General features: G+C 37.0%; 43 protein-coding genes, 1 tRNA gene and 3 pseudogenes. 24 read left to right on the top strand and 23 right to left on the bottom strand.

Annotated features, from left to right (window positions below):
• Window positions 1-232 precede the first annotated feature (232 nt).
• A complete protein-coding gene (locus BUC21_RS15110) occupies window positions 233-2,236 on the bottom strand; it encodes a glycoside hydrolase family 97 protein (protein WP_073403952.1) in 2,004 nt (667 codons plus the stop codon).
• A gap of 276 nt (window positions 2,237-2,512) precedes the next feature.
• Here BUC21_RS15110 and BUC21_RS15115 point away from each other — a divergent pair.
• Together BUC21_RS15115 and BUC21_RS15120 are read left to right on the top strand one after the other, a co-directional pair.
• A pseudogene (locus BUC21_RS15115) lies at window positions 2,513-3,895 on the top strand (alpha-d-galacturonidase).
• 28 nt (window positions 3,896-3,923) lie between these two features.
• Window positions 3,924-4,589 (top strand): GDSL-type esterase/lipase family protein, encoded by a 666-nt coding sequence (locus BUC21_RS15120; protein ID WP_073403954.1) that lies wholly within the window; start codon window positions 3,924-3,926, stop codon window positions 4,587-4,589.
• 374 nt (window positions 4,590-4,963) lie between these two features.
• Here the strand turns inward: BUC21_RS15120 and BUC21_RS15125 are convergent, their stop codons facing one another.
• The 4 genes and pseudogenes from BUC21_RS15125 to BUC21_RS16660 all read right to left on the bottom strand — a co-directional run bounded on the left by BUC21_RS15125 (window position 4,964) and on the right by BUC21_RS16660 (window position 10,205).
• Window positions 4,964-5,890 (bottom strand): hydrogen peroxide-inducible genes activator, encoded by a 927-nt coding sequence (locus BUC21_RS15125; RefSeq protein ID WP_073403956.1) that lies wholly within the window; start codon window positions 5,888-5,890, stop codon window positions 4,964-4,966.
• 433 nt (window positions 5,891-6,323) lie between these two features.
• Window positions 6,324-7,190 carry a beta-galactosidase small subunit gene (locus tag BUC21_RS16650; protein WP_262483236.1) on the bottom strand — a complete coding sequence of 289 codons (867 nt, stop codon included), beginning with the start codon at window positions 7,188-7,190 and terminating at the stop codon, window positions 6,324-6,326.
• A 60-nt stretch (window positions 7,191-7,250) separates the two neighbouring features.
• Window positions 7,251-9,545 (bottom strand): annotated as a pseudogene (locus BUC21_RS16655) (glycoside hydrolase family 2 TIM barrel-domain containing protein); the annotation flags it as partial.
• Window positions 9,546-9,713: 168 nt separating this feature from the next.
• Window positions 9,714-10,205: a helix-turn-helix domain-containing protein gene (locus tag BUC21_RS16660; RefSeq protein WP_394332771.1), complete on the bottom strand. Its 492-nt coding sequence runs from the start codon at window positions 10,203-10,205 to the stop codon at window positions 9,714-9,716.
• Window positions 10,206-10,594: 389 nt separating this feature from the next.
• Here BUC21_RS16660 and guaA point away from each other — a divergent pair, with 389 nt between their 5' ends.
• Window positions 10,595-12,118 (top strand): glutamine-hydrolyzing GMP synthase, encoded by a 1,524-nt coding sequence (gene guaA / locus BUC21_RS15140; protein WP_073403960.1) that lies wholly within the window; start codon window positions 10,595-10,597, stop codon window positions 12,116-12,118.
• Between the two features lie 156 nt (window positions 12,119-12,274).
• Window positions 12,275-13,171: a helix-turn-helix transcriptional regulator gene (locus BUC21_RS15145; protein ID WP_073403963.1), complete on the top strand. Its 897-nt coding sequence runs from the start codon at window positions 12,275-12,277 to the stop codon at window positions 13,169-13,171.
• Between the two features lie 32 nt (window positions 13,172-13,203).
• Here the strand turns inward: BUC21_RS15145 and BUC21_RS15150 are convergent, their stop codons facing one another.
• From BUC21_RS15150 to BUC21_RS15160, 3 genes are read right to left on the bottom strand one after another with little or no spacing between them, the layout of a single operon-like run.
• Window positions 13,204-13,443 (bottom strand): hypothetical protein, encoded by a 240-nt coding sequence (locus BUC21_RS15150; protein ID WP_139261466.1) that lies wholly within the window; start codon window positions 13,441-13,443, stop codon window positions 13,204-13,206.
• A gap of 28 nt (window positions 13,444-13,471) precedes the next feature.
• Window positions 13,472-14,308, bottom strand: coding sequence for a hypothetical protein (locus BUC21_RS15155; protein ID WP_073403969.1), 837 nt, complete (start codon window positions 14,306-14,308; stop codon window positions 13,472-13,474).
• A 41-nt stretch (window positions 14,309-14,349) separates the two neighbouring features.
• Window positions 14,350-15,135, bottom strand: coding sequence for a hypothetical protein (locus tag BUC21_RS15160; RefSeq protein WP_073403971.1), 786 nt, complete (start codon window positions 15,133-15,135; stop codon window positions 14,350-14,352).
• 750 nt (window positions 15,136-15,885) lie between these two features.
• On the opposite strand from BUC21_RS15160, the gene BUC21_RS15165 reads away from it, so the two are divergent.
• From BUC21_RS15165 to BUC21_RS15180, 4 genes are read left to right on the top strand one after another with little or no spacing between them, the layout of a single operon-like run.
• Entirely contained in the window at window positions 15,886-16,725 is an 840-nt protein-coding gene (locus tag BUC21_RS15165) for an ABC transporter ATP-binding protein (protein WP_073403974.1), read from the top strand.
• Window positions 16,726-16,736: 11 nt separating this feature from the next.
• Window positions 16,737-17,573, top strand: a complete 837-nt coding sequence (locus BUC21_RS15170; protein ID WP_073403976.1) for a hypothetical protein — start codon at window positions 16,737-16,739, stop codon at window positions 17,571-17,573.
• Window positions 17,574-17,577: 4 nt separating this feature from the next.
• Complete coding sequence (locus BUC21_RS15175) at window positions 17,578-17,958, top strand: GntR family transcriptional regulator (RefSeq protein ID WP_073403977.1); 381 nt, start codon at window positions 17,578-17,580, stop codon at window positions 17,956-17,958.
• Entirely contained in the window at window positions 17,955-18,764 is an 810-nt protein-coding gene (locus BUC21_RS15180; RefSeq protein ID WP_073403978.1) for a hypothetical protein, read from the top strand. Before BUC21_RS15175 ends, BUC21_RS15180 begins: the two co-directional genes overlap by 4 nt.
• Window positions 18,765-19,667: 903 nt before the next feature.
• Here the strand turns inward: BUC21_RS15180 and BUC21_RS15185 are convergent.
• A complete protein-coding gene (locus BUC21_RS15185; RefSeq protein ID WP_394332772.1) occupies window positions 19,668-22,196 on the bottom strand; it encodes a glycoside hydrolase family 31 protein in 2,529 nt (842 codons plus the stop codon).
• A 310-nt stretch (window positions 22,197-22,506) separates the two neighbouring features.
• On the opposite strand from BUC21_RS15185, the gene BUC21_RS15190 reads away from it, so the two are divergent.
• Together BUC21_RS15190 and BUC21_RS15195 are read left to right on the top strand one after the other, a co-directional pair.
• A complete protein-coding gene (locus tag BUC21_RS15190; protein WP_073403979.1) occupies window positions 22,507-23,586 on the top strand; it encodes an acyltransferase family protein in 1,080 nt (359 codons plus the stop codon).
• Window positions 23,587-23,748: 162 nt separating this feature from the next.
• A complete protein-coding gene (locus tag BUC21_RS15195) occupies window positions 23,749-24,852 on the top strand; it encodes an NAD(P)H-dependent flavin oxidoreductase (RefSeq protein WP_073403980.1) in 1,104 nt (367 codons plus the stop codon).
• A 63-nt stretch (window positions 24,853-24,915) separates the two neighbouring features.
• On the opposite strand, the gene BUC21_RS15200 is transcribed toward BUC21_RS15195, so the two are convergent.
• Window positions 24,916-25,203: a putative quinol monooxygenase gene (locus BUC21_RS15200; RefSeq protein WP_073403981.1), complete on the bottom strand. Its 288-nt coding sequence runs from the start codon at window positions 25,201-25,203 to the stop codon at window positions 24,916-24,918.
• Window positions 25,204-25,338: 135 nt separating this feature from the next.
• A complete protein-coding gene (gene tilS / locus BUC21_RS15205; RefSeq protein ID WP_073403982.1) occupies window positions 25,339-26,637 on the bottom strand; it encodes a tRNA lysidine(34) synthetase TilS in 1,299 nt (432 codons plus the stop codon).
• A gap of 117 nt (window positions 26,638-26,754) precedes the next feature.
• Here tilS and feoB point away from each other — a divergent pair, with 117 nt between their 5' ends.
• From feoB to BUC21_RS15240, 6 genes are all read left to right on the top strand, one after another.
• Window positions 26,755-29,241: a ferrous iron transport protein B gene (gene feoB, locus BUC21_RS15210; RefSeq protein ID WP_073403983.1), complete on the top strand. Its 2,487-nt coding sequence runs from the start codon at window positions 26,755-26,757 to the stop codon at window positions 29,239-29,241.
• A 281-nt stretch (window positions 29,242-29,522) separates the two neighbouring features.
• A tRNA-Cys gene (locus BUC21_RS15220) sits at window positions 29,523-29,593 on the top strand.
• Window positions 29,594-29,783: 190 nt separating this feature from the next.
• On the top strand, window positions 29,784-30,524 hold the full coding sequence (locus BUC21_RS15225; protein WP_073403985.1) for a Fic family protein: 741 nt from the start codon (window positions 29,784-29,786) through the stop codon (window positions 30,522-30,524).
• Between the two features lie 340 nt (window positions 30,525-30,864).
• Window positions 30,865-32,367 carry a glutamine synthetase family protein gene (locus tag BUC21_RS15230; RefSeq protein WP_073403986.1) on the top strand — a complete coding sequence of 501 codons (1,503 nt, stop codon included), beginning with the start codon at window positions 30,865-30,867 and terminating at the stop codon, window positions 32,365-32,367.
• A 335-nt stretch (window positions 32,368-32,702) separates the two neighbouring features.
• Window positions 32,703-33,278, top strand: coding sequence for a hypothetical protein (locus tag BUC21_RS15235; RefSeq protein ID WP_073403987.1), 576 nt, complete (start codon window positions 32,703-32,705; stop codon window positions 33,276-33,278).
• Window positions 33,272-34,216, top strand: a complete 945-nt coding sequence (locus tag BUC21_RS15240) for a M48 family metalloprotease (RefSeq protein ID WP_245797138.1) — start codon at window positions 33,272-33,274, stop codon at window positions 34,214-34,216. The genes BUC21_RS15235 and BUC21_RS15240 overlap by 7 nt, the downstream gene beginning before the upstream one ends.
• A 226-nt stretch (window positions 34,217-34,442) precedes the next feature.
• Here BUC21_RS15240 and BUC21_RS15245 read toward each other — a convergent pair whose 3' ends face one another.
• A complete protein-coding gene (locus BUC21_RS15245; protein ID WP_073403990.1) occupies window positions 34,443-35,894 on the bottom strand; it encodes an ATP-binding cassette domain-containing protein in 1,452 nt (483 codons plus the stop codon).
• 187 nt (window positions 35,895-36,081) lie between these two features.
• Between BUC21_RS15245 and BUC21_RS15250 the strand changes: the two genes are divergently transcribed.
• The gene (locus BUC21_RS15250) at window positions 36,082-39,330 is read left to right on the top strand and encodes a S41 family peptidase (protein WP_073403992.1); all 3,249 of its coding nucleotides are present in this window, start codon (window positions 36,082-36,084) and stop codon (window positions 39,328-39,330) included.
• A gap of 95 nt (window positions 39,331-39,425) precedes the next feature.
• Here the strand turns inward: BUC21_RS15250 and BUC21_RS15255 are convergent, their stop codons facing one another.
• Window positions 39,426-39,956, bottom strand: coding sequence for a Riean_0653 family protein (locus BUC21_RS15255; RefSeq protein WP_073403994.1), 531 nt, complete (start codon window positions 39,954-39,956; stop codon window positions 39,426-39,428).
• A gap of 481 nt (window positions 39,957-40,437) precedes the next feature.
• Here BUC21_RS15255 and BUC21_RS15260 point away from each other — a divergent pair, with 481 nt between their 5' ends.
• Window positions 40,438-40,830 carry a hypothetical protein gene (locus BUC21_RS15260; protein WP_073403996.1) on the top strand — a complete coding sequence of 131 codons (393 nt, stop codon included), beginning with the start codon at window positions 40,438-40,440 and terminating at the stop codon, window positions 40,828-40,830.
• Between the two features lie 105 nt (window positions 40,831-40,935).
• On the opposite strand, the gene BUC21_RS15265 is transcribed toward BUC21_RS15260, so the two are convergent.
• Both BUC21_RS15265 and BUC21_RS15270 read right to left on the bottom strand, forming a co-directional pair.
• Window positions 40,936-41,646, bottom strand: coding sequence for a LytR/AlgR family response regulator transcription factor (locus tag BUC21_RS15265; RefSeq protein WP_073403998.1), 711 nt, complete (start codon window positions 41,644-41,646; stop codon window positions 40,936-40,938).
• A gap of 2 nt (window positions 41,647-41,648) precedes the next feature.
• Window positions 41,649-42,695: a sensor histidine kinase gene (locus BUC21_RS15270; RefSeq protein ID WP_073404000.1), complete on the bottom strand. Its 1,047-nt coding sequence runs from the start codon at window positions 42,693-42,695 to the stop codon at window positions 41,649-41,651.
• 224 nt (window positions 42,696-42,919) lie between these two features.
• Here BUC21_RS15270 and BUC21_RS15275 point away from each other — a divergent pair, with 224 nt between their 5' ends.
• The 5 genes from BUC21_RS15275 to BUC21_RS15290 all read left to right on the top strand — a co-directional run bounded on the left by BUC21_RS15275 (window position 42,920) and on the right by BUC21_RS15290 (window position 48,351).
• Entirely contained in the window at window positions 42,920-44,092 is a 1,173-nt protein-coding gene (locus tag BUC21_RS15275) for a DUF5916 domain-containing protein (protein ID WP_139261468.1), read from the top strand.
• Window positions 44,014-44,679, top strand: coding sequence for a DUF5916 domain-containing protein (locus BUC21_RS16335; protein ID WP_139261470.1), 666 nt, complete (start codon window positions 44,014-44,016; stop codon window positions 44,677-44,679). The genes BUC21_RS15275 and BUC21_RS16335 overlap by 79 nt, the downstream gene beginning before the upstream one ends.
• 53 nt (window positions 44,680-44,732) lie before the next feature.
• Window positions 44,733-46,574: a glycoside hydrolase family 13 protein gene (locus BUC21_RS15280; protein WP_073404004.1), complete on the top strand. Its 1,842-nt coding sequence runs from the start codon at window positions 44,733-44,735 to the stop codon at window positions 46,572-46,574.
• 335 nt (window positions 46,575-46,909) lie between these two features.
• Complete coding sequence (locus tag BUC21_RS15285; protein ID WP_073404006.1) at window positions 46,910-47,446, top strand: cysteine hydrolase family protein; 537 nt, start codon at window positions 46,910-46,912, stop codon at window positions 47,444-47,446.
• Between the two features lie 194 nt (window positions 47,447-47,640).
• Entirely contained in the window at window positions 47,641-48,351 is a 711-nt protein-coding gene (locus BUC21_RS15290; protein WP_073404008.1) for a phosphatase, read from the top strand.
• Between the two features lie 91 nt (window positions 48,352-48,442).
• Here BUC21_RS15290 and BUC21_RS15295 read toward each other — a convergent pair whose 3' ends face one another.
• The 8 genes from BUC21_RS15295 to BUC21_RS15330 form a co-directional block, all read right to left on the bottom strand.
• Entirely contained in the window at window positions 48,443-48,958 is a 516-nt protein-coding gene (locus BUC21_RS15295) for a DUF3836 domain-containing protein (RefSeq protein ID WP_073404011.1), read from the bottom strand.
• A 47-nt stretch (window positions 48,959-49,005) separates the two neighbouring features.
• Complete coding sequence (locus BUC21_RS15300; RefSeq protein WP_073404013.1) at window positions 49,006-49,392, bottom strand: hypothetical protein; 387 nt, start codon at window positions 49,390-49,392, stop codon at window positions 49,006-49,008.
• Between the two features lie 487 nt (window positions 49,393-49,879).
• Window positions 49,880-51,595, bottom strand: coding sequence for an ATP-binding protein (locus tag BUC21_RS15305; RefSeq protein WP_073404015.1), 1,716 nt, complete (start codon window positions 51,593-51,595; stop codon window positions 49,880-49,882).
• 18 nt (window positions 51,596-51,613) lie between these two features.
• Window positions 51,614-52,738 (bottom strand): histidine kinase, encoded by a 1,125-nt coding sequence (locus BUC21_RS15310; protein ID WP_073404017.1) that lies wholly within the window; start codon window positions 52,736-52,738, stop codon window positions 51,614-51,616.
• Between the two features lie 10 nt (window positions 52,739-52,748).
• Window positions 52,749-53,318 carry a K(+)-transporting ATPase subunit C gene (locus BUC21_RS15315; protein ID WP_073404019.1) on the bottom strand — a complete coding sequence of 190 codons (570 nt, stop codon included), beginning with the start codon at window positions 53,316-53,318 and terminating at the stop codon, window positions 52,749-52,751.
• A gap of 12 nt (window positions 53,319-53,330) precedes the next feature.
• Window positions 53,331-55,364, bottom strand: a complete 2,034-nt coding sequence (gene kdpB, locus BUC21_RS15320; protein ID WP_073404021.1) for a potassium-transporting ATPase subunit KdpB — start codon at window positions 55,362-55,364, stop codon at window positions 53,331-53,333.
• A gap of 14 nt (window positions 55,365-55,378) precedes the next feature.
• Complete coding sequence (kdpA, locus tag BUC21_RS15325) at window positions 55,379-57,079, bottom strand: potassium-transporting ATPase subunit KdpA (RefSeq protein WP_073404023.1); 1,701 nt, start codon at window positions 57,077-57,079, stop codon at window positions 55,379-55,381.
• 4 nt (window positions 57,080-57,083) lie between these two features.
• On the bottom strand, window positions 57,084-57,164 hold the full coding sequence (locus BUC21_RS15330; protein WP_073404025.1) for a potassium-transporting ATPase subunit F: 81 nt from the start codon (window positions 57,162-57,164) through the stop codon (window positions 57,084-57,086).
• 367 nt (window positions 57,165-57,531) lie between these two features.
• Between BUC21_RS15330 and BUC21_RS15335 the strand changes: the two are divergent.
• A pseudogene (locus BUC21_RS15335) lies at window positions 57,532-57,630 on the top strand (IS3 family transposase); the annotation flags it as partial.
• Window positions 57,631-57,671 lie beyond the last annotated feature (41 nt).

Genomic DNA, 57,671 nt, shown 5'->3' on the forward strand with positions numbered 1-57,671 from the left:
CCAAACAAGAGATTAAATGACAATCTATTCAAAGAACTCATTGAGTTTGCGGCTATTGCAGCATAGCTCGATACTATTTTATTAACTAACTATTGTAATCATGCACAGCATACCATAAAAATGGGGGTTGTTCAATTTTCATTGAACAACCCCCATCTTCGAGATCAAAAAGCTATTATAACTACTGGTTAGGTTGGTAAAACTATTCCTTTTTTCATTGTAAATACCATATCTACAATTGATTATTATTCTTCAATTTGGGGAGACTCTTAATTTCTTTTGCTGTAGCAGGAACAAAATGCATGGCTACTCCCCCACTTGCTTTTACTGAAAGGTTAAGCATGTTATCTCCATTCACAATATATTTAGAAACACGCACATGTGTTTTAGTTTTAACTGCATCATCATCAGTATAAATGCTTGCTACATATTTTTTTCCTTTATCCAGAAAATTAAGTGGAACAGTAACCATACGGGCTTCAGTGTTGGTAATGGTTCCTGCAAACCATTCATCTCCACTACGACGGGTTGTAGTTATATATTCACCAATCTCTCCATTAATTACTTTTGTATCATCCCAAACCGTCTTCACTTTATCGAAGAATTCAATTTCCGGTTCACCGGTATAAGCTGATGGTTGGGCATACCAGTAAAGGAATTGAAGCGGACTATAATAAACAACAGACAAGGCCAACTGATGTGCATTTGTGTTTTTTACACGTGAATTGTAATAACAAACAGTATAATCAGCAGCTCCGGCAAGAAAACGTGTAAAAGGAAGAGTTGTATTATGTGTTGCATCCGGCATTTCTTCATTGCCACGAATTCCTTCCTGACTCATAAGATTTGGATAAGTACGACTGAAACCGGTAGGACGATACTCGTCGTGAATGTCCACCATCAATCCGTATTCTGCACACTTCTTCACGGCTTCGTGCATCCAGGTAGTCCAGCGGTTTGAGCCAACCTGAACAAACCCAAACTTAATACCTTTCAATCCCCATTTCTTATAAAGTGGAAGAATAGTGTCAAGTTGCTGAAACAATGCTCGCTGATTTACGTAAACAAATACTCCAATACCTTTTGAAGCAGCATAGGCAGTAAGTTCCGGTATATTCAAATCTCTGGTTTCAGAAACTTTTGCTGCATCCGAACTCATTTTTGTTTCCGGGCCATACCATCCTGAATCAAGATGAATATATTGCAATCCTCTTTCTGCAGCAAAATCTACGCACAACTTTGCATCAGCCTGAGTAAGTTTGCCAACACGTATTACTTTTCCAGGCTTTATCCATGATGTATTTTCCAATTTATTTTCCGGATTCAAGTTCAAAATAATATTATTATGCTCAATTAAGTCTCCCGGCCGTTCAGCCGCCATAATCACTCTCCATGGAGTTGAATAAGGAGAAATTATATCAACTTTATCATAAAGTGAAGCTTGCAAAGTGTTGCCTTTTATTGCATTCAAGCGAAACTTCATACGAGAGTAGTCAACCATTTGTGCTTCGGCAAGAGCCACAGTTAAACCATTTTCCAGTTTCAGAGTAAGCGGACGTTCACACTCATCTTTCCAATCCTTTAAAGGAAGAAGTGAATAAGGTCCTTGCGCCCATCGCTCATAATACGCCTGCGTATTCTCTGGGAAAGAGAACTGAGTCTGCTCTCCGGTGATATGTAAGAAAAGCCCGTTACTTGTTTCAGGGAAGAAATAGCGCAAAGCTACGCCTTCATTATAAGCACGAACAATTATATCCATGCGGTAAGCACGACGTTTATCATATCCATCGGTTGGAATGGCTGAATTTCCGTTTCCATATTTTTCGAACTTAAGAGTTAGCTGATTATAATTGTCTCTGATTATACTTTTCTCGCCATATACAGGTTTCCAGCTTGTATCTACTGATGAACAATCAGTTGCAATCAAAGCAAGATTTTCACACCAAAGATGACAAGTATCATTGGGCACGCCCAATGCTGATTCAAACAATTGGTTTTCAATCAGAACACCAAGCTCTGATTCTTTCATCACTTCTCTTCCTTTAAAAGAAAGAGTATAATACATTTGCTTTGTTCCGGGAGCAATTTGCTTCTGATAAAAGGTAAATTCATAGGCACCATCAGGAGATTTTAGCTTTTGTTCAGTCTGCTTAATAATTGCTTGTGCAAATGCAATAAATGGCATTAAGCTAAATAGTAAAGCAAAAAAGAATCTCTTTAAATCACACGTTCTCATTTCGTATTATTATTTGCAGTTTATATTTCTTATATAAACTATACGAATATAAGAAAATATATACTCAAAATAAAGCGTAATTTATTCTCTTGAAGAAGATTATTATTAGTAATCCATTTCTCTGTCTATATTGTAAGGCTGTTTAATATCTTTCTTGTATAAATTTCTAGAGGTTATGTACACAATAACATATTTACTTAATGAAAAATGCTTTTCTTTGCATTGAATTCTGATAAGTAAAAAGAATCTAAAGGAATTAATCTACGAAATAATACTATGAAAATTAATTTTTTAAAATGTCTCGCAGGAGTCGTTGTATATCTGCTTACATCATCTTTTACCGCTCCTAATGGTAATTATAGCACAGTAAAAGTAAAAGCTCCCTTCCCAATGCAGCCTATTAAGGTTTTCAATTATCCGAAACAGGATTTTCCAATTACAAATTACGGAGCCATTGAAGGAGGCATTGCCGACAACACAAAAGCTATAGCCTCAGCCATTGAAGCATGCAACAAAGCTGGAGGTGGACGAGTTGTTATTCCCGCGGGAACATGGCTTACAGGGCCTATTCATTTTAAAAGTAATGTAGACTTGCATCTTGATGAAAATGCAGTTTTGCGCTTTTCTGATAATCCATCCGACTATTTGCCGGCAGTGCAAAGCTCTCTGGAAGGAATGGAATTCTATAATTATTCACCTCTGATTTACGCATTTAGATGCGAAAATATAGCTATCACCGGTAAAGGAACAATTAGTCCAAAGATGGATACATGGAAAATATGGTTTCCACGCCAGAAGTATTACATGGATGCAGCCGGAAAGCTTTACACGATGATGTCTACAAACGTTCCTGTTGAGGAAAGACAATTTGGAAACGAGTGAAACAGAATGCGTCCTTACCTGATACATTTTAATAGATGTAAGAACATCATGCTGGATGGATTCAAAATAAGGGAAAGTCCTTTCTGGTGTGTACACATGTATATGTGCGACAATGGTATAGCACGTAATCTTGATATAAAAGCTCACGGACATAACAACGATGGTATAGACCTGGAAATGACTCGTAACTTCCTTGTAGAAAACTGCACGTTTGATCAGGGAGATGATGCTGTTGTTATTAAATCCGGAAGCAATCAGGATGGCTGGCGTCTGAATACCCCCTGCGAAAACATAGTAATCCGCAATTGTTCTATTCTTCAAGGACACACGTTATTGGGACTAGGCAGTGAGTTATCAAGTGGTATACGTAATATTTATATGCACAACTGCACTGCTCCTAAATCTGTATTACGACTGTTCTACATTAAGACCAATCATCGCAGAGGCGGATTCGTTGAAAATATTTATATGGAAAACATTAAAGCAGGAAAAATGCAACGAGCTTTTGAAATTGACACCGATGTATTGTATCAGTGGAAAGATTTCCCTACTTACGAAACACGTATCACTCCTATTCACGATATTCACATGAAAAACGTTACCTGCGAAGAAGTTGATGCCATTTACGAGATAAAAGGCGATGAGAGACTTCCGGTTGAGAATATTGAGCTGAAGAACATTCATGTAAACAAGGTGAATAAGTTCATTAAAAAGGTTAGCAATGCCAGGAACGTAAATGAAAAGAGTGTAACTTATACAAAGTTAGCCGGACAATAATATTTCTAATATAAAATCTAATAAAAAAATGAAACGAATTTCTTATTTATCGCTTATAGGTGTGCTGCTGTTTTGCTGCAACCTTACATTTGCTCAACAGAAAGTAATTAAAGTGGCTTGTATTGGTAACAGTATAACTTACGGATCTGGCATTAAAGACAGAAACAAGGATGGTTATCCAGCTGTATTGGGAAGATTATTAGGGAGCAACTACGAAGTGCATAACTTCGGAATTGGGGGAAGAACCTTACTTATGAAAGGCGATCGCCCTTATATGAAGGAACAAATATTCCAGGATGCATTAAGCTTTCAACCGGATATTGTAACCATCAAACTGGGAACAAATGATACTAAGCCTCAGAACTGGAAATATAAAGAGGATTTTAAAAAGGATCTTGTAACGCTTATCAATGCATTCAAGCAGTTGCCTTCAAATCCTAAGATCTATCTTTGTTTCCCTGTTCCTGCTTATGGTGTAAAATGGGGAATAAACGACAGTACTATCACTCGTGAAGTTATTCCATATATTAAAAGTGTGGCAAAAAAGATGAAATTGAAAACTATTGATTTACATACTCCAATGAGTGGTCTACCAATGTATTTCCCCGACCAGATACACCCCAACGAAGCTGGTGCCAACCGAATTGCCGAAGAAATTTATCGGGTGATAAGCAGTCAGAATCAGAAGAATTAATCAGCAGATAACAACTCAAAAAAGAGAGTGTCTAAAAAAGTTAAGATGCCCCCTTGTAGAATCGGATATTTGATTTCAGTCTCCATTAGGAATACGAATTAATTGAGGGTGCCAAATACTTTTTTTTGGCGCTCTCTTTTTTTATGCGAAGTCGGCTTAGGAATAAGAGAAATATAGCCAGTCAGTTTAGTATAACCACAGAAACTGTAAAACTCAGTCTAGGAAAAGTCATAATAGCCACAAGAAAGGTAAACCTATTCCCAAAAAGATAATATATAGCAAGAACAAGTTCTATTCATTCACCAATGGATTGAATTTATTGGTGAATGAACTTAATCTATTGACCAATAAAATAAAATCATTGGCCAATAAATTCAGACTACTCGTTGAGTTTTTTGCAGCGTCAGCATTTCCTTTGGTACAGACAAGCGAATACTTTCCTTTATCATGTTCAATATTGTATAGCGCACAAAGTCTGTTTTTGTCACAATACTTATTTCTCGGGTAGGTCGAGGTATAGCAAATGGACGTACAAGCTCTTTCTGTTCCTGACTAAGCTGATATGATGCCAGCTCCGGAATAAAGGTTATTCCCTTTCCTCCTTCTACTATTCTCATAAAAGTCTCCATACTTCCCAAATGATAGGCAGCCTGATGAAGTTTAACCGTTTCGAGCTGGCAAAAACGCATCAACTGATCGCGGAAACAATGACCTTCATCCAAAAGCCAAAGCCTTTCTCCACTAATATCTGTAGAACGAATCATCTCATTTTTAAAGATCGGTTCCTTGCGGGCCACATATCCCAGAAATTGTTCATAGAAGAGTGTATCGGCCTGCAGAGATTTGTCGGTCACAACTGTAGCAAGTATTGCCGCATCTACTTTTCCCGCAGCAAGGGCAACCAGCACATCCTGTGTTTTCATCTCCGTAACCCGGATATCCAGATCGGGATAATCTTCCATTAACTTCGGGAAAAACCTAGGAAGCAGGTAAGGCGCTATAGTAGGCAATATGGCCAAACGAAAAACTCCTTTTATAGAGTGACCTTCTTCCTGCACTATTTCCTTTACCTTTGAAGCATGCTCCAACACCGCACGTGCCTGCTCTATAATTTTATATCCAATAGAAGTGGGCTGAATGGGTTGCGTACTCCTGTCGAATATCTTCGCTCCAAGTTCTTCTTCCAACTTTTGAACCATCGCGCTCAGGGTTGGCTGAGTAACCATGCAATGTTCTGCCGCATTACCAAAATGACGGAACCTGTCCACTGCAAGAATATATTCCAATTGCTGTATAGTCATACTCTATCCATTAATTACATATTATAGATTTCATCTATACAAAGATAGAAATTATCGGTTGGAAAAGCATCCTTTCGGGTTTATCTTTGTATCAACAAAATAAAAATACAAATCTTTAAAACAAAAACAATATGAAAACTTTAGATTATATAAAATTGTCACAGTAGCCCAGATGAACGATTACCAAAAAGAGCAGGAAAAACTAGTATGGATGCTAACTGCTTACCAAAACAAATAGTCACAATCACTATATAAGCAAACGGCCGGAGAATATTTTTATCAGATACTTCCGACCGCTTTTATTTTTCATATAGCTTTCTGTTACATTATTCTATATATAAGCTTCTGGTTACAGGCTAGGCAGTTTGTAGTTTTGGTTCCACACTACGTCCATATAGCCATGCTACAACTGTTACAAGTCATTTTGTTTTAATTACTTTGATTGCAATAACTGTATAGTATATGTGAACTGACTATTATCCGACCAAACCATATATTTATCCAAAGGTCTTGGACCACAACCATTAGAGCCTACACCTAATGTTTTAGTTGAAAGACAGAAAACTGTTGCAGTACTTACTGGCAGATCTATTTTATATTCAACCGGGAACATCTGTTCGTCTGTGTGAGGCAAAGCAGAGAACTGCATTAAGTTCTCATCAGAATTTATTAAAAAGTCGGGCATACTATTTCCTGTTCCTGCAAATTTCACCCATCTTACATCTTCATGGTTTCCGCGATCCATAGGCTTTTCATATTCGTATTGATCATTTACACCTAATTCATAAAGACCTACATCTGCCCCACTCTTGCGATCTGAATAATTCTCTATTGGGCCACGACCAAAATATGTCATACGATCTAACTTCTTATCGAGAATCATACGTACGCCAATATGTGCAAGATTTATTCTTAAGCCAATAAAGTCAATTTTATTATCAACCTTCACAGAGCCGTCACCTTTAATAGTATAGGTAGAAATATGATACGCACCAAATCCTTCTTTACCATCATACTTTATAGTTGAAGTTACTTTTGCTGTGCATTTATCAACAGTTTCTACTGTCAGATCAACTAAAGTATTTTTTAGGTTATTTATACCAAATTTCTCCCAGTCTCTGTTTGCCCACATATCATCATTACGGTGAGCTGCGCGCCACAAATGAAGTTTTGGTGAGCCATCAGAAGTTAAAAGATTTACTCCGTCTTTCATCAGCTGACTCATTAAACCTGTATTCTTATCAAAGGTTACAGCAAATCCAGTTCCTGCCACCTTTATAGACTGAGCATCCTGACTCACCTTGACTGGAGAAGTTACTTTTGCCTCTTCAACAGGAAGAGTACTTACTGGTAGCTTAAATTGTTCGGAAGCAACTTCGAATCCTTTATCAGCCCACATTGTTTTATCCTTTTGAGTATAAGAGATACGCAAATAATATTCAGCTCCGGCTTTAGGATTTTCTATTTTATACGGAACAGAAATCCAACTTTCTCTGAAAGGCTAGATACGAGGCAATTTCAACACGCCTTTATCAATTTCTTTTCCATTTTCAGTCAACGTCCATGAAGCATCAAAACCATCCAATGAAATAAACTGGAATTTATTTCTTATTTTAATAGTTCCCGATGAAGGTTCAACCAATTCTGTATCAATCCATTGGAAAGCTTTCTTCATTTCAGGATAATGAGGCTTGATAGTTTTTCTATCCCAGGCTACTACACCTTTATGAATAAAATAGTGATCGTTAGGGAATTCGCCAAATCCGCCACCATAAGCTAAGATTGGATGTTCCGGATTTCGTTTGTTCCACAATGCCTGATCCTGATATTCCCAGATAGCTCCACCAAGTATCTCCGGATTATTGTCAAAAACCTTAGAGTATTCATCCAATGATCCCATAGAATTGAACATTGCATGAGCAAATTCACAAATATAGAATGGTTTAGTCAGCTCTTTATTCTGAGCAACCCAAGCAAAATCAGACGGAGTACCATACATTCTTCCATCAAAATCAGAAGGATTATTTTTACCCATGCCGAAACGTTCGTAATGTACAAAACGAGTAGGATCAATAGACTTAACAACATTCATTGCTGATACAAAATTTGATCCAACACGTCCGTATTCATTTCCAAGAGACCAGATAATTACTGACGGATGGTTCTTGAAGTTTTCTGTATTTGCTACATTACGATCTATTATTGCAGCTTTCATGCGTGGCTCTTCATCAAGCTTTCCATCGTAACCATGACATTCAGCATTTGCTTCAGCAACCAACCAGATGCCCCATTCATCACACAACTCATACCAACGTGGATCATCCGAATAATGACAAGTACGCACGTGGTTACAGTTACCTTGCTTAATAACTTCCAGGTCTCTGATCATTTGTTCTTCTGTTATGGCATGACCAACAGTCGACCAATGTTCGTGACGGTTTACACCTTTCAGCTTTATCGGAGTTCCATTTACCTGGAACTGACGTCCTTTAATCTCAATCTTACGGAATCCGGTACGAGAAGATAATGTCTCATTAGTTCCCTTACCGCCTTGCAAAGTAAGAACTGTAGTATAAAGTTTAGGAGTTTCAGCGCTCCACTTCTCTGGATTATTAACAGTAAACTTCAAAGCAACAATTGCTTCCTGTCCTGGTTTTAAAGCTGGAATATTTGTTACAGCAGTTGCCCCTTCTACCGGTTGACTGCCATTATAAAGTGAAGCCTGTAATTTCTGTGCCTGAGAAGGTTGAGAGCCATAGTTCTTAACTTTTGCAGAAACGCTCAATTCTGAATTCTTATAATCTTTATCCAAATCTGTCTGAACAAAGAAATCGCGAACGTGAGTCTGCGGAGCACTCCAAAGCGTTACATTGCGGAATATGCCACTTAATCGCCACATATCCTGATCTTCCAGATAACTGCCAGAGCAATAACGATAAACCTCAACAGCTACCATATTCTTGCCTGGTTTTACATACTTGGTTAAATCAAATTCTGCAGCATTACGACTGTTTGTACTATAACCAACTTTCTGTCCGTTTACCCAGATAAAGAAAGCAGCATCAACACCATCGAAAGTGATGAAAACACGACGGCCATTCCAATCTGCCGGAACATCAAAGTCGCGTCTGTAACTACCTACCGGATTACGTTCCTCATAAGCTGTATAATTTTTAGATGGCTCGCTCATTACATGAGGAAAATCTATCTTAAAGGTGTAACCTATATTTCTGTAATAAGGAGTTCCGTATCCCAACACCTGCCAATTTGATGGCACCGGAATTTCTTTCCAACCGGAAACATCATAATCGGTTTTATAGAAATCGACAGGGCGCTGATTTGGCCATGCCACCCAGTTAAATTTCCACATGCCATTTAAAACATGGCAATAAGACGATTTATGTCTTTTTGCCTTCAAAGCTTCATCCAAAGAAGCATAAGGCATCAGAGTGGCATGAGCCGGTTCTTTGTTTATACCAAGACATTCGGGATTTTCAATTTCCGCAGGAAAATCTTTCCCTGGAACCAATTGAGTAACATTCTGAGCACTGGCTGTTGATAAAAGGGCAACAGCCCCAATAAAGAAGGTTAGCAGTTTTGTTTTCATTATTATTAAATTTATTAGCACCACAAATATAAGAAAATCAGGAAACATCTACACTATCTGCTACTAAAATGCACAAAAACCCTTTGAAGAAGGGTTTTCAACTAGTAGCAGATAAAAAAAAATAAACTATTCATCTGCTACTAATAATAGTTATCTACCACCAACTATTTACTTTAGTAAGCCCGGCAAATATATTAAATCACTCAGATAATCGTATTAATTTGAAGATTTCATTTGCTGGATATATTCATTCGGAGTTATTCCTGTTAGCTTCTTGAACAACCGAAAGAACGAAGCACGCGAACTAAATCCACTTTTCTCATATAATACAGTTAGTGAGCATCTTGAATTCTTTGAATCATTGGCCAAAGCTTTAAACTCAGCAACACGATATTCATTCACAAAATCAGAATAATTCTGATTCAGATATTGATTAAATACATAAGAGAGTGAATGAGAAGAGCTATTTATTGCATGTGCTAAATCAGAAATCTTTAAATTAGGATTAATATATGGCTTATTCTTTATCATATATCTGGTGAGATTATTATAAATATGCTTACATTCTTCGTTACTCAACTTAGCAAATTTATACTTTTCTTCGTTACGCTTTACATGTTCTTTTTTTGAAGATCCTTTATCTACAGAATCCAGTTCTTCAATATCAGCAAAAGAGGGAGATGGAGCTAGAGTTTCTTCAGTTTCCAACGGCAATATAATCTCTTCTTTTTCAAACTGTTTTTTTTGAAAAAATTTTCTACAGACAAGAAATAATATAGCAAAAGAAAAAACTATAACTAAACTCAATATTAAAAGAAAAAATGGACTTAGCATAACATTATTCACTTCAAGCAAATTTATAAAAGTTTCACAAAAATAGTTATTTCTCAGGACTTACTGTGTTCAATTATAAAAAAATACGCCCTCAATTTTAGGAAATAAAAAGAATGTAAACCCATTCCAGTAAAGATAATTATTGGTGATAGAATTTAATTTATTGGCGGTAGATTTCAAATTATTGGTGAATGGTTTTTATTTATTGGCGAATAATGTGTATTTTTGCATGCATAAAATTCCAAACTATACATTATTATATTATGCAAGAAAAGATTATCATTCTTGATTTCGGTTCACAGACCACCCAACTTATTGGTCGCAGGGTTCGTGAGCTGGACACGTATTGCGAGATTCTACCTTACAACAAATTCCCTAAGGACGATGAATCTATAAAGGGAGTTATTCTTTCCGGAAGCCCTTTCTCTGTATACGATGATGCGGCTTTCAAAATCGATCTAAGCGAAATCCGAGGAAAATATCCTATTTTAGGAATCTGTTATGGTGCACAATTTATCGCTTATACTAATGGTGGTAAAGTTGAACCGGCTGCTACTCGTGAATACGGACGTGCTAATCTTGGTTCTTTCTGCAAAGACAACGTATTGTTTAAAGGAGTAGAAAAGAACTCACAGGTATGGATGAGCCATGGTGATACTATCACTGCCATTCCTGATAATTTTAAAACGATCGCTTCAACTAATGAGGTTGCTATCGCAGCTTATCAGGTTGAAGGCGAACAAATATGGGGCGTACAGTTCCACCCTGAAGTATTCCACACAACTGATGGTACACAGATTCTTCGCAACTTCGTTGTAGATGTTTGCGGATGCAAGCAAGACTGGAGCCCTGCTTCATTCATTGAAAGTACTGTTGCTGAGTTGAAACAACAACTTGGAGACGATAAAGTGGTTCTTGGCCTTTCAGGTGGTGTTGACTCATCTGTTGCTGCTGTATTGCTTAACAAGGCAATTGGTAAGAACCTGACTTGTATTTTCGTTGACCACGGAATGCTTCGTAAGAATGAATTCGAAAATGTATTGACTGATTACGAACACTTAGGTCTTAATGTAATTGGTGTAAATGCAAAAGATAAATTCTTCAGCGAACTTGCAGGCGTAACTGAACCAGAACGTAAACGTAAGATTATTGGTAAAGGCTTTATCGATGTATTCGATGAAGAAGCTCATAAACTGAAAGATGTGAAATGGTTGGCTCAGGGTACTATTTATCCTGACTGTATTGAATCTCTTTCTATCACAGGTACAGTAATCAAGAGCCACCACAATGTAGGTGGTCTTCCAGAAAAGATGAACCTGAAACTTTGCGAACCTCTTCGCCTTCTTTTCAAAGATGAAGTTCGTCGTGTAGGTCGCAAATTGGGTATGATGGAGCATCTTATCAACCGTCATCCTTTCCCGGGTCCTGGTTTAGCTGTTCGTATTCTTGGCGATATCACTCCAGAAAAAGTACGTGTACTTCAGGAAGCAGATGATATCTTCATCAGCGGACTACGTGAATGGGGACTTTACGATCAGGTATGGCAAGCAGGTGTAATCCTTCTTCCGGTACAGTCTGTAGGTGTTATGGGCGACGAAAGAACATACGAAAATGCAGTAGCACTTCGTGCCGTTACTTCAACCGATGCCATGACAGCCGACTGGGCTCACCTACCTTACGAATTCCTTGGAAAGATTTCTAATGAAATCATCAACAAGGTAAAAGGTGTGAACCGCGTTACTTACGATATCAGTTCTAAGCCACCTGCAACTATTGAATGGGAATAGTATCGTTCCTTTAGGGGAATAACTTGAGATATTTTGGAAAGAGACTAGACATTTCTGTTGAAATGTTTAGTCTCTTTTTTATGTATAAAATTCGATTACAAATAAAACAAAACGAACAAACTTATTATCTTTGTGTAAAACTTAAAGTCAATTAAAATGTCTAAGGTCGATTGTTTAAAACGTTACATCAATATAATCCAATGTATACAAAGTCACAAAAATGGGTATCCATCTAGAAAGGATATAATTGACTTTTTAGAAAATAGAAAAGATGTAAAAGGACTTTCTGAGCGTACTTTCAGGCATGATATTGAAGATATTCCTACAATTTTTGGCATTGAGATAAAATATAATTCTCAAGAAAGAGGGTATTATATTCCTAATAATGACAATAATCCATTAATAAATATCCTTCTTGAATCATTCGAAATTGTTAATGCATTTGGAGGATACAAAGCATTGCCTGACTTTATTATACCAGAAAAACAACGTAGCCGTGGACTTCAACATTTAATACCACTCAAAAAGGCTATTGAAGAAAGCATATTGGTCGCATTTAATTATAAAAAATTTTATCCTGAGATTGAACAGAAAAGAAAGATAAAACCTTATGCATTAAAAGAAAGTCGTGGCAGATGGTATTTGTTAGGGATTGATTATGAGAAAGAACATGCCACACTCAAATCATTCGGTTTAGATCGTATTGATAATTTAGAGATTAGCACCATTAGATTTAAAAAAGAAATAGAGCTTGAAGTCTTAATAAAAAACTATGATCATAGTTTTGCCATGTTTACAGATGGAGAGCCAGAAAGAGTTATTCTTTCTTTTGATCTTCGTGATGGAAAATATGTTGAAGCTATGCCTATTCATAAATCTCAGATTATAACATACAAAAATGATAGGGTTCAAGTAGAACTTTACATTTGCATAACTCTAGATTTTATTATGGAACTAATGTCTCGCAGCTGGTCATTAGAGATTATTAAACCTATTTCACTTCGTGAGCGTATGCACAAAATCTATCTTGATGCAGCCGAAAGAAATAAATAAGTTTTATCTCCTTCAACTGTATCAAGAATATTCTAAAACCAACCTTTCTTTTTTTCTTCCTTAACAGGGGTTATTGATGCTCCAAAATTTCTGATATTTGGAATTTTAACACTAGGATAATGAACTTTCACAAAATCTTCAATGACTTCATAACGATTAGCTCCATTAAATTTGGCTGCCATAAATTCTTCCATCTCCACGGTCTTATTAATAATTACAGGACCATTTAGTTGACCTGTACCTTTAACTGTCACCTTATACATTTTTGCCATAACATTTAATTTAAAATAAAAAATATACTTAAATTTCCCAATTAAAGGATTCAACTAATGATCTTATTTTTGAAAAAAATCTTATACATCCATTCTCTTCTTGAAAAACTTGTCCGTAACTATTGCCAGCATTGGTCATTAAACTTGAAACAGCTACAGAAGCATTTTTAGATAAATTTCTCTTATTAATTTTATCGACCAAATCGTCTCTGCTCATATTTTCGTCAGAAACAACCATAGCTATTATTTTATGAACATTAGTATATGGTTTTGAAGCCCACAACTTTATTTTTTCTTCTACTGTTTTATAGTTCGAATTAATAGATTCTGTTATTGCTTGATCTTCGTAAGCTATATGAGCTGCAATTTCCTCTTTACAGTCTGTTGCTTGTCTTTGTATGCTGTCATAATGCGACTTAGCATATTCCGAAAGATCAGACTGAATGCAGTTTATTTTTTCTTTATATTTAGATTGCACAACAAACTCTTCAATTTTAGCTATTCTCTGCTTCCTTATAGATTCGTCTAAGTCGCCCAATATAGATGTATTATTTAAAATAAAATCTTTGTAATCTTTAGATGATTTTGCGCCATTAGCTTCTTTTGTTGTAGGAACAATATTGCCATATAAATTTAAGCCACATGCTTCCCTATTATGTGGAATTAGATGGTCTTGTACAATTTTCTTTTTAGATAATGACACACCTGTATATGCACATTTATGATCAAAAAACTTAAGAGTTCTATCCCAGTCTTTTTCGCTAAATCCGCCTAACTCTTCACTAACATCACATAATAGATTCCTGACAAAAATATTTGCAGCATCAGCTGGATACGTTCTTTTAAATGATTTTTTATTTTCCATAGAATTTTGTTAATTATACTGTAAATGTAATTAATTTATTTTTATAATCTATTCAATACACAAATTTTCACGATTTCGTACCACATACTTGAAGCCATCAAATATTCATTAGGCACCTTTGAAAGATATTTATCATATTTTACAATCTTCTCCAGATTCCATTCCATTGCCGAATTATTGACTATATTTTCCCAATCAAAACGATCCTTATAACGTTCTATAAAATCAGAATCAAAATTAATCTTTTCATTTTCAGATATTACTGACCAATCAATATAGTTCTCAAACTCTTCTAGAATTCTAAAACGAAAATCTCTGATATCATTTGAAAAAGGCGGCATTGTAGAGATAGATTCTGAAAAAGCAATCCAATCCATCATATCAATATTCTCTTTAATAAAATCGATTTTCCAATAAAAATTAGGATTACTGCACAACGAAGGCCAGTCTATATGACTCCTATAACGATAAATTATATCAGAATATTTAATCTGTACATTTCTGCAAAGAACTTTCCAATCAACCTTTTCTGCATAAACAGCTAGCAAAAAAGCAAAATCTACTTTATTAAAGAACTTATTATCGGCAATAATATATGATAAATAATGCCAGTCCCAATAATCTTTATAAAGTTCTATAAACTCCACTGACCAAGGTAAGGTCTCATTCATAGAAAGAGCCATCCAATCCAGCTGCTTAATATTAAAACTCAAAATATCAAGCTTATTTGATAAGTCTGATTCCGAAATGCAGCTATTAACGGCATTTTCTAGTTCCTTTTTAAATAACATATAAAAATTGCTTTTCACAAATTCTTCTATTTCCATAATGACTCTTTTACAATTATTCTACAAAGATCTATACGCTGTAGGTCAAAATATGACCTACTATAAAAATATATAGTTCTGTTGTTTTTTATATTTAGTAATAAAAAGGCAACCACTTGTTTTTCAAACAATTATAAAAAGCACTTTCTTAGTGCTATTTTTTCTTTCACTATATCTGGAAGGATCAATAATCTTCTTATTTTATAAGTTATGATTGATAAACGATGCAAATTCAATGTTTTTATTAATCATAACTTATAAAAATTCCAATTCAAAAAATATAAAATATTTCTTCTATTTGTTTTGTTATTTCAAATTATCCTTTTACATTTGCAGTGTACCACTATTATAGTACACTATTTTAATATCTATTTATAAAATATAAGGCTATATACTAAGTAATCAGTTATTTAAAGTTAATACATATATAATATGTAATTGTACAAAGAATAATTATGATTCAATAAATAGTAGAATAGCAGATTCAGAAGAGATTGTGCTGTTTACTTTATTTTAGGTATACAATTTACATATATCATAGCCAAAGAACTTAACATGAATATTACTGAGATTATTATATAAAAGTATTGTATTGAGTATTTAATTTAAAATTGTAGAACAATGGTTATAGTAGCCTTTATCGTAATTATAATAGTGATGCTAGTAGCATGATTACTGTAGTACAGCTGTTTCTAATTAGTAAACTGCAAGTTTGGAGTAAATGATAATTAAATTATAAATTGAAATAAAATGCTGAAAATTGAGAATCTGTCCTTTGTATACAAGAGGTCACAAAAAAAACTATTTGATAACTTTTCTCTATCGGTTGAGAAGGGTAAAGTTTATGGTTTGTTAGGAAAGAACGGCGTGGGAAAATCAACTCTTTTATATCTTATTACAGGGCTTTTAATGCCAAAGAGTGGAAAGGTTAATTTTGACAACGAAGATGTATCTAAAAGATTGCCTAAAACACTTCAGGATATTTATATTGTGCCCGAGGAATTTGATTTACCTCCTATTTCTTTTCGCAAATATATAGAATGCAATAAATCATTCTATCCTCGTTTCAGTGAAGAAAACCTCGAGAAGTATCTGCATTGCTTTGATTTAAATATGGATGTGCATCTGGGAGCTTTATCAATGGGACAAAAAAAGAAAGTTTATATGAGCTTTGCATTAGCTACAAACACTTCTCTTCTTGTTATGGATGAACCAACAAACGGATTGGATATTCCAGGGAAAAGTCAGTTCAGGAAGTTCATAGCATCTGGAATGAGCGATGAAAAGACGATCATTATTTCCACTCATCAGGTTAAAGATGTTGATAACCTACTGGAACACGTAATTGTGATGGACAGCAATAAAGTTTTGCTGAATGAATCTGTTTCAGAAATTTGTCAGAAGCTATTATTTGTAGAAACTTCCAGTAATGATTCTGCAGAAGAAGCACTATATATTTCTCCTTCCATTCAAGGGAAAAGCATGATTCTTCCTAATAAAGAGAACGAGGAATCGGCTATTAATCTTGAGTTATTGTTTAATGCTCTGCTAACTGATACTGACAAATTGAAAGTTTATCTTCAAAATTAAAAATCAAGGTTATGATAAAAAATAATTTTATAAGTTTTAAGCGCTTTACTCTTCTCTATAAAAAAGATTTTATAGAAAACTGGAAAACAACACTTCTTCGTTTTGTGATGTTATATGCCATAATGGCAATTATATTTACTTTTATGGGGCTTTCTGAACTCGAATCAAGAACTAAACATAATTTTAGTCCTTGGTATGGAGGTATTTATTATCTGAGACCTGCCATATTTCTTTTCTGGGGATTTGGATGTCTTTTCGCATCATTAATGATGGAAAAAATGAAAAACAAAACTAAGAGGATTGCATATTTGATGACTCCGGCAACAAATTTTGAAAAATTCTTCTCAAGGTTTCTGCCCGTTGTTATTGTATTTATAATCGCTTTTTTCCTTGCTTTTAAATTAGCCGATTATACCAGAATAGCAATACTCTCAATGCGTTATCCAGAATTCAACATAACTGCTATAAATATTTCACAGGGATTATGTAGTCAAAATCTAGATTCAATGACTCATAACTGGATGGAATTAACAGCTCTGTTTTCTATATATCTATTTTTCCAGTCTTTATTTATTTTAGGAAGTACTTTGTGGTATAAGAACCCGTTCATCAAAACTCTTGCAACAGGCATAGTAATAACTCTGCTTTTTTATGCAGTAGATGCCTTATTGGTAAATTCTCTGTTCAATGAAAGTCAGTTGTTCAGTGCAGGAGATTATTGCGGGGAAATAATAGAAAAATGGATTACAAGGCGAAATCTTATCTTGTTTTTCTCTTTTCTGACTCTTTTTAACTGGGTTATCTCATATTTCCGATTTAAAGACTCTGAAATTATTAATAGACTCTAAGCGTATGAACTTTAAAGAAAGTAAAGCTATTTATTTGCAGATAGCAGACAGAATATGTGACGAGATTATCTTCGGGCAATATCCTGAGGAAGAGAGAATTCCGTCAGTCAGAGAATACGCTTCTATAGTCGAAGTTAACTCAAATACAGCAATGCGCTCATTTGATTATCTTCAGTCTCAGAACATAATTTACAACAAAAGAGGCATTGGATATTTTGTATCTGCCGGTGCAAAGAAATTAATTTTATCTCTACGCAGGAAGCGTTTTATAGAGGAAGACCTTGAATGGTTTTTCCATCAAATCTACACGTTGGATATTCCTATGGAGAAAATTGAAAATATGTATAACGAATTTAGTAAGAAACAAAATAGTATCAGACAATGAGACGCACAACAGTTATATTATTAGCAATCTTATCATCGGTGTTATTATTATCGGTGATATTTATTATTCATCTACGATTTTTTGCCCCGATTGATAAAACTGAAAAAAACTTTTTATCAAATGATAACTTTTCCGGCAAGGTCGATTCAATAAACGTCTCCTTGTATAAGGTTATCAGATTTGTTGATGAGAATAACAATGAAGTGAATGATATATCAAGTTCGTTAATGGTTCAGCCATTTAAGAATGAACAACAAAAAGGTATGTTCTGCTATCCAAAAGAATTATCTTTTATGATAAATAAGCAAGTATCGGGCGATACACTTATTATAAAGCTAAGTTATTCGGAAGAACATTTGACTGATCTTCTTGATAAATACAAGTCTAAGAGAATGCATGCTAACTTCAGTCTTTATACAGACTCAGCTTCTACGTTGTCGATAAAAAATGAATCCAAAAAGATGGGAACAATCTTCAAAAATATTACATTGAAAGAAGCTACTGTTTATGGAGTTAATGAAATCGTTATAGATTCATGTAAAATAGACCGATTAAACATTTCGGGCTATCATGCTCAAATTTCTCTTGCCAACAATAAGATAAACATCTTCAGTATAGATCTTGAGAATCTGAATAACTGGAAGGTAGATAAATGTGATATCAACGAAGAACATCTTACAGGTAAGGGAAATAATTATGTTAGCTTACCTAAGACTGAGTGCAAAAAGATGGTATGGAAGGGTAAAACAAAAGATTCAGAGATCAATGTTTCTCTCAAAGCAGACAAAGCAACTATTTCATTCTAGTATAGTAAATAAATCATTTTACTACAAAATAGAGACTATCCATTTATACAAAAGGTTGATAGTCTCATTTTTTTTGAAAGAATGAACCTTATTCCTCAATTTCTTGCATGAGCAACGCACAAAATAGGAAAGTTGATAATCACTTGCAGGGTGGAGATTTTATAAGTTATGATTGATAAACGACGCAAATTCAATGCTTTTATCAATCATAACTTATAAAAAAAACAATATCTTTTATCTACATTGCCCTAGATTGATTCCTGTATTTATCAATCTTAGGAATAGTTTTGTGCATGATGCAAATCCCCTCTGAAATATAAGTTTTTTTTGGGTGGGGAGGTGGGGAGAATAGATGAATTTCTATAACTTTCCTGAAAAAAAATAGAATAAGTGTTCTTATTATAGGAATGATATAATAGAAAAAAAATAGAAAGTTATAGAAAACACCCCTTCCTCCCCACCACCCAACCCTTAATTGGTTTCATTATTAAGAAATATAGCGACATCAGAATCCTACTGTAAGCTCTGGAATACTGCTTCAGGAATCTGTATTACAACTTTATAAATACTGATAATCAAGCTTTTAGAAGCATGAAAAAGTCCCGCCGGCTTTTCAGAAAAGCAGGCGGGACTTTGAATAAACTCCGGCGGGAGTTTGGTTAAAGTCCGACCGGAGTTTTATAACTGCCTATAATAGGTTTACAGATTTTGCTATTATCGCCAAGATTAATTTACAATATTTTCTTATTCCTAATTAGGCTTTACAGTAAGTATATTATTCACAAATTCGGTTTACATTATTTCAATGAGTAATCTAACTCTGAAGTTCTGTTATCAAGAACAAGAAAGCTTGGATATCCTAAAAGTTTTACAGACGTTGAGGTTATATACTCATTTCCACATTTACTTCACAGCATTTATAAACCAGTCAATAGTTTCCTGATTTAGTTTGTGAGCTTGCAGAACCGCAGGCAAATTAGCATAATTTACTCGGAATGCCTCTATTCGTTGCTTAAACTGGTTAGGATAATAAGTGATGCATCCACCGGCCGATTCCATTGTTCCTAGTTCTTCATTCAGTACGATACCTGCTTGTTTCTGCTTAAGCTGAAGGACTGCAGCACGAACGTGGCGCATCTGAGCCTGAAGACCGTCTGTTACTTCCAAAGCATCTGTTGGATAAGTTATTTTAAGGACTTTCTCCTTACTACAATCCGTTTCAGGTACATTTACAGTAAGGCTTAAGTCATTGCCATCGTATGTAAAGTCTGTCAGAACACCATTTACCATTACACTTTCTGGAACTGCAGAAGCTAGAACTTTAACTTTGAAGTTTCTGTTTGAAGGCATATCAGGATAACTTCCCTGACGAGCAGCAATCTTCACCGTCAATACATGACCTGCCTTTTCTGTTGATAACAGAGTTTTTGCATAATGAGTTGCATAGTCTTTATCATTGCCATTATCTTCGTACATTTCAAAAGATCCTTGCTTACCGGGGAATACAGTCACCGTTACAGGTTCATTGTTATTTTGCAGATTCTTCACTTTATCATATAAAGGCAATATTGAACCGGCTTTTACATAAACAGGATATTCATCAAGATTAAATGTTCGTTCAATGGATTGTCCTCCCTTTAATAAAGTGCCGGTATGCCATTCATACCAATCATTTCCTTCCGGCAGCCAAACCTTAACAGTCGACTTATCATTTTTCATCGGTGAAGTAATTGGGCAAACCAGCAGATTATCGCCAAACATATATTCATTCTTATTCTCATAAGCTTCTTTATTTTCAGGATAATCATAATACATAGGGCGACAAAGAGAGAGTGCTTCATCGTATGTTTTACGGGCCATTGTATAAACATAAGGAGCCATCTGATAACGTTCAAGAATCGTATTGCGAATAACTTCGAGGTATTTCTGACTAAAAGCCCAAGGTTCTTTGTTCAAATTAGAGTTCTTTGTAGAGTGGGTACGAAGAACTGGACTCAAAGCACCAAACTGAAGCCAGCGCACATAGAGTTCCGGATCAATATTATTAGCACCCATGTGACCACCAATATCATGACTCCAATAACCATAAAGCACATTGGAAGCTGTTGAATTGAAATATGGCTGAAAATCAAGTGAAGCCCATGAAATATAAGAATCACCAGAGAAACCTATCTGGTAACGGTGGTTTCCTAATCCTCCCCAACGGTGATAAAGTAACGGACGAGTTTCACGGTTTCGTTCCATATCAGAGAAAACAACATAATTAATCCACCATGTATTACTCAAGTCCTTGAATTTTCCATCATTAAGTTTTTGTTGCCAGTCGAGCCACCAAAAGTCGATACCTTTCTTTTCCATTGGACGAAGAATTGTATTAAACCATCCACTCATAAACTGTTTGTTTGATCCTTCGTAAGGAATGAGCTTTGTTGAATCGGGATTCACTCCCATCCATTTTGCCATAGCAAGAAAGTTTTCTTCGTAATTGGCAATACCATCGGCAGGATGAAGATTGAGAGTTATCTGAAGCTTGTTTTGTTTCAGATATTTCAAAAATCCGTCAGGATCGGGGAACAGGCGACGATTCCATGTATATCCGGTCCATCCACCTTTACCAGCCTCGGTATAATGCCAGTCCATATCTACAACCAATACATCTAATGGAATATTATATGTATTAAAGTTACTGATAAGGTTGCGTAGCTCATTATCGGAATAACTCCAGTAACGTGACCACCAGTATCCGAAAGCATAACGAGGAGGCAATGGTACTTTACCCGAGAAAGTTGTGAAATCTTTCAGGGCCGACTTATAATTATGACCATAAGCCATGAAATAAAAATCCTGTCCAGCCTTATTTTTACGTTCGCTTACCCAAGGCCAGTCGGAATTATCAAATAAATAATTCTTTGAATCGTCAATAAATGTCCATCCATCAGTAGACAGCAATCCGTCTTCTATAGGCATAGGTTTATTGTCGTGCTCGTGAATGCTTCCATTGTATCCGTCGAGTGTACGGTAAGTTCCTTTCAGATTACCTTTTTGTACATCACCGAATTTCCAGATTACACTTTTATTATCCTTTAGAAATTTGACACGAATATTTTTGGGGGTAAAGCGTCCGCTACCAACTTTATAGTTTAGCTCCGCTTCGGATGTTTTGATGGTTAACCAACCACCTTTGACACTTTGTGTAAACTGTGGTACCTGCAAGTTCCTATTTACAGCCAAAAAAGAAGCCTGATCATTAAACAGCTTAGTGCTATCCCATTCCATACGTATTACACGGGGAGTTATTACTGTAAAACGAGCATCCCCCACCCTGACTACAGCTGTCTGATTTACTTTGGTTTGATTACTTGATACTGCCTGCATACAAATAGATGGCACAAGCAATATCATTGAAAGAACAATGTTTTTAAAAATTTTCATGATTAGATTTGTTTAGACTACTTATTGTATTACAAAAGTATTAAATAAAGTAGTATTTATGCAAGAATCTTCAAAATAAGAATATAGAATTTTTATTAAACAGGTCTTATAAAGAGGCAAATGCCTGGTCTTTTTTATAGTATCAATTGGCTTTCACGTTACTTTATAGTACTTTTGCAGCCGTTTGGCTAATTCATGCGTATATATATGCTTAATTACCAGAGGGATTAATGAATCGGCCAACAATATAATCTATAATAATTTGTCATTGGGAATTGAATAATTAAAATGACAACAGAACAAGAAACAAATGACCAAAGACGAATTGCAGTCCAGAACAATTGACTATTTAAGATTTCCTTTAATTATCGGAGTAGTTTTTATTCACGCTTTCTCATCAGTAGTAATTGTAAATGGAGAGATTAAAACATGCGAATCTATTGGCCCTCTTTTCTACTACTCGAGTGAATTCTTTTCTCATGTACTTGCAAGAACCAGTATACCTCTATTCTTCATTATCTCAGGATTCCTCTTTTTCTATAAAAAAGGGTTCACGCCCCAACTATATAAAGAAAAACTAAAAAGCAGATTCAAATCACTTTTTATACCCTATCTGTATTGGAATATCTTTATAATACTCTATCACTTTATTATCCAGAGTTTTCCAATAAAGAACAACTTATTATATGATGCAAGTATAATTATAAGGAACTTCACATTTACTGATTTTGCTCATGCATTTGGAATTCTTTCACCCTGCCCCATAAATTACCCATTCTGGTTTATAAGAGACTTAATGCTGGCCGTACTAATATCTCCTCTTATTCATTCTTTTATAAAAAAGACAAAGGTTTCTGGAATTGTATTTTTAGGAGTTATCTGGTATTTAGGATTTTGGTTTCACCCGGCTATCATTCGTCCGGAAACACTATTTTTCTTTAGCCTCGGAGCATTCTTTAGCATCAATAAAAAAAACATCGTTGAAGAATCGCACAAACTTTTCACATCTTCAATAATTATATATTCAATAATCGCTATAGTTGACTTGCTAACAAAGAATTTTAATTTTAATATATATATTCATAAAATAGGTATTATCTGTGGATGCGTCTGCTTCATAAACATCATAGCATTCTTTATTGATAAAGAAAAAATCACTCCAAATAAGTCATTGGTTATTGGTAGTTTTATTGTATATGCCATTCATGAACCATTCATAAAAATATTTAGAATTATACTGTTTAGAACATTAAAACCGGAATCTGACGGACTAATGACTTTGATATACTTTATAATTCCAATTTTAATTATCTTCATTACGCTGTTTATCTATTACGCTTCACGGAAGCTTTTTCCCCGGTTTACAAAACTAACCACCGGAGGAAGATAACAATATGATACACATATTAGTATATTGATAGACAGACTATCCGTATATCAAGATATAATAAATCACAAAAAATCAGGTCTCACTAAAAATTGTTTCATTTTCAACTATTTTTTCCAGTTATAATATTACCTTTGACACCATAATTCTATAAAGCATTATATTTTGAAAACATTATCTATCGGAGACCTTAAGGCTCAAGTTCCAATTATCCAAGGTGGAATGGGCGTAGGAATCTCTTTATCAGGCCTAGCCTCAGCCGTAGCAAACGAAGGAGGCATCGGCGTAATTTCTTGCGCTGGTTTGGGACTTCTATACAATAAATTATCAAGTAATTTTAGTGAAGCATGTGTCTTAGGTCTTAAAGAAGAACTAAGAAAAGCACGCGAAATGGTTAAAGAAACTCAGGAAAAAGCCAAAGGCATTATCGGAGTGAATGTTATGGTTGCCATGACCAACTTTGCTGATATGGTAAAAACATCCATTGCCGAAAAAGCTGACATCATATTCAGTGGAGCCGGACTTCCTCTTGATTTACCAAGTTTTCTACCAAAAGGTAGCAAAACAAAGCTTGTGCCTATTGTTTCATCTGCACGTGCAGTAAAAATAATCTGCGAAAAATGGCACAGTCAGTACGACTATCTTCCCGATGCTGTAGTTGTTGAAGGCCCTAAAGCCGGAGGACACCTTGGTTACAAGGAAAACCAGATTGCCGACGAACACTATTCTCTGGAAGAAATTCTACCACAGGTAGTAGCTGAAGTTGCTGTGTTTGAAGAAAAGTACAATAAGAAAATTCCAGTAATTGCCGCCGGAGGTATTTACACCGGAGCAGATATTTATCGTATGATGGAACTTGGAGCTTCGGGCGTACAGTTAGGAACCCGCTTTGTTACCACTGAGGAATGTGATGCTTCTGAAGCTTTTAAACAGCAATACTTAGATGCAAAGGAAGAAGATATTGAAATTATTAAAAGTCCGGTAGGTATGCCTGGCCGTGCAATTGGAGGTTCATTCATTGATCAGGTTAAAGAGGGCATCAAGCAACCTAAATCTTGTCCATTCCACTGCATTAAGACTTGCGATATTTCTAAAAGTCCATATTGCATTATGCTGGCTCTTTACAATGCATTCAAAGGAAACTTCAAAAATGGATATGCTTTTGCCGGAGCAAATGCTTATAGAGCAGAAAAGATTATGAGTGTTAAAAACACGATTTCTGAATTAATGAAAGAATGGAGAGAGAAAGAACTCTTCTCAAAGAAATAAAATCTATACTATACGGAAAACAAAAACGAGGACTTCCTGCTTATAAGGAGTCCTCGTTTGTTTTTAAAATACGTTTTTACAAACTGTAATTTCTTCTTTCTGGAACTGCAATAGACTCATTTCAGGAATAATACTTGTAAAGTGAGCTGAAGCCATATGTGTTTTCAAGATTTTAGCGCTCTCCCACTCTTCAACCATTATTAATGTTTGTGGGTTACTTACATCCTGAAGTAGATTATAGCTTACACATCCTGTCTCTTTTCTCGATTCTTCAACTAAAACACTAGCCAATTTTAAAAATTCTTCAACTTTATCCTCTTTAACAAAGAATTTAGCAATCACTTTTACCATTAGATTTTTCTCCTATTAAAATTAATATTAAAAAGTTATAAATAACAACATCAAAGATACAAATAGAATTGACACATCAATGAATTTTAATATAAGATTATTTTCTATGGATAAAAAAGTAGTGCCTTTTGAATTTTAGTTTTCCTCCAAACGAAGTATAAGAAGGTTCTTTGTGTTTTCGTCAATCCGGAAACGGTTATCGGTTCTTTCACCCACAAGCCAGAGAATTGTTTCACCGGAGCACAACACATAAACTTTTTCTTTCTGAAGGATTGAAAATTTAGCATCTGTGAGATAATCGCTCACATTCTTTTTGCCCTTCATACCAAAAGGCACAAAGCGATCTCCGGCCTGCCATTTACGAAGCGTCAATGGAGCTGATATTTTATCTGCATCAAAGCAAGCTATTCTTTTATCGCGTGGAATAACGAAATCGCGTGTATAAGGAATTCGTTCTTCTTTGATAACAGGTTTATCTTCTTCCGGCTGTTCAATTTTTGATGATGAGTCTAGTTTATTCATCAGCAAATGCGTTCTGTCTCTGACAATAATCCAGGAATCTGAAAGGAATTTCCGACCCGATTGCCTATCCAGACTAAGAAATATATCATCTATCTGAGCGGGATTAAAACCGAGTGGAAACAAAATCTCAAAAAGTAATGAACGCGGTGAAGGCTCAGCCAAAAGTTTTTCGATGGAAATACCTTCTTGTGACAGAACTCTACTCTTGCCATCTTCAATCACTTTGTTATATATAAGTGAAGCATCAGAAAGATGTGAGGCTGTTGAAAAAAGAGTTGCTTTAATAGACGGATTAATAGTTTCCATCATCGGAAGAATATTCAGACGAATCTTATTGCGAGTATATTCATCCTGAAGATTGGTGCTATCAGTAACATAATCTTGCTCCATTTCCTGAAGATACACCAGAATATCTTCACGGCTAACAGAGAGCATTGGACGAACCACGTGATTATTCTTCGGACGAATGCCAGTCAGACCATTTATACCTGTTCCACGAATAAGATTAAGCAAAAGAGTCTCTACACTGTCATCTCTGTGATGCGCCACAGCAACAACATCTGCATTCACCTCTTTGCGTAACTCTTCAAACCAATTGTAACGAAGTTCGCGAGCAGCCATTTCAATGGAAACCTGACGTTCGGCTGCATAACCATTCGTATCGAACTGGATTACGTGAAGAGGAATATTCTGTTCCTTGCAGAGTTTACGAACAAAAAGCTCATCCCGGTCGGACTCTTCTCCACGAAGATGGAAATTACAATGAGCTGCCTCGCAGGAATAGCCAAGATAAACCAACACACGAAGTAAGGCAACCGAATCGGCACCTCCACTTAATGCTATCAGAATCTTATCATTAAGTCCGAAAAGCTTTTCTTTTTCAATATAATGAGCTATCTGAAGATGAAACATATCACAAAGGTAAGAGTTTTCAGGAAGATTAAACCTTTGTTTCTTTATTTAAAAACATTCTAAATAATTTGTTCACTCAACTATTATACTCTATCTTTGTATAAAACAATGTTAAGTATGCGTTTATCTGAACTAAACACAGGCGAAAGAGGCGTAATTGTAAAGGTAATGGGCCATGGCGGATTCCGCAAAAGAATTGTGGAGATGGGATTCATCAAAGGAAAAGTGGTCGAAGTGCTGTTGAATGCTCCTCTTAAAGATCCTATTAAATATAAAATTCTTGGATATGAAATTTCACTTCGCAGAAGTGAAGCTGAAATGATTGAAATTATCAGTGAGCAAGAAGCTGAAGAACAAACTGGCGTATCGTCTCATTTTCACGGATCAATTAAAGAAGAAAGACTTTTAACTGAAGATGAGCTTAAAAATCTTGCTTTAAGAAAGCGTAGAACCATCAATGTAGCATTGGTAGGAAACCCTAATTGCGGCAAGACTTCTTTATTTAATCTGGCATCCGGAGCTCACGAACATGTGGGAAACTACAGTGGTGTAACAGTGGATGCCAAAGAAGGTTTCTTCGATTTCCAGGGTTACCGATTTAAGATTGTGGATCTTCCCGGTACTTATTCCCTGTCGGCATACACTCCCGAAGAGATTTATGTACGCCAACACATCATTGAAGAAACTCCGGACATTATAATCAACGTTGTTGATGCTTCAAATCTGGAACGTAATTTATACCTTACCACTCAGCTTATCGATATGAATGTGCGTATGGTGATAGCGCTTAATATGTACGACGAGCTTGAAGCTAGTGGCAATAAATTAAATTACAGGTTATTAAGCAAACTGTTTGGTGTACCAATGGTCCCAACTGTCTGCAAAAAGAACCTTGGAATAGAGCATCTGTTCCACTTAGTAATCAACCTATACGAAGGAGCCGACTTCTTTGGCAAGAACGGTGAAATCAATAAAGAGGTTTTAAAGGAATTGCAAGATTGGCATCGTACCAACGTAAACGAAGCCGAACATGAAGAACACATGGACGATTATGTGGCACCGGACAACTCACGTCAGAAGATATACCGACACATTCATATCAACCACGGACCAGATATAGAAAAAGGAATAGAGTATGTAAAAGCTGAGATCTCAAAGAATGAAGAGATCAGACATCTATACTCTACTCGTTATCTTTCCATTAAGCTGCTTGAGAACGATAAAAGCGTAGAGAAAGTTATCCACACGCTTCCTAATAGTATCGAAATATTTGCCGCGAAAGAAAAAGCTGCTAGAAAGATTCAGGTTGCAATGAATGAGGATAGCGAATCGGCTATTACCAACGCCAAATATGGATTCATCACAGGAGCGCTCAAAGAAACCTTTATAGATAATCACCTGGAAAAGGATCAGATGACAAAGGTTTTGGATACCATTGTTACGCATAAAATATGGGGATACCCTATATTCTTCCTATTCATGTGGATCATGTTTCAAGGTACATTCTCTATTGGAGCTTATCCAATGGCTGGACTTGAATGGCTGGTAGACGTTCTCAGACACTTTGTAGAAAACACGATGACAGCAGGCCCGCTGAAAGATATGATTGTAGATGGAATAATCGGCGGAGTTGGTGGAGTTATTGTTTTCCTTCCTAACATTCTGCTTCTTTACTTCTTCATTTCTTTAATGGAGGATTCGGGATACATGGCTCGTGCAGCTTTCATTATGGATAAGATTATGCACAAGATGGGACTTCACGGAAAATCATTCATTCCATTGGTAATGGGATTTGGTTGTAATGTACCCGCTATTCTTGCATCAAGAACCATTGAGAACAGAAAGAGCCGACTTATCACCATACTGGTAAATCCATTGATGAGTTGTAGCGCACGCTTACCTATATACTTGTTGCTGGTTGGAACATTCTTCCCGGGCAAGGCTAGTCTGGTGCTGCTATCTATCTATGTAACCGGAATACTTCTGGCTGTATTAATGGCCCGATTGTTCAGCAAAGTACTTGTTAAAGGTGAAGACACTCCTTTTGTAATGGAGCTTCCTCCCTATCGAATGCCAACCATGAAAGCCATTACCCGCCACACATGGGAAAAAGGACAGCAATACCTCAGAAAGATGGGAGGAGTAATCATGATTGCTTCTATTATAATCTGGTATTTGGGTTACTATCCTAATCACAATGCATACAAGACCGTAGCAGAACAACAGGAAAATTCCTATATCGGTCAGATTGGAAAAGCCATTGAGCCTGCAATCAAGCCATTAGGCTTCGACTGGAAACTTGGAATTGGTTTGGTTTCGGGTGTTGGAGCAAAGGAATTAGTAGTCAGCACACTTGGTGTTCTATACACCAACGATGCAGGAGTAAGCAAAAAAAGTCTGGCAGAGCGTATACCTATTACTCCGCTAGCCGCTTACAGTCTGATGCTTTTTGTTCTTATCTATTTCCCCTGCATTGCCACACTTGCAGCTATCAAGCAAGAGTCCGGCAGTTGGAAATGGGCCGCATTTGCAGCGTTGTATACCACATCGCTGGCTTGGATTATCGCCTTTAGTTTTTATCAAATAGGAAATATGCTACTATGAGCTTACAAGAATTAATCGTTTCGGCAATTGTTTTCTTCTGTGTATTCTACGTAGGAAACAGAATTGTACTTTTTTTCAGAAATTCGAATAACAATGAAAACCCATGTGCAAATTGCACAAGTGGCTGTGAATTAAGAGATCTGATGGAAAAGAAGAAGCAACAGTGCAGAGATTTGAAGAGGAACGAAAAGAAAAAATGCTGTAGATAGGCAAAATTATAGCGCAAGATGCTTGGATTTTAAGAAATATCTATTACCTTTGCACTCGCAATCACGAAATAAGGTCTCTTGGCCGAGTGGCTAGGCACCGGTCTGCAAAACCGTCTACGGCGGTTCGAATCCGCCAGAGACCTCATATAATCCTTGTAACTAACTGAATTTCAGTATATAGTTACAAGGATTTTTGCTTTAAGGATTAAAGAAGAAGACTAAAACCACTGATTCTCCAACGATTTAAGGGATTTTCGAGGGGTATATAGTAAAACCGATTTTTTTTATTACTTTTGAATGGTATATAAATAATACACCTAAGTAAGCCAAAATATGAAACCGATATTCAACGAAGAACAACAAAAGAAGGCTTCTTTCATTTTGGAGAATCCTCTATCTAAGTTATCCGAACTTTATTCTAATGAAATAAAGGACTTAGCTGTGGTTTGGTGCTACTATTCGGGCAAGATAGAAGGCAATACTTATACTTACGTTGAAACCGAAGCATTACTGAAAGACGGTATAACTTCTGAAAAAAGATACGAGGATGCCAAGATGCTTAAAAACCTCTACAACACTTTTATTTCCGAATTAGAATATATCCATAAAGAACAAAATCAAGAAATTATAGACGAACGTACTTTTTTCAGAGTACATCAATCTATTTCTACAGGATTGGTATCTAATGAAGAATCGGGCTCATTACGGACACGTGCTGTTCGTATTAGCGGAACGAATTATATCCCACCAAAGAATCAACAAGAAATAAAAAGTAAACTAAATGAAATCCTTTTTCAGCAAGAAGGATATACCAATCCTTTAGAGAAGGCAGTGTATTTGCATTGTAATTTGGCTCGTCTGCAACCTTTCATTGATGGAAACAAGCGGACTGCACGAATGATAGAAAGCATTGCATTGATGAACGCAGGCATAATCCCTGTATATTCCGCTAAAGACTCTGATATTCTGAATTACAGAAAAGGATTGATAGCTTTCTACGAAACGGAGGATTATAGCCTATATGCTGATTATTTTCTGAATAGACAGATTGAAAGAATCAAGGATATAGAATAACTATTTACTTTAGCCTTTTCAATATTACCTCAACAATACTGTTTATGCTGTCATCTATCCCAAACTTACATTCAGGATAGATAGGCATCATTCGCAATATTTTTCAGGCATTTTAAGAACTACTTCCAGGAATTTATTATCTCCAACCAATAAATGAAGGACAACAAAAAAAATAGCAACCACAAGCTGTAAAACTTTCATTTAGATACATAAACACATTCTTACAGCCTTTTTTATTAAATAATAAAGAAATAAATCAAAATAAATCCGATATAAATATATCATTTTGATTATTTTCTATATCTTTGATTAATTCAACCTTAATCAAAAAGCCAACAATATGAACAACGAATTAGAGATGAACTCCAACTCATTGGTGAAATTTCTGCAAAAAAGTACTGCTGAGTTTACCAAAGCAGATATAATCTCTTTTATCAGAGAGAAAGAGATACGAATGATTAACTTTATGTATCCTGCCGGGGATGGGCGACTGAAGACTTTAAACTTTGTAATCAACGATGCTGCTTATCTAAATGCAATACTTACCTGTGGCGAACGGGTAGACGGATCTAGCCTTTTTACTTTTATTGAGGCAGGTAGTAGTGACTTATATGCTATTCCTCGTTTTCGCACTGCGTTTGTTGATCCTTTCGCCGAAATTCCTACGCTAACCATGCTTTGCTCTTTCTTTAATAAAGATGGAGATCCGTTGGAAAGCTCACCGGAATATACATTGCATAAAGCTTGCCGTGCTTTCAACAAGGTTACCGGAATGGAGTTTGAGGCTATGGGTGAACTGGAGTATTATGTTATAGCTCCGGATGACGGACTTTTTCCTGCCACTGATCAGCACGGGTATCATGAATCTGGTCCTTACGATAAGTTCAATCAGTTCCGCACTCTGTGCATGAAATACATTTCTCAGGCTAACGGAAAGATAAAGTACGGGCATTCTGAAGTAGGGAATTTTACTCAGGATGGATTAACTTACGAACAAAATGAGATTGAATTTCTCCCCTCTCCTGCTGAAGATGCTGCCGATCAGCTGATGATTGCCAAATGGGTAATCCGTAATTTAGCTAGTCAATATGGGTATAATATCACTTTTGCTCCGAAAATTACTGTCGGTAAAGCGGGTTCCGGACTGCATATCCACATGCGTATTACAAAGGATGGAAAGAATCAGATGTTGGAGGATGGTAAATTGTCGGATACTGCACGGAAAGCGATTGCCGGAATGATGTGCCTGGCACCTTCCATTACAGCTTTCGGCAACACTACCCCAACCTCCTATTTCCGACTAGTGCCACATCAGGAAGCTCCAACCAATATTTGCTGGGGAGACAGGAATCGCTCCGTACTGGTACGTGTTCCTTTGGGATGGTCGGCTAAGAAAGATATGTGTGCTTTAGCCAACCCGCTGGAAAGTCCCAGCAATTATGATACGACACAAAAACAGACTGTAGAGATGCGCTCACCGGATGGTTCGGCAGACATCTATCAATTATTGGCCAGTCTGGCTGTTGCTTGCCGCCATGGCTTTGAGATAGATGATGCATTAGGTATTGCCGAAAGAACATACGTAAATGTAGATATTCATAAGGAAGAGAATCAGGAACGGCTAAAAGCTCTCGACCAATTGCCCGACAGTTGCTCTGCTTCTGCCGACCGCTTGCAGCAACAACGGGCTATATTTGAGAAAGACAATGTATTTAGTCCGAGTATGATTGATGGCGTTATCTGCAAGCTAAAGGCTTACAATGACACAACGCTTCGTGATGATACACAAAATAATCCTGCAAAGATGAAAGAAGTTGTGAATACTTATTTCCATTGCGGATAATCAAACAATCAATACACAGACTTTAAAACATTGTTTAGTTTTTAACTAAAGTATAAATTTAAAATACAAGTTCTGCATAAACAGAAGAATAATCAATTCTAAGATAATATAATAGTTACAAATGAAACCAGAATAGATTCTATAAGAGTTTATTCTGGTTTCGTTTTTGTATCTAACAAATCAGTGTCTGTTTTATATAAAAATAGAATTACACAAAATTCACAATAAAGCGTTAATACATAAAATACTTTAAAAGTACATCTTTTTGAACAAAGCATTAAGAATAAAAGCTATATATTTAACTTCAAATTAAACTCTTTAAAGCTAGACACAATATGAAAAAGATTATTCTACTATGTTTATTCAGTTTATCTCTATGCAATGTCGGTGCACAGAAAATATTAAAAAGCTTCCCTTTTTATATCGATGGTACTTTTAAAAAAGACTATGAAGAGTATAAAGCTGGCACTCCTTTAAAATTTAATCAGCTAGTATTAACTGAAAGAGGAGCGAATTCAGAAGAAACACTTAAAGCTGCTGTTGTTGTAGACAACACACAGTTTGCAATTCCTTATAGCATGCTGAAGGTGATGGACCTCAACCCTACCGACAACAAATCGTTCTGGGAATATAAGGCACTGCAGAATGATATCTACGAAAAAATTTGGGATAAAGGATACCAATACGATATTCGCCAGGATTTAAATGATGAAGCTACCGAATACATAAAGAACCTGAGCAGCTCAAATCTGTTTTATGATGATCCGTACACAGAAGATTATGTAAACGGACTTTTTGCTTCTGTTATTTATAACAATTTTAATGATAAAAGATTGGGAACTTTAAATGTTTATATTTTAAGGCTCCTGCCCCCGACAGTTTTATATTGCCTAACGGTTCTTTGGTGTTAAGTACCGGACTGCTTTCTACATTAGATTCTGAAGAAGAGCTGACCGCTATTATGGCTTCGGAAGTAGCACACTTTGTTTTAGATCATGCCATAATAAACGTAAATAAAGAAGTAGCACGCGAAAAGAGAGCTGCGTTCTGGGGTGGCGTTGTAGGAGGTGTTCTTGCTGCCGGCGAGGAATACCTGATGAGTAAAAGTGAATATTATATACCGGGAACAGCTACTGCTGCGGTTGCTCTTATTTCATCGGCCATTTTCGATAAAACAAGTCAACGACTGGGTATGACTTATAGCCGCGATCAGGAAAAGGTTGCCGATCAATGTGCTATTGATTTTCTGAAAATGAAAAACATGCAACCTTCCGCATTGGCTTCCGGTCTTACTAAAATAAAGAACTACTACGAAGAGCATAGGGATTATTACACCCTTTCAAAATATGGTCCTTATGCTGAATTCGACAAACGTATAGAACGTTTGGGAGAAAACAAAGAGTGCACAATCAATCATCGTTACAACAAAATTATGTCTACTGTGAATACTTTCAATTCAATATTGATGCTCAACGGTAAACGCTATGACGATGCTGCTTTATTGGTAAACAAGAATATAAAAAACAAAGTAGCTTCGGATGATGATTATGTTTTGCTTGCAAAAACAAACATGGCTTTGTACAATACAGAAGAAAAGAATAATGAAAGTTTATCATTGATTCTAAAAGCAAAATCAGTAACAGATGTTCCTAATTTGAATACTGATAAACAAGAAATTCTTGCATTACTACGTTTAAACAAACAAGGTAAAGCAGCTTCCAGCCTTAAAGAATACATCGACCATCTTTCAGCATTTCTGGATCAAACAAGAAGCGCTGATGAATCTACATGGGCTTCTACTGAATTAAACTGGGCCAACAAGCTGTTACAAAGAATAAGTATCTTATAAAATATATAGAAGAGGCTGTACAAAAAGCAATATTAAGTCTCTGAATATTTAGTATTTAAAACGGTTTGCAGACAGAGATTTAAAGAAATAAAGCATAGGAAAGGGTCCGCAAGGTCCATCTAAAGTTATATTTCTATGTTTGATTTAAAGAAATAAAGCATAAGTAAGGGGTTGTTCCGATTTGTCGGCCAACCCCTTTCTCGTATCTTGTTCTTTCCGTTTTATTTTACTTATTTCTTTTCAGCATAAGTCTGTCTGAAATAGACTTTGGAAGTTCCTTTTCGTAGTGAGTTACGTAAATAATCGTTTTATCCTTTCGTTCGCAGAAAGCCTCAACAATAGCTTTTACTCTTCTTCGGTTGGTTGTATCCAGCCCGTGGAGAGGTTCATCGAGTATCAGTAGTTCAGGGTCTTTCACAAAGGCACGAGCCAGAAGAACCAAGCGCTGTTCACCAGATGATATTTGCAGGAACGGACGATCTTTGATATCCAGAATGCCAAAGATATCCATCCACCATTCACAGATTGACATCTGATCTGGGCGTGGTTTCTTGTACAGTCCAATTGAGTCGTGCAATCCGGAAGCAACAATATCTATAGTTGGTAAATTCTTCAAGTAAGCACGGTGCATCTCGGGAGATACATATCCGATATGCTTCTTTATTTCCCAAATACTTTCACCCGATCCTCGTTTCCGACCGAAAAGACTGATATCGCAAGCGTAAGATTGCGGATTGTCCGCACATACCAAGCTTAACAATGTTGATTTCCCTGCTCCGTTTTCACCGGAGAGTGCCCATTTCTGTCCGCGAAGAATCTGCCAGTCGAGCTCTTTCAAGATGGTACGGTCACCGTAACGAATGGAAACTTTATTTAGCTTTACCACCTCTTCGGAATCAAACAAATTATCGCCGTATTCCAGATCAATAATACTTTGTTTCTTTTCCTCAGACAAGACTGTGGCTGTATTAGGTACATAATTTGCCAGATATTCTTCCCTGGTTACTTTCTTACCGCAGGTACGAGCCTTAACCGGAAGAACATGAGTAATAAAATCGGGAATATCGTCCAGCATAGAGAGCACCAGAATAATCTGCAGGGAAGATTTAGAAGTCAGCCTCTGCAAAACATCATGCAATAAATCGCGAGTCTTAGCATCGAGTCCGATAAACGGATTATCCATTATCAACACTCTTGGGTTAGTAAGTAAAGTCTTTGTCAGCTGAAACTTCCGAAGCTCACCGCTGGAAAGCAGAATCAGTTTCTTATCAAGCATTGGTTCAATGGCAAAAAGCTCAAACAGTTCATCACGCAGTTGCGTATCTGTTATTTCGCCCAGACTATCTTTTACCACCGGAGCATCATCCTGATCGTGTGCATTCCATCTTTGTTGATAGTAGTAGTTTGCATCGGCCGCACCATACGTATCACGGAAAGCTATATATTTTATATTTTCATAAACCAGATTACTGACTGAAGGAGAGAAATCATATTCCAGTTTACCTTCTTTCAGAGGAAATTTTCCTGTTATTGTATCTACCAGTAAACTCTTCCCACTCGCGTTGGGACCAACGATTGCCAGATGTTCTCCAGCTTCCAGACTCATAGTCAGAGGATGGGTAAAGCGGTACATCTCATTGCGGGCCACTCCTCCCTCCAAACGGATAATTGATTGCATTTTGATCTATTTTATTTCAAAAACAGTGCAAAAGTAGTGTTTTATTCTTCAAAAGTTATAAATATAGTAAGTGAATCATTTTTAGTTTAATGTTTTATTACAATTACAGAATATTAATACATTAAATTTGTATATATTTGTATTTCTGTATTTTAAGTTATTAAACAAACATTATAAATAAAGAGTTATGATAAAAAGATTATTCTTTGGTGCTCTGGCCCTTTCCGCAGCATTGACTGTAAGTGCTGACGAAGGCCGACTGCTGAGATTTCCCAACATTCATGGCGATAAGGTTGTTTTCTCGTATGCAGGCGACCTTTACTCTGTGAACAAATCGGGAGGAACAGCGCGTAAACTAACCTCGAACATTGGTTATGAGATGTTTCCTCACTTCTCTCCGGACGGCAAACAGATTGCGTTCACCGGACAGTATGACGGAAATACGGAAGTGTTCATTATGCCTGCTGAAGGCGGAGAACCTAAACGACTGACATATACCGCCACTCTGGGTCGTGACGATCTTGGCGACCGCATGGGACCAAATAACATTGTACTGGACTGGACCCGAGACGGAAAGAGCATTCTGTTCCGTTCTCGTCAGAATACATTCAATGACTTCACCGGTCAGCTGCTTACCATTCCGGCAAACGGTGGTATACCTACAGAGATTCCATTGAAGAACGGCGGGTTCTCAACTTATTCACCGGACGGAAAACAACTGGCGTACAACTATGTGTTCCGTGAATTCCGTACCTGGAAACGTTATCAGGGAGGTATGGCCGATGATATCCGTATCTTCGATTTCAAAACCAAGGAATCAAAGAAGATAACTAACAATGTCAGACAGGACATTTTCCCTATGTGGGGTCAGAACGGAGATGAGATTTACTTCACTTCCGACCGTGATGATGTGATGAATCTTTATGTTTATCAAATCTCTACCCAACAAACCAAACAGCTTACTTTCTATAAGGATTATGATATTAAGTTCCCTAGTATTGGTGGCGACCAGATTGTTTACGAATATGGCGGTTACATCTACCTGTTCGACACAAAGACTAAAACGGCCAGCAAGGTAACAGTCAACATCAATAACGATCAGGTATATTCTCGTCCGGAATGGAAGGATGTAAGTACCCAGATCTCTTCTTACGCCATCTCTCCAAATGGGGAACGCGTTATTCTTACAGGCCGTGGAGATATCTTCTCGCTTCCTGGAAAAGAGGGTATTACCTATAATCTAACCAACTCATCGGATGCTAACGACCAGAATGGACTTTGGTCGCCCGACGGCAAATACATTTCTTATGTATCGGACAAGGACGGAGAATTCCGCATCTATGTGCGTAATGCAGTAACAGGAGAAGAAAGTGTGGCAACTAAAGATATCAAGACTTATATTATTGACTATTCATGGTCGCCAGATTCTAAAAATATTCTTTGGAGCGATAAGAAGAACACACTCAACATTACCGATTTAGCTTCCGGGAAGACAACGATTGTTGAGGAATCGGGAGTGTCTATATTCAACGACTTCAACTGGTCGCCCGATAGTCGTTTCATTACCTATACCCGTCCGGAAAAGACAATGAGTAATATCATTGTTTACGAAGTGGCTACGGGAGCCAAACACCTTATTACTGATGGATGGTATGATTCCGACTCTCCCAATTTCAGTTCGGATGGCAAATACCTGATCTTTACATCGGCTCGTACATTTAACCCAACTTACAGTCAAACAGAATGGAACCATGCATACAACAACATGGGTAAAGTATACATTCTTCCTTTAACCAAGGATGCAAAAATACCATTCGCTCCGGTTAATGATATGGTTAATCCTACTGCAGCGCCTAAAGAAACTGCTCCTGCAAAAGAGAGCAAAGGGAAAAAGAAAGCTCCTGTAAAGGAAGAATCTTTGGTATACAACTTCGATAATATCGAAAGTCGCGTAGTAGAACTTCCTACTCAGGCTGGTAATTACAGATATCTGCACATGGTAGGGCAAAAGGCTTATTACCAACGCGGGGGAAGTGTTGTGATGTACGACCTTGACAAGAAGAGCGAAACAGATTTGGGTGCATATATTATCTTCGGTAGCGGATACAAGAAAGCTTTGGCTATTAAAGACCAGAAGATGCAGGTAATCGATGTTCCTACATCTGCTGTTAGCATCAGCGAACCTATCAGCCTGGGAGATATGAAGAAACTGGTTGATTATCATCAGGAATGGATGCAGATATACAATGAAAGCTGGAGACAGATGCGCGATTTCTTCTATGCTAAGAATATGCATGGTGTAGACTGGAACGAAGTTTACAATAAATACAAGGTACTTATTCCATACGTAAACCACCGAACCGACCTGACTTACATTTTAGGTGAAATGATTGGCGAGCTGAGCATTGGTCATGCTTATTCTCAGAATGGCGAGCATCCTACTCCTACCCGCATACCTATGGGACTTCTTGGAGCCAGCTTCACGAAAGATGCCTCAGGTTTCTTCCAGGTAGCTTCTGTTACCGAAGGTGCCAACTGGGACAAATCTACTCGCAATCCGCTAACCATGCCGGGAGTAGATGTAAAGAAGGGCGATTACATTATTGCCATCAACGGTAAACTGCTAAATGAAGTACAAGACCCACAGGAGTTATTGATTGGTCAGGCTGGAAAGACTGTAGAACTAACCGTAAACACAGTTGCTTCCGAAAAAGGAGCACGCAAAGTGTTGGTTACTCCACTGAGTGATGTTTCTAAACTTAATTACTATAACTGGGTAGAGAACAACACACGCAAGGTGAACGAAGCTACCAATGGTGAAGTTGGTTATATCCATATTCCGGATATGGGTGTTGAAGGACTGAATGAGTTTGTGAAGCATTACTATCCTCAACTGATGAAGAAAGCGCTGATCATTGACGATCGTGGAAACGGTGGTGGAAATGTATCTCCTATGATTATTGAAAGACTGATGCGTACCCCTACTTTCTTCACAATGCATACCAATCAGAAGGAAGGTTCTGTGAATCCGGTTGGAACATTTATGGGACCAAAGGTATTGCTCATCAATGAATATTCAGCATCTGACGGCGACCTCTTCCCTTACCGTTTCAAGTTCAATAACCTTGGTACCGTTATTGGTAAACGAACCTGGGGAGGTGTAGTTGGTTACAGTGGCACAATTCCTGTTGTGGATGGCGGTTCTATTGTAACTCCATCTTACGCTCCTTTTGCTGCCGATGGTAGTGGCTTTATCATTGAAGGTAGAGGTGTGGAACCAAACATTGAACTGGAAAATGATGCTTATAAGGAATATATGGGCGAAGACCAACAGTTGAACAAAGCAATTGAGGTTGCTTTAGACAAACTGAAGACAGAAAGAAAGGATATTCCTGCTATCCCGGCTTTCCCGGACAAGAGCAAAAAGAATAAATAAGGGTTTTCCTTAACATTATAAGACTGGGGTTGCTTCTACTTTGAAGTGACCCCTTCTTTTTTGCCTACTAAGACCTCTTTTGTAATACTATAAGGCTAATACTCTTTAAAAAGTGATATATCAAATCGCCCATCAGTGACATTTACAACAGAAGTAGAATCTTTACATTTTAAAGTAAATGAAAATCGTCCGCTTACAATATTCTTTATAGTATCTAGTTTGGTAATAAAAATAGAACCAATATTTTGATAGTATCCGTTACAAGCCTCATCTTTTAATAAATTAAAACCGACCTCTTGTATTGATAATTTTTCGTTTTCTCTAGGGTTCATAACAACAAAAGACAGGGATGTTTCGGTATCTCTACGCTCAGTCCCTATTAATAGTATCATGTTATTATCATCTTTTGTAAGTGCAGCCCATATATCAGGGCTCATAAAAGGACTTTTGTTATTGTATGCTGCCCATAAATTTCCATTTACATAACACCCTATATTATTATTTCCTTCATGGGTTTCTGCAGGTAATTTATTCCAATCAATATCATCTTCGCATGAATCACACGAGAATGCAGATATTAGGAAAATCAGCATTATTAAAGAATATCTAATCGTTTTTTTCTTCATAGTAATTTAAAATTAAAATCAGTTTGATTATTATATAAAACAAGCTACTAATTAAATTATTTTTTTGATAAATATCGCAATTTTATACATTAAATAATATTACTACACTAATTATTATTTGTAATAATATTCCTCATATTTTCGAGTTCTGAAAGACTTCATTTTCTTATTGATTATCCTCTTTCATTTTATTGGGCAATAGTCACAACTTTATTCACCAATAAAACAAATCCATTGGCCAATGGATTAAAATGATTCACCAGTTTTTCTGCATCTACTTTCCATCAACAGACTTTCCCGTATTTAGCACTCATTTTTATATAAAGAAGGCGCCAATAAAGCTGCTTTTTACTGCCTTTTTATTCTTTTAGGGAAATCCCTATCAAAGAATGGGGAATATTGCTGGACGGGGGAATATTCTCACCCTACTTTTGATGCATAACAAAGAAACAAAGGTATTAACAATTAAAAACTTGTTGTTATGAAAAAGATTATATTAACATTGGTTGCCATCATGATGGTTACAATGAGTTCAGTAAGCATGGCTTCAAATAAGGGCAAACATAACAATGGTAATTGCAGAGAAATAAGTATTGAAGCATACGAGAATTACAGAAATCACGGTCGCGGACATAATAAGAAAGTTTACGTAGAGTACAACGAGTACAACAATCGCGATAACCGTGATTACTACGATAATGACGATCGCTACGAAAGTCGCGAATACAGAGACAGGGATTATAGAGACAGAGACTGCCGTGACAGAGACGACAGATGCTATGAACGCAGACACCACCACGGTAATAGCGATGCCAAGACAGTAGGTACAATCCTGGGCGTTGCTTCTCTGATTCTTTTAGCTACTTCTCACTAAGAAATTAAATAGTTACACCAGACATAACAGCTAAACTAACATTACACTAGACATAACTACTAAACTTGCAAATCCTGCAGTAAGCGCAACATAGCAATATGCCGTTTACGCAGGATTTTTTCTATCGATAAGAGCCTCGACACTATCCCGGTATTTCCTTCCAACTGGTATTTTTTTTCCTTCAAGAAGAATAAATGTGCTTGATATTGCTTCTATTTTGTTTATAGCAATCAAATAAGATCTATGAATACGGATAAACAGGTTGGCAGATAGTTTATTCTCAAGCGCAGAAAGACTGCCATATACAATAATCTTCTTTTCGGGTGTTACTACCTGATAATAGTTACTAAGACTATGAATATATAAGATGCTGTTGATGGGAATTTTATAAAACCTGCGCTCCGATTTAATGGAGATAAACTCCTCTTCCTTTAAGTCTGCCAGGCGTTGTTCCTTATGAATTATATCAGCAGCTTTACCAACCGCCTTCTCAAACCGTTCGAATGATACCGGCTTTAGCAAATAATCAATGGCATTAACCTCATAGCTCTCCAAGGCAAAGTTGCTAAAGGCTGTACAAAAAATAACTTTGGGTGGAGTGGGCAGACTCTTTATCCACTCCATGCCGTTGAGTTTAGGCATCTGAATATCCAGAAATACCAGATCAACTGGGTTTTCATTCAGGAAGCTGCTTGCCTCAAGAGCATTTCTGCAACGTCCTGCAACCTCGAAACCTTCCAGGCGATCAAGGTATATCTCAAGTACATCAAGTGCCAACTCTTCATCATCAACCAGTAAACAACGTATCGGATTCATAGCTATAATTTTATTTTCAATGTGCTTATATAATGTTGCTCCACTGTTTTCGTCTCAAATGTATATCTTCCGGGATATAAGATATCCAAACGGTGACACACATTCTTTATACCAATGCCCGATGATACATTATCCGGATTTTTATACTCAGGATCGTAGGTATTGGATACGTTGAACTGTAATTCGCCATTGCAAATAATCAGTTCTATAAGAATCACCACTCCGCTTATCTGGTTGGTTGAAGAGTGCTTGAAGGCATTCTCCACAAACGGAAGGAGCAACAATGGTGCTATACTAGCACCTACAACATCTCCTTTCACCTGAAAATCTACAGAGAAGCGGTTACCGTAGCGAAGCCGTTCCAGATCGATGTAATTACGAATATAGTTTATCTCTTTTTCTACCGGGACACTCTCTGCTGTAGACTCGTGCAGCACATAACGCATCAGGTCGGACAGTTTCATAATCATCTCCGGAGTATTATCCGAACGCTTTAAAGCCATAGCATAAAGATCATTCAACACATTAAAGAAAAAATGGGGCTGTATCTGGCTGCGCAAGAATTGTAATTCCGCCTGCGTTTTTTCGTGAGACAATGAGAGAATGCGGTTTTCCTTTTCCAGCGAATAACTGTAAAGCTTGATAGCAAAAGGTATAATCATCACCGTATTAATATTGATTACATGATGAAGCACTTCGGTAGGATCGAACAATGATGTTTTTGGGTCCGACATTCCAAGTAACGGGATAAAGGAGTAATAAGAAAGCATTCGTTGTAACATACCGCCAACAGCCATCATCAGTACACAGGCAAAAGCCGAACGGTAATACTTTTGTTGAAGCAATAGTTTAGGAATTACATAATACAGGCCAAAATATGTTACCCCCAATTTTACCGGCAAAAACGCCAGCTCGTTATAAAAACACACCCAGTAATTATTATAACGCGTACCCCACGAAAAGGTAAAGAATAAAACAACGCTTATCCAATAGGCTATATGGAACAAAACACGTTTACGGCTATTGAGAAGATTAAACACTGATGGCATATTTCTTGTATTTATTCATATTTATAGACTTAAACAAAAGTAACCTTTTTTGTTGTTTCCAACAATATTAACGACTACATGTATCTCTGTTTTTATGCCAAAGTGTGATTTATTTATTCGTTTGCATAAAAAAAACGGCATCAGCATAAATACTTTTTATCTGAAATAAATAATTATTTCCTTTGGTGCGTAAATCTGTTATTAACAATTCTGATACTATAGCTATGCGAAAACATCTTCATTTTATATGCTTGCTATTAATGTGCTTATTGTCATTGTCTGCATGGGGAAAAGGAATGCCTCTTCGTAAACAGTTCACCATAACCAAAACGGCAAAAGCACCAAAGATTGACGCTTTGTGCAACGATAAAGCCTGGGAAGAAGTTCAACCCATTGCCGACTTTATACAACAAAGTCCGGTTAATGGAGGCAAACCTTCACAGAAAACAGAAGTGAAGATGCTATATGATGATAATTCCATTTACGTACTGGCGGTGCTCTATGACAGTAAACCCGATTCAATTTTCTCGGAACTGGCCGAACGGGATTCTGGCGATGAGGCTAATGCCGACCTCTTCTCGGTAGAGATAAACCCGTATAATAACGGTCTTAATTCAACAGAATTTATGGTATCGGCCGCAGGTGTACAGATGGATTCCAAAAACGATTTGAATGCCATGCACAAAACCTGGGATGCTGTTTGGAAAAGTGCTGTGGCAAAAACGAAACAAGGCTGGATTGCAGAAATGGAGATTCCATTCTCAGCTATACGGTTTCCCAAGAAGGATATTCAATTATGGGAAATAAACTTCTTCCGTTTAATAAAGCGTAATGGAGAAGCCATTACATGGAACTTTGTAGATAAGAACAAAAACGGATGGCTCAACCAGGCCGGGGAAATGCATGGGCTAAAAAACATTAATCCCCCTACCCGACTATCGCTGATGCCATATATGACAACGTATTACGACAAGAATAAGTTATCTTTCAAAGGAGGAATGGACTTTAAATATGGTCTAAATGAAAGTTTTACCCTCGACATGATGTTAATCCCCGATTTTGGACAAACCAGAGCAGATGATAATATTCTTAATCTGACGTCTGTTGAAACTAAATACGATGAAAAACGACAATTCTTCACCGAAGGAACTGAACTCTTCAGCAAAGGAGATATCTTTTATTCACGACGTATAGGCGGGCAACCTAGTAATTACAATAAAGTTTCGGCTCAGCTAAACACCAACGAGGTAATTCTAAAGAATCCGGCTGAGACAAGTCTATACAACGCTACCAAAATATCGGGCTATACTTCAAATGGTTGGGGATTCGGGATGCTGAATGCAATAACACAACAACAATCGGCATTGAATATTCATCGGACTGGCGTAAGAAATTAGCTTTCACAGCTCTGGTTGGTTACTGGCAGGCTACACGTTATCATAAGAGTTCGTCTTACCTGACTTTTCATCCACGATATCTTGTAAACGATCGTCTTTCGTTCGATTATAAAGCGACCTGGTCATTCCTGCAAAATGCCATTGGCTATGTAGATAAGAATATCGTTAATGATTCTATCTTCTTCGGCAGACGAAACATTTCCGAGATGGACAATATTTTCACCGTAAAATATTCCTTATCCAACAAAAGTTCGCTCAATCTAAGACTAAGGCATTACTGGTCGAACGTTCGCTATCAGGAATATTATCTCCTGAAGCACAATGGAGACATGCAACACTATGAAACCAAAAGAAACTATGATACGAATGTTAGCCTGTTTAACTCCGATGTTTCGTATACCTGGCAATTCTTACCGGGAAGCGAGCTATCTGTAGTCTGGAAAAACTACTATTCATTTACGGATCAAAACAGAAAAGCTGACTATTTCAATAATCTGAAAAACGTTTTTTCTCATTCCCTACTCAACAATTTATCGTTGAGAGTAATCTATTACATCGATTATAAAGGAATTAAAAAGCTGATTTAAAAATATGACTTTATAAAACAGTTACTATAAATTATAACTTCAATTTATTTACAATGAAAAAACTATTATTTCTCTTATCTCTATTTTTCGTAACGAGCCTCTATGCTCAGGTCGAAAAAGTTGAACCTACCTTCTGGTGGGTAGGTATGAAAAACCCTAATCTACAATTACTGGTGTATGGCAAAGACATTTCAAAGAATCAGGTTTCAATAAATTATCCCGGAGTTAAGATTACGAAAGTGAACAAAGTAGCTAATCCAAACTATCTGTTTATTGACTTATCCATTGATTCTCTTGTAGCCAAAGCAGGAAAGTTTAATATCACCTTTCTACAAAACAATAAAAAGTTTGCAACCTATCAATATGAGTTAAAGGCTCGTGAACAAGCATCCGCCAATCGCGAAGGATTTAATAGCGGAGACGTTATTTACGAAATTATGCCCGACAGGTTTGTAAACGGCGATACAAAAAACGATTTCGTAAAGGGCTATCCTGATGGAACCGACAGACTAAATCCGGATGCCCGTCATGGAGGAGATATTCAGGGAATCATTAATAATCTGGATTACATTTCTTCAATGGGATATACAGCTTTGTGGCTTACTCCTGTGGTTGAAAACAATGCTTCATCGACTTCCTATCATGGATATGCAACTACCGATTATTATAAAGTTGATCCGCGACACGGTAGCAATGAGCTATACAAAAAACTTGCTGAAGAATGCAAGAAAAGAAACATTAAGCTGATTATAGACTACATAGTAAACCATAGCGGAAAAGATTGGTGGATATACAAAGACCTGCCTTCAAACGATTGGATAAACAACTATCCGGACATGAAGATATGCAATTTCCGGGGCACAACAGTCTTTGATCCTCACAAAGCAGAGATTGATGCAAAAGGTATGTCGGACGGATGGTTTGCCGAATCAATGCCCGATCTGAATCAAAGAAATCCATTCTTAGCTACTTACTTGATTCAAAATTCTATCTGGTGGATTGAATATGCTGGTCTAAGCGGTGTACGAAGCGATACACACCAGTATCCCGATAAACAATTTGTCAGCGAATGGGCTAAACAGATTCTTGCAGAATATCCACATTTCAATATGGTTGGTGAAGTATGGCTCAATTATCCATCAATGACATCGTACTGGCAGAAAGATGCTCCCAATCTGGATAAGTATAATTCAAACCTTCCTACTATAATGGACTTCCCTCTTCACAATGCTATCCCTACAGCTTTTGCCGAAGGTGACGGATGGGGAGATACCGGAATGAATCGTCTTTATGATATATTCAGCCAGGACTTCCTGATGGCTAACCCAATGAACATAATGATTTTTGGTGATAATCATGACACTTCACGTTTTTACACGCTGATAAAAGAAGATTTTAAAGTTTATAAGTTGGCAATGGCCTTTTTGCTTACCACCCGTGGAATTCCACAGATGTATGCCGGAACAGAAGCTCTAATGACAGGAGTAAAGGGAAGCGGCGATGGCGTTATGCGTAAAGACTTCCCCGGTGGCTGGGCAGAAGATAAAGTCAGCATTTTTACAAGACAAGGCCTCACAAACGACCAAATCGAAGCACTTGATTATATGAAGCGTATTCAGAACTGGCGCAAGAGCAATGAAGCCGTTAAGTACGGAACAATGACTCAATTCGCTCCTCAGAACGGCGTATATGTTTACTTTAGGATCAAAGGTGATAAGAAGGTTATGGTTATTCTCAATAACAACAACGACAAACAAGAACTGCAAACTATTCGCTTTGCCGAGTGTTTGGGCAATCATCATTCTGGTACAGATATTATTTCAGGAAATGCACTTAACTGGACAAATAAAATAGAAGTTCCGACAAAATCAGCAATGATTATCGATCTGAATTAAATCATATTCAGGAGACTATTTCATTTATAAACTCTTCAGTATCCTCTGGATATAATATAAACTGAAATATGGTAATCCTATATGCGATTTTTTAGAAGATAACCATGCAATAGATGTAGCATAGATAAAAATTTATATCTGATATATAATTATTGGGGAAATCTTTATTCCATGCACTGAATATAGCATAAATTAAAATCCTGCAGTAAACTCAACATAGCAATATGGCGTTTACGCAGGATTTTTTCTGTCCATCCCGCAGAACTATTGTCTGGAAAATATTCTTTTTCTCAGAAGTTATTATCTACTTTTGCATAAAAAATAAACAATTATCTATGGAAACAACAGAAGCACTGATTATTGTTGATATGCAGAAAGTAGCATTTACTGTACCTCGTTATAATGCCGAAAATGTAATTCAGCGCATTGCTGCACTTGCAGAAAAGTTTCGCCGGCACAACAAGAAAGTTATCTTTATACAGCACAATGGAGTAGTAGATAACTATTGCTTTCCGAATACAAAAGAGTGGGAAATAGTGGACGAACTTCCCGTTCACCCAGAAGATATTGTTGTTGAAAAGCTAGCTAACGACTCTTTTTACAAAACCAATCTGCAAGAGCTACTGACAAAGCATGGAATTGAAAAACTTTATTTTACCGGCTGTGCCTCAGATTACTGTGTAGACACAACTATTAAATCGGCTCTCTCCAAGGATTATGACATAACTGTAGTTAGTGATTGCCATACTACAGCCGACCGTCCTCACTGTTCTGCTAAAACGTTAATTGATTTCCATAACTGGCTTTGGGCTGATATGACTCAGACCAAATATAAAATTAAAGTTATTCCAGCTTCTGAAATTCTATTTTAACAAGAAAAATAAAGAGCTTCAAAGAATCTCTTTTTCTTCGAACTCTTTACAATCATTTTTTGAAGATAGATTGCCACTTCAAATCACTAGAAATCCTGCGTTAAACATTGTATAGCAAAATGAGTTTATCGCAGGATAATTTTTTTGCAAGTCGGGAATTAGTTAATTTCGCACCCGATTACAGAAATAGCATCATGAATATAGTTTTAGACATACATACACACACCACAGCAAGTGGGCACGCGTTCAGCAGTTTACAGGAAATGGCACAAGCAGCCGCCGATAAAGGTATTCAGCTACTTGGTATTACCGAACATGGTCCGGGTATTCCGGGCACTTGCGATCCCATCTACTTCCGGAACTTATGGACCGTCCCTCGTCAGATGTATGGAGTAAAGCTTCTGCTTGGTTCAGAATTGAACATTATAGACTACGAAGGAAATGTAGACCTAGACGAAACATATCTGAAAAGGTTGGATATCTGTATTGCCGGAATTCATTCACTTTGCTATACCCCCGGAACTGTAGAACAAAACACCTCAGCTGTAATTGGAGCCATAAGGAATCCTTATGTGAAAATAATTACGCATCCTGGTGACGGAACAGCAGAACTTAATTACGAACCGATAGTTCTTGCTGCAAAAGAACATAATACCCTGCTTGAAATAAACAACAGCTCATTAGAACCGTATCGTGAAAAAGCAACTGCTCCTGATAATTTCAAGGAAATTCTGAAGCTGTGCAAAAAATACGAGCAACCGGTTATTCTGGGAAGCGATGCACACATTTCTTTTGCTATTGGTAAATACGACCTTATTTACCCCATGCTGGCAGAAACTGAGTTTCCCGAAGAACTAATCATGAACGATAAGCTCGAGGCATTCAAGGCATATATTGCACAATAACATCGGGATGTAAATAACATAAAACGGCTACCTAAATCACTTAGGCAGCCGTTTTTCAATCTAATTATCAGTTATCTTGAAAACAAATATCTTATTTTATATTTTTAGAGTGATTAATCAGCAATGCTATGTTTTTCTCAAATTGCTCACCGTCCACAACTTCCCATTTCTTATTCCTTTCATTCCACTTAAAGGATATATAGTTTGATATATTACTTCCGTCTATTCTGTCGAATATGGCTTTCTGTCTGTTCAAACAAAACTCATTTTTCACGGCACTCCAACGGGCAAACTCCTGAATCTGGCTATCACCTACATTTGTTACAATGAATATGTATGAAGGTATCCACGTTTTATCGTCGGCATTCCACCTATAAGCCTTTTTAGTTTTAGACTGCCCATTTTCACTTACTACATATTCATATTTTAAGTGAGGAGTAAGCACACAGGTTGTTGAATCATAAAGAAATACAGTTTCTTTGTTCTGACCTTTGTCATATACAAAACTTCTAAGCTTCTTAGCATTTGCTGCGGGACTACACACAAACAATAAACAAGTAGTAATAATGATTACTAGCGTACTAATACTAAATACAATCTTTTTCATGATGAGAGTTTTTTTATTATTGTTATCCTATTAAAGTTATCTGTTTTTTATCTCTTTAAGAAAAAGGCTTCAACATCTTTTTCCATTTTATTCTGAATTGCCTCATAGCAAGATATTTCAAAGCAAAGACATTCTGAAGAGTTAACCTGTTCCATCATTGTTTTATATTTAGACGGAATATTTTTCAAGAAAGTTGCATTAAAACTTAAATCTTTATTATAAGTCTGCATATCTACAGATTCGTTTTGGTTGGAATCCAGATTAGAAGAAAGAGAGCAACCTGCATCTTTTGAAACTAAAGCTTCTTTACAATTGCCTTTATCATTGGCAAGAACTTGAGATTTTTGAGCATTTGCAGCCGAACCACATACAAGCAAAAAACAAGTAGTAACACTAATTACTAACGCACTGAAATTAAATACCATCTTTTTCATAACCGGAAATTTTTAATTATTGTAATCTGATACCTATTGATTATTTTCTCGTTTCATAATCGCTACATAATTTAGACGTATCTCACGCTTAAATAGTTGCAACGAATATGCCAAAAAGTTATATTATTGAATTTCAATGCATTAATTAAATAGTTATCGTTCGAAAACGAACAATAACTATTCAAATCCGAACAAATTCAGGGTTTTATTCAATCCATTCGAGAAAAATGGAAAGAGTCAGCGAAGGGGTATTATAGGGAAATTCCTATCAAAGAATGGGGATTTTAACTATTCGGGGGAGAAATCTCATCTTACCTTTGTTGCATACAAGAAAAAAAAGATAAATCATAAATACAGAGGTAAAAAAGACTGGTTAGTTTATATTTATAAAATCAGGTATTAGTTTTCATAATAGATTAAAAATCCTGCAGTAAAACGGTGCTTGGCGCATAGCTCTACTGCAGGATTTATTGTTTTCTCTATATTCTTATTTCACATTGAAGCGAATAATAAATTTACTTCCTTTTCCCACTTCACTCTCCACTGTGAGAGTGCCATTCTGGGCTTCAATAAAATCTTTTGAGATAGAAAGTCCTAAACCACTACCTTGTACTTTAGTACCCGGAACCCGGAAATAACGGTCAAAGATACTTTCGTGATAACGTGGATCAATACCTTTGCCAAAGTCCTGCACAAACATTTCAACAACATCACCTGTTTGCTGTGCACCAATGATAATTCTGGAATTCTCCTTCGAGTAATGTATAGCATTGCTTAGCAGATTAGTGAGCACCCAGGCAATCTTCTCGCTATCAACAAATAGTTTGGCTATCTTTTCAGGATATTCCACTTCAATATGGCAACCAAACTTTTCTGCCTGCATACGAGTAGCCTTTATTGCATATTCAATTAGCTCGATAGGTTTTGTTATCTTAGGCATTAATTGTAGTTTACCAGTCTCTACCTGCGTAAGTTTTAATAACTCACCGGTAATACTCAGCAATCGTTCACTGTTTTCCTTTATGCTGTGAGACAAAGATTCCTGTTCTTCATTCAGTGCGCCAATTCGTTTATCTTCCAAGAGCTGTAAACTCATCATTATAGCCGAAATTGGAGTTTTCAGCTCGTGAGAAATAGTAGACAGAAACGTTGTTTTAGCCGTATCCAGCTCCTTAAATTCAGTAATATTCTTCAGAAGAATTACATCGCCAATATTATGAGGTTCCGTTTCACCTGTTTCAATAACCCGTATAGGAATATAGTTCGCCTGAAAATAGCTCTCTTTATTATCTGCATAAATCTTTAAAGGTTCTTTTTTCTCTTCCGGATTCACCAGTTCCCTAACCAGTCTACGAAGTAAATCATTCTTCAGAGCAAGTTCCGCAGCCGACTTCCTGATTATATTTTCTCTTTTAAGATTCAGAATATTCAGAGCTTCATCGTTTATGAAAAGAATCTTTTTTTCATTATCCAACCCAATGATTGGTTCTGTTATACTATTTACAATAGCTTCAATATATTTCTTATTGGCAATAATATCAGCAAGTGTACTTGCCCTGTATTCGTTCAGCCTTTCTGCCATTTTATTGAAAGAGGTAGATACCTCACCAAACTCACTTGTTGGTTCAAAGTTCAGTCGCTTATCATAATTATGATTGGCAATTTCCGTTATACCATTTATTAATTCCCTTATTGGCTTCAATATAGAATGAGGAAAACGAAACAATATGGCTAAAGCAAAAACAATGCAGACAGCAAACGTCAGACAAATCCATAGCAGCGCATTCATAGCAGTTTGTTTGGCTACCTCACTTTTATGATAAATGGATGCCATATTCAAGGTCATAATGGTATAAATGTCAGAACGTATCTCCCTTAAGCTTTGCTGATCTTTCTTAATTCTATGCTTCTCAAAATGTACTGTCAGCTTGTACGTTGTTTCTTTCTCATTTACTTCTGTCAGATTTTTCTGTTGCATCTGCAAGTTTGATGTAAAAACCTGAAGAGCCCTTTTGCTTGTGTTTAGTTCATCGAGAACGGACAACATATTCCTGCAATAATCCAGCGAATAGTTATTGTTCGTATAGATCTTATGAGTTTCGTTATTCAGCTTATTTATATAGCTCAACGAAAGAATGCCTAAGAGAACAATCATGGCAAAGAGCATTCCGATGCCGTAAGTGAGTTTAGTCTTTATTCTCATATCATTATCAGTTTAATCCTAGGACAAAATAATTAAATCGATATTTGCCCTGGATAGTGAATCAATAAATTTCTTATAACGGGTTACTGAAAAGAACACCCTTGGAATATTAAAAGAAGGACTCCCCATACAAACAGTAGTAATCTGCCTTTCTTTACAAACCTTCATTATAGTTCCTATAATGTCTGAAGATTGTATTTGCACAACCTCACCTCCCAATTCAGTAGCCATTTTAAAATGATTGAGCAAATGGCGTTGATTGGCCAAAGGAATACGATCGGGGGCTTCCTTTGGAGTCTGCACATAAAGAGCAACAAACTTCGTATTATAGTGAGTAGCCAACCGAGCCGTTTTCCTTATAATCTTTCTCGGAGTTTTTTCATTTGCACTTATACATGCAAGGAACCGTTCGTGACGAATACGAGAAAAATCCTGAATAAACTCATTCTCTACCTGCTTCTCTACCCGTAATGCAACCTCTTTCAGAGCCAGCTCCCTTAACTGCAGAATGTTTTCCGTTTTAAAGAAATTATTCAGTGCTATCTGAATCTTATCCGGACGATAAATCTTTCCGGCTTTCAGTCGGGTAACCAGTTCTTCGGCAGTAAGGTCAATGTTTACCACTTCATCTGCCTGTTCAAGCACACTATCGGGAATACGTTCCTTTACTTCAATACCGGATATATCCTGAATTTCCTCATTCAAGCTTTCAATATGCTGAATATTCACTGCGCTAATTACGTTAATACCCGCATCGAGCAGAGAGATAACATCCTGCCATCTTTTTTCATTCACACTTCCTTCCACGTTTGTGTGAGCCAGTTCGTCCACAATCACAATCTCGGGGTGAATAAGAAGAATGCTTTGCAAGTCCATCTCCTCAATCTCCTTTCCTTTATAAAAAACCTTTTTCCGTGGAATAACAGGCAACCCTTCAATCAGAGCTTCCGTTTCGGCTCTGCCGTGTGATTCTATATAACCAATCTGCACATCCACCCCACTTTTAAGAAGATCATGCGCCTCCAGCAACATACGGTAAGTCTTCCCCACACCGGCAATCATGCCAATGTATATCTTAAACTTACCTCTTCGCGACCTCTTGATTAAGTCGAGGAAATGCTGTACATTATTCTCGTCACTCATGCCATTTCAATCATTTACTCACTTTATCCAAAGCAACATTCAGTTTCAGAACATTAATTTTTGCAGTTCCAAATATACCTAAAAAAGGTTTCTGTATCTGTTTTTCCACTATTTCTTTTACTGCATTCTCATTCATACCACGAGCTTTAGCCACACGCTTTATCTGCACATAAGCACATTGAGGAGTTATGTCCGGATCCAATCCCGATCCGCTTGCAGTAACCATCTCCACAGGAACCTCACTACGCTTCAGGTAAGGATGATGAATTAAGAAAGAATCGATTCTGGCATCTACCTCCTTCAGATACACCTTGTTAGTAACACTTTTATTACTACCTCCCGAAGCATCAGCAGCATAGTTTACAGCAGAAGGGCGCCCCCAGAAATAAGTATCTTTTGTGAACTGTTGTCCCACATTAGCTGCACCAACCACCTTACCGTTAAGCGTAACTAATTCCGCATTTCCTTTACCGGGAGATGCAATAAGAGCAAATACCCAAAGAACAGCAACATAACATATCCCTAACAACAAACAGAACATCAGGGTTATTTTTACCGATTTTATAAGAGTCGTTTTCATTTTGCGTACATATTAAATAAATAAACCAACAATGAGATCAATAATCTTAATTCCGATAAAAGGAACAATCACCCCTCCTCCGCCATAGATAAGCAAATTGCGTCTGAGCAGTGCAGAAGCACCTATCGGTTTATACTGAACTCCGGCTAAAGCCAATGGAATAAGTGCCGGAATAATCAGGGCATTAAAGATAATGGCAGAAAGAATAGCACTTTCGGGACTGTGCAACCCCATTACGTTCAAAGCTGCAAGCTGAGGTATAGACCACATGAACAATGCCGGAACAATGGCAAAATACTTAGCCACATCATTTGCTATGGAGAAAGTAGTCAGTGTACCACGAGTCATCAACAGTTGCTTACCAATCTCCACTACTTCTATCAATTTGGTAGGGTCGTTATCCAGATCCACCATATTACCGGCTTCCTTAGCTGCTTGCGTTCCACTATTCATGGCCACACCCACGTTTGCCTGTGCCAAAGCAGGAGCATCATTAGTTCCGTCACCCATCATTGCCACCAGTTTACCTGCTTCCTGTTCCTTCTTAATGTATTCCATCTTATCTTCAGGTTTGGCTTCAGCAATAAAATCGTCAACTCCTGCTTTTTCAGCAATGTATTTGGCTGTAAGCGGATTATCTCCGGTAACCATCACCGTCTTAACACCCATCTTCCTTAAACGTTCAAAGCGTTCCTGAATTCCCGGTTTTATAATATCCTGCAATTCAACCACTCCAACAATTTCCTTGTTCACACAAACCACCAGAGGCGTACCACCATTATTTGCAATGGCCGAAGTCATTTCCTCTGTTTCTTTAGGGAACCTGTTTCCTGCAGCTTCAGCAATCCGGCGAATAGAGTCGAAAGCACCCTTGCGTATCTGCGTTCCATCCTGCAAATCAACACCCGAGCATTTTGTCTCTGCGGTAAACTTAATCATTCTGGCTCCTGTTGTATTCAGGTTTCTCATCCTGAGTCCCGATTCTCTTCCCAGTTCCACGATAGATCTTCCTTCAGGCGTTTCGTCAGCCATGGAAGATAGCATACAAAACTCAATAAAAGCCCTTTTCTCCATTCCGTTTACCGGATAAAATTTCGTAGCTTTCCGGTTACCAATTGTAATTGTACCGGTTTTATCTAGTAGCAAAGTATCCACATCGCCCGCAGTTTCCACAGCCTTACCCGATTTGGTAATTACATTTGCCCGTAAAGCTCTATCCATTCCCGCTATACCTATTGCCGAAAGCAATCCACCTATTGTAGTAGGAATAAGGCAAACAAAAAGAGAAATCAATGAAGCTATAGTGATAGTAGCCTTACTATAATCGGCCAGAGGTTTTAAAGTCATACACACAATAATAAAAACCAGTGTAAAACCAGCCAGTAAAATGGTCAAAGCTATTTCGTTCGGAGTTTTCTGACGAGATGCCCCTTCCACCAAAGCAATCATCTTATCAAGGAAGCTCTCTCCCGGTTGAGTAGTTACCATCACCTTTATTTCATCTGATAGTACTTTTGTACCTCCTGTAACAGAGCTCTTATCTCCTCCGGCTTCACGAATTACCGGCGCACTCTCCCCTGTTATGGCACTTTCATCAATAGATGCCAGACCCTCAATAATCTCACCGTCAGCCGGAATAATATCTCCAGCCTCACATTCAAAGATATCACCCTTCCTCAATTTGGAACTGCTTACAATTTCTATTTTGCCGTTTATAAGTTGTTTGGCAGGAGTCTCCTCACGCGTCTTTCTCAGGCTGTCGGCCTGCGCTTTTCCCCTTGCTTCGGCTATTGCTTCGGCAAAGTTGGCAAACAGTAGCGTAATAAATAGAATAACAAATACAGTTATATTATACCCAAACGATCCCTGACTGCTATTAATGACAGAGTACCCCGTAACAAAAAGCATCACAGCGGTAGCCACTTCAACAATAAACATAACCGGATTCTTAATCATCATCCGAGGATCTAACTTCACAAACGATTGTTTAAGGCTTGCTTTTACTTGCTCTTTAGGAAATAAAGAGGTTATTTTATTTTTTTCCATATTACTTCTTACAATTATAAACTTAACAGTTCGGCAATAGTGCTTAATGCATGTGTTGGGAAGAATGCCAAGGCAGCAATGATACAGATCACAGCAAAGGTCATTACACCAAACGTAGCAGTATCTGTTTTCAATGTTCCCGCACTTTCCGGAATAAATTTCTTTTTAGCCATCAAACCGGCAATAGCCACCTGACCAATTATAGGTATATATCTGCTGAGAATAAGAATCAGTCCTGTGGAATAGTTCCAAAAAGGAGTATTATCCTTTAAACCTTCAAATCCCGATCCATTATTTGCAGCACTGGATGTATATTCATAAAACATTTCACTCAGTCCGTGGTATGACGGATTATTGAGCCATCCGCCTTCCGCCGTAACCATTCCCTGATGATGAGTGTACAAGTAAGCAGCGACAGCTGTTCCCAGAAGAATCATAAACGGATGAAAAAGAGCAAGAATAGTAGCAATCTTCATTTCCCTGGCTTCCACTTTCTTACCCAGTAATTCAGGAGTACGGCCTACCATCAGTCCGCTGATAAACACAGCTATAATAATGAAAATATAATAATTCAAGAAACCAACGCCTACACCGCCAAACCACGAGTTAATCTGCATATTCAACATCTCAACCATTCCCGAAAGCGGCTTCATGCTATCATGCATACCATTGACAGAACCATTGGAAGTGGCCGTAGTACTTGCACTCCACAAAGCAGTTGCAGCCGATCCTATCCTCACCTCTTTTCCTTCCATAGCTCCTCCACTTTGGCTGATACCTTTAATCAACGGATTGCCACTTGTTTCCTGCCAGGTAATAGTTCCCACACTAATGATGTACCCCAAAAACATTACGGCAAAAATACTGTAAGCCAGTTTTTTCCTTTTCAGATAGAAACCAAATGCAAAGATCATAGCCATAGGGATAAGCATAATCGAGATACTCTCAACCAAATTGGATATAAAAGAAGGGTTTTCCAAAGGATGAGCAGAGTTAGCTCCAAAGAATCCTCCGCCGTTTGTTCCAAGTTGCTTTATAGCAACAATTGCAGCAGCAGGACCCTGCGAAACAGTCTGACTAACTCCTTCAAGAGTATGAATAGATGCTTTTCCGTCAAAGCCCATAGGAACACCTTGTAGAATAAGCACAATACCAGCTATCAATGATAGCGGAAGAAGAATACGTGTGCAGCTTCTTACCAGGAAAAACCAGAAATTACCTATAGTCTGAGTAGTCTTTGCAGCCATAGCCTTCATTACTCCGGCCATAGCAGCCATACCGGTTGCCGCAGTAATAAACTGAAAAAGCATAACAACAAACAGCTGAGTAAAATAAGTCAATCCACTTTCACCGCTATAATGCTGCAGGTTACAGTTCACCAAAAAGCTGATGCTAGTATTAAAAGCCTGATCTGCACTTTGAGCAGCGTTACCATCCGGATTCAATGGCAACCAGTGTTGAGATACCAGTAAAATCATTCCCCAGAAAAACCAGAATAAGTTAAGCGTAAGCAGTGTGCCCAGAAACTTTTTCCAGCTCATTTCCTCTTTGGGGTTAATATTACAAAATCTATATATCGCATTTTCCACCGGAGAGATAAAGTCACTCCAGCTCTTCTCCCCCTTGTAAACCTTTGCAATGTGCTTTCCCAAGGGATAACTCAATGCAATCATCAAGACAATCTGTATTCCGTTGCCTATTAATTGTGTATTCATTTCACTAAAACTTTTCGGGTTTAATAAGAACGTAAACCATATAACCAAAAATGGCCAAGCCTAATATAAACAATGCTGTATACATATTCTAATTTTAAATATCTTCAAACCAGTTTATACATACGAAAAAAAGCCAGAAGCAGAAACAGCCTGCAAGGCAACTTACTATAAAAAATAACGTGTTCATCTCATTCCTTTCTTTAAGAGTTATTATTTCTGTTATGAATCACTTAAGCATATACCAATAGCATGCCAAAAGAATAATAACATACATATCTCTCAGTAAAACAACCGATTAATTAATAAAGTTCTTTTATCAGTCCGAAATGAACCTTTTCATTTTGATAGGGTTGCATATCGTTTTGGGTTACTTCATAACGAAATTACCCCGCATTAACAAAACTGACGTCTGTACGTAGCAGCTTGAATAGATCGATGCCTTCATGAAGGATTTAGAAGAATATATAGATTATTACAACAATAAAAGAATCAAATCAAGTTTAAAAGGAACGAGCCCAGTGCAATACCGGGCTCGTTCTCAAGCTTGTTAATATTTTAACTCGTCTAACTTTTTGGATTCACTTCAGTTCCT

It is taken from the genome of Bacteroides luti (assembly GCF_900128905.1).
GTDB classification, from domain to species: domain Bacteria; phylum Bacteroidota; class Bacteroidia; order Bacteroidales; family Bacteroidaceae; genus Bacteroides; species Bacteroides luti.

What these genes read in the sequence shown, in the direction of transcription:
- BUC21_RS15110 (WP_073403952.1), bottom strand. Translation starts at nt 2,236, where the DNA reads ATGAGAACGTGTGATTTAAAGAGATTCTTTTTTGCTTTACTATTTAGC.
- BUC21_RS15120 (WP_073403954.1), top strand. Translation starts at nt 3,924, where the DNA reads ATGAAACGAATTTCTTATTTATCGCTTATAGGTGTGCTGCTGTTTTGC.
- BUC21_RS15125 (WP_073403956.1), bottom strand. Translation starts at nt 5,890, where the DNA reads ATGACTATACAGCAATTGGAATATATTCTTGCAGTGGACAGGTTCCGT.
- guaA (WP_073403960.1), top strand. Translation starts at nt 10,595, where the DNA reads ATGCAAGAAAAGATTATCATTCTTGATTTCGGTTCACAGACCACCCAA.
- BUC21_RS15145 (WP_073403963.1), top strand. Translation starts at nt 12,275, where the DNA reads ATGTCTAAGGTCGATTGTTTAAAACGTTACATCAATATAATCCAATGT.
- BUC21_RS15150 (WP_139261466.1), bottom strand. Translation starts at nt 13,443, where the DNA reads ATGGCAAAAATGTATAAGGTGACAGTTAAAGGTACAGGTCAACTAAAT.
- BUC21_RS15155 (WP_073403969.1), bottom strand. Translation starts at nt 14,308, where the DNA reads ATGGAAAATAAAAAATCATTTAAAAGAACGTATCCAGCTGATGCTGCA.
- BUC21_RS15160 (WP_073403971.1), bottom strand. Translation starts at nt 15,135, where the DNA reads ATGGAAATAGAAGAATTTGTGAAAAGCAATTTTTATATGTTATTTAAA.
- BUC21_RS15165 (WP_073403974.1), top strand. Translation starts at nt 15,886, where the DNA reads ATGCTGAAAATTGAGAATCTGTCCTTTGTATACAAGAGGTCACAAAAA.
- BUC21_RS15170 (WP_073403976.1), top strand. Translation starts at nt 16,737, where the DNA reads ATGATAAAAAATAATTTTATAAGTTTTAAGCGCTTTACTCTTCTCTAT.
- BUC21_RS15175 (WP_073403977.1), top strand. Translation starts at nt 17,578, where the DNA reads ATGAACTTTAAAGAAAGTAAAGCTATTTATTTGCAGATAGCAGACAGA.
- BUC21_RS15180 (WP_073403978.1), top strand. Translation starts at nt 17,955, where the DNA reads ATGAGACGCACAACAGTTATATTATTAGCAATCTTATCATCGGTGTTA.
- BUC21_RS15185 (WP_394332772.1), bottom strand. Translation starts at nt 22,196, where the DNA reads ATGAAAATTTTTAAAAACATTGTTCTTTCAATGATATTGCTTGTGCCA.
- BUC21_RS15190 (WP_073403979.1), top strand. Translation starts at nt 22,507, where the DNA reads ATGACCAAAGACGAATTGCAGTCCAGAACAATTGACTATTTAAGATTT.
- BUC21_RS15200 (WP_073403981.1), bottom strand. Translation starts at nt 25,203, where the DNA reads ATGGTAAAAGTGATTGCTAAATTCTTTGTTAAAGAGGATAAAGTTGAA.
- tilS (WP_073403982.1), bottom strand. Translation starts at nt 26,637, where the DNA reads ATGTTTCATCTTCAGATAGCTCATTATATTGAAAAAGAAAAGCTTTTC.
- feoB (WP_073403983.1), top strand. Translation starts at nt 26,755, where the DNA reads ATGCGTTTATCTGAACTAAACACAGGCGAAAGAGGCGTAATTGTAAAG.
- BUC21_RS15225 (WP_073403985.1), top strand. Translation starts at nt 29,784, where the DNA reads ATGAAACCGATATTCAACGAAGAACAACAAAAGAAGGCTTCTTTCATT.
- BUC21_RS15230 (WP_073403986.1), top strand. Translation starts at nt 30,865, where the DNA reads ATGAACAACGAATTAGAGATGAACTCCAACTCATTGGTGAAATTTCTG.
- BUC21_RS15235 (WP_073403987.1), top strand. Translation starts at nt 32,703, where the DNA reads ATGAAAAAGATTATTCTACTATGTTTATTCAGTTTATCTCTATGCAAT.
- BUC21_RS15245 (WP_073403990.1), bottom strand. Translation starts at nt 35,894, where the DNA reads ATGCAATCAATTATCCGTTTGGAGGGAGGAGTGGCCCGCAATGAGATG.
- BUC21_RS15250 (WP_073403992.1), top strand. Translation starts at nt 36,082, where the DNA reads ATGATAAAAAGATTATTCTTTGGTGCTCTGGCCCTTTCCGCAGCATTG.
- BUC21_RS15255 (WP_073403994.1), bottom strand. Translation starts at nt 39,956, where the DNA reads ATGAAGAAAAAAACGATTAGATATTCTTTAATAATGCTGATTTTCCTA.
- BUC21_RS15260 (WP_073403996.1), top strand. Translation starts at nt 40,438, where the DNA reads ATGAAAAAGATTATATTAACATTGGTTGCCATCATGATGGTTACAATG.
- BUC21_RS15265 (WP_073403998.1), bottom strand. Translation starts at nt 41,646, where the DNA reads ATGAATCCGATACGTTGTTTACTGGTTGATGATGAAGAGTTGGCACTT.
- BUC21_RS15270 (WP_073404000.1), bottom strand. Translation starts at nt 42,695, where the DNA reads ATGCCATCAGTGTTTAATCTTCTCAATAGCCGTAAACGTGTTTTGTTC.
- BUC21_RS15275 (WP_139261468.1), top strand. Translation starts at nt 42,920, where the DNA reads ATGCGAAAACATCTTCATTTTATATGCTTGCTATTAATGTGCTTATTG.
- BUC21_RS15280 (WP_073404004.1), top strand. Translation starts at nt 44,733, where the DNA reads ATGAAAAAACTATTATTTCTCTTATCTCTATTTTTCGTAACGAGCCTC.
- BUC21_RS15285 (WP_073404006.1), top strand. Translation starts at nt 46,910, where the DNA reads ATGGAAACAACAGAAGCACTGATTATTGTTGATATGCAGAAAGTAGCA.
- BUC21_RS15290 (WP_073404008.1), top strand. Translation starts at nt 47,641, where the DNA reads ATGAATATAGTTTTAGACATACATACACACACCACAGCAAGTGGGCAC.
- BUC21_RS15295 (WP_073404011.1), bottom strand. Translation starts at nt 48,958, where the DNA reads ATGAAAAAGATTGTATTTAGTATTAGTACGCTAGTAATCATTATTACT.
- BUC21_RS15300 (WP_073404013.1), bottom strand. Translation starts at nt 49,392, where the DNA reads ATGAAAAAGATGGTATTTAATTTCAGTGCGTTAGTAATTAGTGTTACT.
- BUC21_RS15305 (WP_073404015.1), bottom strand. Translation starts at nt 51,595, where the DNA reads ATGAGAATAAAGACTAAACTCACTTACGGCATCGGAATGCTCTTTGCC.
- BUC21_RS15310 (WP_073404017.1), bottom strand. Translation starts at nt 52,738, where the DNA reads ATGAGTGACGAGAATAATGTACAGCATTTCCTCGACTTAATCAAGAGG.
- BUC21_RS15315 (WP_073404019.1), bottom strand. Translation starts at nt 53,318, where the DNA reads ATGAAAACGACTCTTATAAAATCGGTAAAAATAACCCTGATGTTCTGT.
- kdpB (WP_073404021.1), bottom strand. Translation starts at nt 55,364, where the DNA reads ATGGAAAAAAATAAAATAACCTCTTTATTTCCTAAAGAGCAAGTAAAA.
- kdpA (WP_073404023.1), bottom strand. Translation starts at nt 57,079, where the DNA reads ATGAATACACAATTAATAGGCAACGGAATACAGATTGTCTTGATGATT.
- BUC21_RS15330 (WP_073404025.1), bottom strand. Translation starts at nt 57,164, where the DNA reads ATGTATACAGCATTGTTTATATTAGGCTTGGCCATTTTTGGTTATATG.